We start from the raw sequence: 50,592 nt of genomic DNA on the forward strand, positions 1-50,592 counted from the left end.
CAAGATGGGAACGTGGACCCTCGAAATCATCCGCCGCTCCGACAAGGCCAAAGGCTTCGAAGTCCTGCCCAGACGATGGGTCGTCGAGCGAACCCTCGCATGGCTTGGACCATCACGCCGCCTCGCCAAAGACTGGGAGCGCACCCTCGAAAGCGCTATTGCCTGGCTCTTTATCGCCAACATCCGGCTCATGACCCGACGTATCGCAAGAGGCTGATTTATTGAAGGTCTTTATGATTCAGACTCTCAGGACACGCCGAGCATTTTGCCCAGTTGCTTGCGGCGACGAGCGGCGTCTGCCGGCGTATTGCCGAGGACGAACCCCGTCAGGGTGGAATTGGATGGCGGTTCGGGATGGCGGGCGCCATCGATCAGGCGAACGGGCACATACCAGCCATCGTCGATCGGGCCGCTGAGCGCGCGAGCCAATTGCCGGATATTCAGTGAACTGTTGAATATGGCGGCTTGCGACACCGGCAGGCCGGACCGCTTTGTGGCGGAGCCGTGCAGCATGACCTGGGCGGTCGATCCCTGGATCCTAAAATTCGGATCGAACACGATCAGGCGGCCATCGGTTGTCTGGCCGATGTCGAGACCGGCGACACCGCGGAACCCGAGGGCACGCGCCGCTTCACCGACGTCTTTGGCCAGAGCGATCGCAGCTTTCGGAAAGGGATTGGCCGGATTGATGATGCTGCCGGACTGTTTGCCCGGCTGGCTGAATATCTGTTCCGCCGCGCCGGCATAGCGCACGCCGGTATCCGACAGGACGAGCGACACGCACCAGCAGGAGATAACGTCCATGTCGTCTTCGACGATCACGTCGCTGGCGTCTCCCAGCGTCTTGAGGCTGTCAAAGGCGGCGAGGAATTCTGCCTCTGTCGTGCAGTGGCGGACGGCGTAGCCGATTCCGGTGGCCTCGGAGGTACCTGATTTGAGGAAGACCGGCCCGTCGAACTTGAACGCAGCAGGATCATCGAGCGGAACGATGCGGCGGTCCGGCAGGTGCTTTTCCGGAACGATGTCGGCGAGGTTTTTCTTGTTGTTGAGCTTGCGCCACAGGTCGCGCGAGACGAGCTGGGCTTTTGCCGGATAGGTCGCGACAGGGAGCGGATAGGGCCAGGCGAGCTTGTAGCCCTCCTCGATCAGCTCCTTCGTGCGGCGCTTGGCCTGGGCGGCCGTTTCGAATGTCCGCATGTCTTCGTCGACATCAAGGCCCGCCCGTTCGAGCACGGCGAGGCCTTCATCCGTGACTCCGCAAATGTGGCGGACGGTCGGCATGCCATTCAGCAGGCCGAGGAGGACGTTGGTCACACTGTCGAGCGCGAAGCTGGTGAACCCGATCATGCGCGTCTGGCGCAGGTCCGTGCGGGCCGCAAAGGCGACGCCTGGTTCAAAAAGCGGCATCAGCGGGACGAGGGATTTCGTGCGGGTTGCGAGCTGGGTCATAGGAAGGCCTCTATGCCTTTGGCCAACAGCCGTGTCCGTGGCGTCGGGGTACCATCTGAGGTGGGATAAGTCGGGGTCTTGTTGGCATCGAGCAGGATCGGCGTGCCATCGTGTTCGACATAGTCGAACTTGCCAAAATCGAACTTCATCTGCTTGCGCAGCGCGACCAGTTCAGCCGGCACATCGTCGAGGAATTCGCTGCGGACCACGGAGGCAGCCTTGACCATCGGGTCAGTTGACAGGCTGCGATAGGCATAGCCCTGGTCGCCAAAGAATACCCATCCACGTACGCAGTAGAGGCCGTCTTCGGAGTATTCGGGCAGGAATTTTTCGACGAGGAGGTCGCGATCATTCCATACCCAGTTTGGCACGTCATCCAGGGACGACAGGACGGGATAGTGCTTTTCCGGGAGCAACCTGGCCCAGCGCCAGGAATGCCGGGCCAGGCGCCGTCGCGCGCGCGACACAAGGTCAGCCTTGGCTTCGCCTGAATCCTGCAAGCCGAAATGATTGAGATCGGACTTGACGATGACCGGGCCGGTCCAGTCGGATTCGGGGGCAAGCTGAAGAGTTGAAAACAGGCGCTTGGAAATGTCGAGTACATCCCCATTGAGCGATTTTGCGCCGCGTGGCGCGACAGGGAGCCCGTCCTTGTCCAGCCGCGTCTTGTCATGGTGAAGAATGCATATCTGGGCGTCGTCGGCGTATTCGCGGGCGATTTCGACCTCCAGACCTTGCTCGCGCCATGCCTTGGACAGGAGCGAGATGGCGTAATAATCCGGCACATCTGCTGTCAGGTGGGATATGCTGATTTTCGGTGCGCTCATGGTAACTGGACCGCTCTTTTGCCAATGTTCCGGCCATGCTGTGCAAGGGCTGTGCCTTTTTCGAACACAAGCGGGCATGCGGCCGTCAGCATGGCTATAATCGTTGATGGATGCCGGATCAGCGCGTGTCGCAGCGGCAAGGCCGGAATGCGATATTGACGTGCAGGGTGGAGCATACCACACTTTCCGCATGAACCGCTTCGGCTTCAGGCCATAAAACGCGACGCCCAGTGATCTGCTTCTTCATGAGACGCCGCCCCAAGGAAGAATTGACCAGACATGACGCACCGAATCCTGACGAGCCTTGCCACATTGATTCTGATGGGCTGCGTGTCCGCGCCTGTTAAGGCGGCGGCAGACCCCGTGGATGCGGACAAGGCCGTCGAGATTCTGGGCGCATCGGTGGCGTTCGATACGGTGGCCGGGCGCGGAAAGGTGCCGGCCTATGCCGAATACCTGAAGGGTGAACTGATCGCGGGCGGCTTTGCAGAGGAAGACGTAGCGATCGAGCCCTTCGGCGACACGTCGGTACTGATGGCGCACTATGCGGGCCGCAACGGGGCAACGCCGATCGTCCTGAATGCGCACATGGACGTGGTCGAGGCCGACCCGGCTGACTGGGTGCGCGACCCGTTCAGGATGGAGACCGACGGGACCTACTTCTACGGGCGCGGCGTGCTGGACAATAAATACGGGCTGACCATGCTGGTCACGACGCTGATCCGCCTGAAGCGCGAAGGCTTCGTGCCGGCGCACGACATCATCCTGGTCCTGACGGGGGATGAGGAGACATCGCAGGCCACCGCTGCTGAACTTGCCCCGCGCTTCAAAGCCGCACGCATGGTGCTGAATACCGATGCTGGCGGCGGCACGCTCGGGGATGACGGCACACCGCGCTATTACAGCATCCAGGCCGGCGAAAAGACCTATGCCGACTACGAGATCGTGATCACCAATCCCGGCGGGCATTCCAGCCGCCCGACCGGCACGAATGCCATTGTCGACATGGCCGGCGTTCTCGAACGCATCGGCGCCTATGAATTCCCGGTCCAGACGAGTGACGTGACGCTGGGCTATTTTCGCGAGACCGCCAAGCAGACGCCGGGTGAGCTAGGCGAAGCCATGGCCCGGTTTGCGGAAGATCCGTCCGACCCTGCCGCCGACGCCCGGCTCTCCAAGGAGCCCGAATATGTCGGCCAGATCCGCACGACCTGCGTCGCCACGATGATCAATGGAGGCCATGCGCAGAATGCCCTGCCCCAGCATGTTTCCGCTAACGTCAATTGCCGTATCTTTCCCGGTGTATCGCCGGAAGATGTCCTGCAGAAGCTGCAGGATATCGCCGGCACGGAGGCGACCGTGAGCCTGCCCATCGCCGGCCATTCAAGCTACTCCTCACCGCTCGACGCGGTCGTGATGGCCGCCGTCCGCAAGGCTGTCGACGAGCAGGCGCCCGGGCTTCCGATCATCCCCCAAATGTCCGCCGGTGCGACGGACAGCCTCTTCTTCCGCGCCGAAGGCATTCCGAGCTATGGCGTCTCCGGCATCTTCATGAAGCCGTCGGACGATTATGCCCACGGCCTGAACGAGCGGGTGCCCGTGGATTCCATTCCCGGCGCACTGGAGCACTGGCACACGTTGCTGACAGAGCTGGCCGGCTAGGTCTCGGCGACGTCCTCTTGCTCATCCTGCTCGCCGAGGCGAAGCAGGTTGGCCAGGGGCACGATGGTCCAGCCCTGGGCGATCAGGGACGTGACGACAATGACGAAGACGATATTGAAGAACTCGATCGTGACCGGTCCGGGCGTGATGACGGGATAGATCGCAAGCAATACCGGGACGGCGCCGCGAAGCCCGACCCAGCTGAGGAAGATGTTCTCGCGCACGGAGAACCCCGTCCATCCGACGCTGATCATCACGGCCAGGGGCCGTGCAATGAACATCAGGACCCCGGCAATGGCGAGCGCGGCCCATATATCCTTCAGGAGGTGGCTCGGTGCCACCATCAGGCCGAGCATCAGGAACAGGGCCATCTGGCTGATCCATTGCAGCGCCTCGTTGAAGTTCAGGATATTGTCGAGCGGGCGGCGAAGTCTGTTTCGGATAATGATGCCGACAATGTAGGCGGCGAGGAAACCGCTGCCGCCGAGCAGCGCGACCGCCGCATAGATGACGAGGGCCCCGGACAGAGCCATGGCGGGATAGGTACCGTTTGGCAGGCTCATACGGTCGATCACGAATATCAGCGCGCGGCCACCTGCGATCCCCCCGACAAGGCCGATCGTGATCTGGGCGCCGAGAAACAGGAGAAATCCGCCGATTTCCGCGGCAGAGTTGGGCACGCCGCCATTGACCATGGCCGTGAGCGAGACCGTGAGGAAGATGGCCATCGGATCATTCAGCCCGGATTCCAGCACCAGCGTGTTCTTCACGCGAACGCCCAGGCCACCCTTGCTCTGCTGGATCAGCAGGAAGGTGGCGGCGGCATCTGTCGAGGCCACTGTCGCACCGAGGAGCAGGCCGACGAGCGGCGGCATGCCCAGCACGTATGTGGCGAACAGGCCCACAACCAGCGCCGTCACGAGTACACCGAGTGTTGCCATCAGGATCGAGGACTTCCACGCATTGCGGATCATGCCGCGTTCCGTCTCAAGGCCGCCCGCGAACAGGATAATGGCGAGCGCAATGCTGCCGAGGTCGAAGCCCGTCTGGAAACTGTAGAACCGGATACCGCCCGGACCGTCGACGCCGAGCAGCATGCCGATGCCCAGCACGATGAGAAGGATCGGCGCGCCCGCCTTGTGGGCCAATGGCATGAGCGCAAACGTGCAGAACACGACCAGGCTTGAGAAGAAGACCACCAGATCCATCGATTTTCCTTCGATTGGTTTGCCGCGCCGTGCCCGCACGCCCTGAAACCTAACTTACGTGAGCAGAGTCCAGCCGGATACCGTCCAGCCGCCGAAGGGCCGGAGAAACTTGTGCCCCGTCAGGGAATTGCGCGTCGTGCCCTACGTTTTCCTGTCGAATGCGCTAGATTGGGTGGCAGAAAAGAGGACACAACATGCATTACGGAGAGATCATTTCACTGATCGTGCTGGTATTCGGGGCCGTGCTGGGGACCACGGCGCTGATTTCGCCGTCCTGGGCGTCGGGAATTGTGCGGCTGGTGGCGGACCCGGACCTGGAGAAACCCGGCGGGTATTCGGAATTCCGGGCGACATTTGGCGGCCTGCTCATGTTTTCTCACCTGATGACGGCGGCCTTGTTGCTGACCGTGTCGCGGAGCGACGTGAACCTGCTGAGCGTCTTGGTTGTCTTGCCAATGGCTGCGGCCTGGATGGGCTCGGGGTTCGGGCGGACCGTGTCGCTGGTGCTGGATCGCCAGCAGAATCGGGCGAACGGGATGAATCCGGTGTGGATAGTGATGGAATTCTTCGTCGGACTTGCTATTGCAGCCCCTATCCTGCAATTTCTGTAGGTCCAAACTGAAAGACAGACATATGACGGAGCGTCGAGAGACGGGCCGCTCGCACCCGGCAAAGCCAGGTTCGCGCCCGCAGAAGACCCGCCTTGGCGCGGTCAAAAACACCCCGAACACATCCCCGGATAAAGCCCGGAAACCCTCCGGACACTCCGCGAGAACGCTTGCGGAGCCCGATTGGAGCGAAGGCGAACGCATCGCCAAATACCTCGCGCGTGCCGGCGTGGCCTCGCGCCGCGAAGTCGAGCGCATGATCGAAGCCGGCGATGTCGTTGTTGACGGGGTGAAGCTGACCTCGCCAGCCTTCAAGGTGACGGGCCGCGAAACCATCAAAGTGGGCCGCAACATTGTCAGCGCGCCGGAACCGACGCGCCTTTGGCGCTATCACAAGCCGTCCGGCCTGATCAGCACGAACCATGACCCCGAAGGCCGCCGGACGATCTTTGACGAGTTCCCGAAGTCCCTGCCCCGCATCGTGACGGTCGGACGCCTCGACCTGACCACAGAAGGCCTGCTGCTGCTGACCAATGATGGCGAGCTGGCCCGGGCCCTGGAACTGCCCAAGAACGCGCTGGAACGCACCTATCGCGTGCGCGCGCAAGGCACAGTGACCGACTACAAGATTGCCGACCTGGCTGCGGGCATGACGGTAGACGGAGTCGACTATGCGCCGATCACGGCCGTGTTCGACCGCGAGAACGGCGCCAATTCGTGGCTGACCGTGACCCTGACCGAGGGCAAAAAGCGCGAAGTACGCCGGGCGCTGGAAGCTGTGAACCTGATGGTGAACCGCCTGATCCGCATCAATTACGGACCATTCGAGCTGGGTGACCTGCGTCCCGGTGCGGTGGAAGAGGTGCCGCCGGAACTGATGCTGGAGGCGGTCGGCACGATGATCTCGGAAGCCAACAAACCGCTGCCCGACGCCCCGAAACGCGCAGCACCTGCCGCCAAGTCACGCCTTGGCACGCGGCCCGGTTCAGCTAGACTTGGCGACAGGAAACGCCGACCCCAAAAGTAACACCGGAGAACATCATGGCCGACACCGCGCTTGCCACCCCACCCGAGACCAAGATGGATCCGGGCCGGACAATGAGCGCGGCGGCAGCTGCGACGTGCAACCAGATTGTTGATCCGGCGGTCTATGCCGACCAGCCCAAACTGGACGCAGCCTTCGCGCAACTGCGCGCCGAAGACCCGCTGGCCTGGTGCGAGCCGGAAGGTTTCCGGCCTTTCTGGGCCGTGACCAAGCATGCGGACATCATGGAGATCAGCCGCCAGAACAAGCTGTTCACCAATGGCGAACGGGAAATGCTGTCCTATGAAGAGACCGAAAAAGGCGTCTATTCGCAGTTCGGCCAGCCGCACCTGTTGAAGACATTGGTCCAGCTGGACGACCCGCTTCACTTCAAGCTGCGCCACCTGACCCAGGAATGGTTCATGCCGCAGAACGTGAAGAAACGCGAAGACGGTGTGCGGGCGATTGCGAAGCAGTTTGTCGACCGGATGGAAGACCTGGGCGGCGAATGCGACTTCCAAAACGATATCGCCCTGCACTACCCGCTGCGCGTGATCATGCAGATACTGGGCGTGCCGGAATCCGACGAGCCGATGATGCTGAAACTGACGCAGGAGATTTTCGGCGCTCAGGATGAGGACCTGAGCCGCAACAAGGGTGCGCTGGAAGAACGCGATGTCGAGAAGGGGCTCGCCTCGATCCAGCAGACTTTGGCCGAGTTCTTCATGTATTTCACGGCGATCACCGCCGACCGCCGCGCCAATCCGCGCGATGACGTCTCCACCGTGATTGCCAATGGCATGGTGGACGGCGAGCCGATCGGACAGCTGGAAGCCATGAGCTATTACATCATCACGGCTGCAGCCGGGCATGATACGACCAGCGCCTCGACCGGCGGCGGCGTGCTGGCGATGCTGCAGGACCCGGCGCAGCTGAAGAAAATGATGGATGATCCGAAAGGCATGGCCCGGACAGCGGTCGACGAAGCGATCCGATGGACGACGCCGGTCAAGCATTTCATGCGCACGGCCCATGCCGACTATGACATGCGAGGCAAGACGATCAAGGACGGTGAGAGCGTGTTGCTATGCTACCCGTCGGGTAATCGCGACGAGGACGTTTTCGACGACCCGTTCAAATTCAAGGTCGACCGTAGCCCGAACAAGCTGATCTCGTTCGGCCATGGCGGGCACATGTGCCTGGGCATGCACCTGGCACGCCTCGAAATGCAGATCATCTACGAAGAATTGTTCAGCCGGATCAAATCGTTCGAACTCGCCGGAGACCCGACTTTCATCAAGGCAAATTTCGTGGGCGGACCCAAGTCCATCCCCGTACGCTACAAATTCTAGGAGATCGCCATGGGCTTTCAGAACGTCACCGAAACGTACCAAGTCGAGCACGCACCTTCCGCGCCCAAGAACAAGCCGGTGTTCGATCTCAAGCCACCGGTCGACCTGACCTCCCCGACCGTCTTTTCAGACAATGGCGGCTATACGTTCGAGGCGTTTGCGACGATGCGCGAGAAAGCGCCGGTGATGTGGCATCCGGAAGAATATGGCGCCGGGTTCTGGGCCGTCACTTCCTACGAACTGGTCAAGAAGATCGAACTGGACCCCGAAACCTACTCCTCCCAAAAGGGAGGTATACTGATGAATTACGGCATGGAAGGCACGCCGCGCCATCCACTGCTGCACTCGTCTTCCCTGAATTCACTCATCAATCTCGACCGGCCCTACCACACGCCGTTGCGCATGGAGCACATGGCCTATTTTCGCGCCGACTTCGTGGCCGAGCTGCGCAAGCGCGTCTCCGCATATGTCGACGTATTGCTCGACAATATGGTGAAGCAGGGCCAGGTCGTCGACATGGTCGAATTGTTCTCAGCCGAGTTGCCCCTGTTCACATTGTGCGAAATTCTCGGCGTGCCATCGGCCGACCGGCCGAAGCTGGTCCACTGGATGCACTTCCTCGAGACTTCGCAATACCAGGCCCAGCAGGAAGGCCTCGGCAATGTCAGCATGGAGCAGATGACCGCCTTCCTGAACGAGATCCAGGCCATGTTCGAATATGGCCGGCACCTGTTGGCCGAGCGCCGGAAGAACCCGCAGCCCGACTTGCTGAGCGCCATCGCCAATGTCGAAATTGACGGCAAGCCGCTGTCGCCGGAATTCCTGGATGGTTCGTGGCTGTTGATCGTGTTCGCGGGCAACGACACGACGCGGAACTCGCTGACCGGCACGATGAAGCTGCTGACCGAGAACCCGGACCAGAAGAAAAAGCTGCAAGCCGATGACAGCCTGTTCCCGAACTTCGTGCACGAGTCGATCCGCATGGTGAGCCCGGTGACCTATATGCGCCGCACGGCGACGAAGGAGACCGAACTCGGCGGACAGGGCATTGGCGAAGGCGAGAAACTGGTAATGTATTATGCCGCCGCCAATCGCGCCCCCGCCAAGTTCGACAATCCGGATACGTACGATATTACCCGCGCCAACGCGAAGGAGCATTTGTCGTTCGGACACGGGCCTCACGTCTGCCTTGGCCAGCGCGTGGCAAACATGCAGCTGGATGCAGCTTATCGCCAGATCCTCGGCCGCTTCCCGGATATTACCTGGACAGGTAAACAGGAAATCGCACCGAACAATTTCGTCCACGCGATTTCGAAACTGATGGTCAACATGGGTAAACCCGCATGAGCGCACTTGTCACAAGGGAAGACAGAGACGGGCTGGCCCTGTTGACGCTGAACCGGCCGGACAAGCTGAACTCGCTGACCGTGGGCATGTTTCGTGAATTGCGCGCGCATGTCATCGACTTGAAAAAAGACGAGACAATCGGCTGCGTCGTCCTTCGCGGGGCCGGTCGGTGCTTTTCAGCCGGCCATGACCTTGGCGATATTGCCGAAGGCGAGAAAGTACCCTCCCCCGGCTGGCATTCCGAGACGCTGCGCATGCTGGAGACGCTGCCCCAGCCCGTCATCGCTGCGGTGCACGGCCATTGCTATACGGGCGCACTGGAAGTGGCGCTGGCAGCGGATTTCATCATTTCTGCGGACAATGCCAAGTTCGGCGACACGCACGCGAAATGGGCGCTGACCCCAATCTGGGGCATGAGCCAGCGCCTGCCTCGGCGCGTTGGCATCGCCACCGCGAAGCGGCTGATGTTCACGGCGGAAATGATCGGCGCGGCAGAGGCATTGCGGATCGGGCTAACCGAACAGGTCGTGCCGGCGGCGGAGTTCGATGCATCGATCGATGCCATGGCGCGGCAGATTCTCGCAAACTCGCCCTTCTCGCACGCTGCCAACAAGCGGTTGCTGGAAGCAACAGATGCACGCGACATGGATTCCGGGCTGCAATGGGAAATCCTCAAGAATGAGGGCGTCGGGCCTGACATGCAGGCGCGAATCGGCGCTTTCATGCGCAAAGACTAAGGGGACGCAGACTATGGACTACCTGATCAAGCGCGATAACCTACGCGACTGCCACTGGGCCGATGCCCCTGTCACCGACCTGGCCGATGGCATGGCGCGGCTGCGCATCGATGCCTTCGCGCTCACGGCGAACAACGTGACCTATGCGACGTTCGGCGAAGCGATGAAGTATTGGGACTTCTTCCCGGCCAGTTCACCCGAGTTCGGACGCGTGCCTGTCTGGGGCTTTGCGACCATTATCGAGTCCAAGGCTGCGGGCGTCGACGTCGGCAGCCGCGTCTATGGCTATTTGCCGATCTCGGACACGGTGGATGTGCAGCCCGCTCGCGTCGTCAAGGAAAGCTTCATGGACGGCGCCGCACACCGGCGGGACCTGGCGCCGATCTACAGCACGTACATTTTCACTGCCGCCGACCCGACCTATGATTCGGCCTTCGAAGCGCAGCAGATGCTGTTCCGGCCCCTGTTCACGACGGGCTGGATGATTGACGACTGCCTGATGGAGACCGGCGATCCGGTGCCCGAAACGGTCGTGATTTCCAGCGCATCGTCGAAGACGGCCATGGCACTGGCGCACTGTCTGAAGGCACGCGGCGTTGTCGAGGCGGTTGCGCTGACATCACCTGGAAATGTTGCCTATGTCGAAAGCACAGGGCTGTACGCGCGCACGCAGACCTATGACCAGGTCGACCGCATGCATGCGCGCGGCCTGACGGCCTTTGTCGACTTCCTCGGCCGCCCGTCACTTACGGCAGATGTGCACAATGCCCTCAAGGACCGCCTCGTGCGCAGCCTAGTCATCGGTGTGACAGACTGGGAAGGCAACCGCGCGCCGATTAGCCTGCCTGACCCGCAGCCGGAATTCTTCTTCGTTCCCACCTATGCGGCGGAACGCGCCAAGGAACTTGGGGCCGATGTCCTGAACAAACGGCTCGGCACGTCGCTCGCGTCTTTCTATCGCGCGTCGTCTGCGTTTGTTACGCCGGAAGCCCGTTCAGGCCGGGATGCCATCGACACAGCCTGGCACGATACGCTTGAGGGCAAGGTCAGCCCGGCGACCGGGCTTGTTTTCAGTATCTGACGCGCCTCAGGGGCGGCTGGAAAGCCTGAATTCGGTCCGGGCATTGCGACCCCAGGCCTCGTAGGTTTCCGCCGTGTCCAGCGCGACGCTCTCGCCATAGCCGACAGCCGTCAGCTGTTCGATCGAAACGCCTTTTTCCAGGAGGTAATGGCGAACGGCATCGGCGCGCTTTTGCGACAGGACCTGATTGTATTCGTTCGAACCGCGGGAATCCGTGTGGGTGCCTATCTCGACGGCATACTCGTCACAAAGCATGGCAATCCCGGCGACGGCATCCAGAAGGCCCATGCTGACCGGTGAAATGTCACCGCGATTGGTTGGGAACTGAATCTTCTGGCCGTCCATGGCCTGGTTCAGGGCCAATTGGCAGGAATCCTGAGAGATGACGCCCTGAGCCAGGGCCGCGAGGCTTTCACCCGGACCGCGTTCGCCGCTTTCGACGCCAATGCCATCGACGATCAAGGTCATCTCGGTTGACCCGGCTGGATCGGCCTGCAGGGCGGCCGTTCCGATTTCGAGGGCACGCCGCTTGGCGTCGACATCCGGCGCCAGGCCTGTGAGCGTCGCGACATTCTCACGTACCACCAGCCCCAACCATGGGTATCCGGCGGCGGTGAAGGCCGTCTCGATGCTGCCAACCCACCCGGTTGACGCGCGCGTCACACGCTCGACGATCTGGGGCTGAGGCGCTGCGGCAGCGGTGAACTTGCCGTTTTCGAAGATATACATCCCTTCGGCAATGGTGATGCATTCGGCATCATTGCTGGCCGAGGGGGCGACGGTGGCGGCGATGTCAGCCGTCTCGTTGCCACCGCACGCTGCGAGGCCGACCAGGGCCGTTGAGGCGACGACGCGACATAGCGAGGCGTGGAAATTTTGCATGCCTGATTTTCGATCCTTTGCCGCGCAATGTCAAAATGCTTCGCGGATTAGGCGAGGGCGATGCATTTTTCGGGCCAGAATCGCGTTGCACGGCACGATTCTGACTGTTGTAGACATCCCCGCCCGACAACAAGAAATCGGCCTGGTTGCCCGCCTCCAGCGAACCGATGCAGGCCGCGACGACGGTCAGAGACTTCCAAGACCGGGTATTCCACCGGTACGACCTTTCTCAGGGCTTCAGGATCATTTTCATGGCGCCGTTCTCGCGGGCATCGAACATGCGGTAGGCTTCAGCCCCTTCGGACAGGGGCATGTGGTGGGTGACGGTCCGCTCGGGGCGCAGCTTGCCGGCCTGGATGAGCGGGATCAGTTCGGGCCATTGGGCTGGCACCGAACAGGTGCCTGTCCGGAAGGTGAGGCCCTTGATGAAGGCCAGCGCCATCGGGAACTTGAAGTCCATGGTCTGGTTGACGCCGATGCAGGACACGGTGCCCGCATTGCGTGCGAGTTTCATCGACAGGTGAATGGCGGCGTCGGCGCCAACGCATTCGACGACGCTGTCGCACATGCGGCCTGACGTGAGTTCGGTGATCCGGTCGCGCGCATCGCTCGCATCAAAGGCGGTGGCGCCAATCTCTTCGGCGAGCTGGCGGCGTTCGGCAACGAGATCGACCGCAAACACGCGGGCTGCGCCCATCAGGAACGCGCCCTCAACCGCCATGAGGCCAATCGGACCGCACCCGACGATTGCCACGGTGCTACCGGGCTTGATGTCGGCATTCTTCAGGCCGAACCAGGCCGTCGGAAGGTTGTCCGTCAGGAGGACGGCCTGGTCTTCGGTGACGCCGTCCGGAATCTTGGCAAGGCCGAAATCCGCGACCGGGACCATCGTGTATTCTGCCTGAACGCCCTGCAGTTTGGGGCCGAGCCCGTAGCATCGCGCGCCTGCAGTTTCACACTGCGTGACATTGCCCGCCATGCAGGACGGGCATGATCCGCAGCCGACGGCGGCAGAGATCATCACCCGGTCGCCTGACTTGAAGCGGGACACGGCGCTGCCGGTCTCGATGACTTCGCCGACCGCTTCGTGGCCGACGCAATAGCCGTTGGTCTCTGAAAACCCGTGACCCTGATAGATGTGCAGGTCAGACCCGCAGATACCGCAGGCCGTGATTTTCACGATGGCGCTGCGGATGTCTTCCGGCTCTGGCACCGGCGCATCGTCAAAGACGATATCGCGAGCACCGCGATAGAGGAGACCTTTCATGAGGCGCTGTCCTTGGCGTGTGGGATGGGATCAGGCCGACAGCTTGTCAGCCGGATAGTGCGGGTAGCTGGCCTTGAGAACACCGTGATTGAGCAGCATTTCCGCGACCTGTTTGGTGCCCGTGGAATCGAAGATGCGCGTGCGGATCCAGTAATTCTCAGCGCGGCGGCTGGCTGAGAGCGCAACGACCTCGCGGCGGAGGATATAGTCTTCGTCGACAAAGAGCGGGCCATCTATCATGCGCATTTCGAGATCGGCGAAGAGGCCGATGGAGGGATGCTTGACCGGCCAGTTAGCCATGCCGCCGGTATAATTCGCGAGCACGCTGACCATTTCGAGCGGCATGACCGGACGGCCCCAGGGCGACGCCTTGGCGTCGCTGTACCAGTCGCTCGGCTCTGTGATGACAGCCAGCTTCTGCGCCAGGCTGAACGGGTAAAGATTGCCCATGTGCTGGTCGGCGCCCATGCGGACGTGCTCGTCCTTGTCGGTCTTCAAACCGACTTTCATGTCTGCAAGGATAACGAGATCATCAGCGGGGCGGAGCTTGGCCATGCGCGCTTCGAGCAGCGTCTCACCATGGTCTGGGCCGAGCGTGGCGCTCGCCTCAAGCACCGGCGTGCCGTCTTCCTTCTCGGCCCAGCATTTGGCGCGGGTTGCGCCGGGCGCCGGGCGCTCGACAAAGGCGCGGACCTTCTCGCCTTCGAACACCATGTTCAGGAAGTGCGTCGACAGGCAGCCGCGCTCGAACCAGTCCTTGCCCCATATATCGTAGAGCATCGGCACGAATTGCTGGAAATGCGTCGGGCCTTCGATCGGGCCTGCCTTGATGCCAAGGCGCTCGGCTTCAGCGTCATCGTGCAGCGACTTGTGACCGCCATAGGATTGCTCCTGCAGCATCTGTGCGGGAGCGCGAAGCGGGCCTGTCAGTATTTCGCTCATGTGATCTTCCTTTCGGTGAATAGTGTCATCTTCCCCGGCATCCGTCACCTTCCAAGCCTCGCACCGCTAGTCCTGTGCGCCGCCCGCGGCAACTGTCTCGGCATCGATGGCGCGCTGGACCGTCTTGTAGAATTCTCGCCGTGCATCGAACTCGCCATCCTTGTCGCCCAGAGCCGATGTCCAGCTGCTGTTTGACGCGATTACCAGGTTGCGCGCCGGGTCGATGAAGATGCCCTGCCCGAATATACCGTCTCCCTGGAATGAGCCGTCGTCCCATGTCCACCATTGGTAGCCATATCCCTCGCCGGGTGTGCCGTATTCGACCTGCTTGCGCGTCGCGGTGTCCAGCCAACCCGTCGGCAGAACCGGCTCGCCGCCCACCATGCCCCCATCGAGGATGAACTGGCCGAAGCGGGCGAAATCGCGCACCGACGCCTGAATGCAGCATCCGCTGATCTCATGGCCATCTGTGCCGAGCAGCCAGGATGCGTCCTGCTGCATGCCGTAGGGCCGCCAGACTTTTTCCGACAGGTAATCGGCCAATTGCTTGCCGGTCGCACGACTGACGAGCACACCAATCAGATTGGTCTCGCCCGTGGAATAGTGCCAAACCTCGCCCGGCGGATGCGCGCGCGCCAGCGTAGCCATATAGGTCGCGACCGCGCTTTTCCCGGATTCGACCACCTGTGTATCGAAACGCGCAACGTCGGATTCCGGATCATCATAATCCTCGTTCCACGCAATGCCGGATGTCATGGTCAGCAATTGCGCAACCGTGACGCCAGCATAGGCCGACCCGCGCAGTTCCTCGATATAATCCGGCACCGGATCATCAATGCTCTTGATCGCGCCATCCGCTATCGCGGCGCCCACAAGAGTCGAGGTCAGCGACTTGGCAACGGAGAAGCTAGTCCACCGGCCGTCTGTCCGGAAGTGGAGACTATAGCGCTCGAGCCGCACCTTCCCGTCGTGAAGCAAGACGAGGCCCGCCGTCCGGTTCGCAGCCAGATAGGCGTCCATATCCATGTCGAGGACAAGCGGAGTGCCTTCAGGCAGCGGATGCACATCATCACCGGAATCAACCGGGCGCGACGTGATGATGAACGGCACGCGATCCAGCATGCGGAAGCCTGCGTCGCGCTTATCCAGGTTCCAGAACAGGATATCCCGGCCATACGGCTGATGGCCCAGGAAGGCGCGCCAGTCCGGCCCGATCAGGCCCCAGCCAATCGCTCCCGCCACGCCAAGCGCTGCAATGCCGATGCCCAAGCGCCGCACGATTCCCACCTTCTATGCCCCCATCATTTTCTTGCGCGAATGGGACCTATCCCGGCATGCCCGCCTTGCGAGCGAACTGAGCCGCAAACTGTGCCAGCGGGACGACCCGATCCGCGTTCGATTCGGCATTGGCGCTGTTGGCCGTGCCGTCGCGCACGCGTCCGACAATACCCTGAAGGATGCCGGCGAGGCGGAAGGCGTTGTAGGCAAAATAATAGTCGAGCTCCGGCAGGCCATCGCGGCCCGTGTGCGCGCAATACATCGCGACATATTCCTCCATAGTCGGAATGCCCCAGGCCTTGAGGTCAGGAATAGCGGACAGGGATCCCCGGCTCGCGTCACCCTGCGGCATGACCCAGTTCATCAAGTGGTAGGAGAAATCGGCCAGCGGATCGCCGAGGGTCGAGAGTTCCCAGTCGAGAACGGCGATCACTTTCGGTTCGGTCGGATGGAGCACCATGTTGTCGAGGCGGTAATCGCCATGGACGATGGTCGTCTTGTCACCCTGCGGGATGTTCTTGGGCAGCCATTCGATCAGCTGTTCCATCTCCGGAATGTGCATCGTTTCCGATGCCTTGTACTGCTTGGTCCAGCGGTGGACCTGGCGGGCGACATAATCGCCTTCCTTGCCAAAGCCTTCGAGGCCAGCCTTCTTCCAGTCGACATTGTGCAGGTCGGCAAGGGTCTTGATCTTTGCTTCGTAGATCTTGTGGCGCATCGCCGGCTCATAGTCGGGCAGCGTGCCGTCCCAGAGGATGCGGCCTTCAACCATGTCCATGACATAGAAAATCGTGCCGACAACGCTCTCATCCATGCACAGGCCATAGGGGCGCGCGACCGGGTAACCGAGAGGGTAGAGCGCGTTGATGACCCGGTATTCGCGATCGACAGCATGCGCGCTGGGCAGGAGATTGCCGGGCGGCTTGCGGCGCATGACGTATTTCTTCTTCGGCGTGACCAGCTGGTAGGTCGGATTAGACTGGCCACCCTTGAACTGGCGGACCTCCAGAGGGCCTTCATAGCCTTCGACATTGGCTTCCATCCAGGCGGCCAGATTCGCCTCGTCGAACTTGTGGGAGTCCACTACGGATTTGGTGCCTGTGAACAGGTCCTGTGCAGTTTCTGTCTCTGCCATGGGGTCGCTCTCGTTTCTGTTATTTCCTCAACGATACCATAGCGGGCCGCTGCCCGGTGCCAAGGCCTGCCGTAACGTCGCCACAATTTCGAGGCAGATTTGACGTGATGACAAGATTGATCGCGATTTTTACCCTGTTCCTGCTTGCGGCTGTTCCAGCGCACGCCAAGAACATTAATGCGTCCGGCGCTGTTCGGGCAGACCTGCTCAACCGGGCGCTTGAAGCGCAGAAAATTCATGCAAAACAGACCAAGGATACCGGTCGCCTCGTGATCGTCGATTATTCGCGGCATTCCAAGGAAGAACGCCTGTTCGTCGTGAATCTTGAGAACGGCGACGTGACGGGGTTTCGCGCGGCGCACGGGCGCGGATCCGACACGGATCATGACGGCTTTCTCGACCGGTTTTCCGACGAGCCCGGATCAAACGCGAGCCCGGAAGGGGCGCTGGTCATTGCGGAAGAATACCGAGGCAAGCACGGCCTGAGTCTGCGCCTGGACGGGCTGGACGAGACGGACAAGTCGTCGCGCGAACGGGCCATCGTGATTCATGCCGCCGACTATGCAGAACCGGATTTCCTGTCCCGCTTTGGCAAGCTCGGTCGTTCCAATGGCTGCATCGTGTTCTCGAAAGCCGACTTGAAACGCTTCCTCGCCGAAGTTCCCAAGGGCACGCTCATGTTCGTGAGCCGCTAGTCCGGCTTCAGCGCCCGCCAGCCGATATCGCGGCGGCAAAAGCCTTCCGGCCAGTCAATACGGTCCACACCTGCATAGGCACGCGTAATAGCCTCTTCGAGGGTTGATCCTGAGGCCGTAACGTTGAGAACGCGCCCGCCCATGGCGACAAGCGCACCCTCTGAATCGCGATCCGTGCCAGCCTGGAACACCGTCACGCCGGGCAAATTGTTCGCGTCGGCCATGCCGTTGATCACAGAGCCCTGGACGTAACTGCCCGGATAGCCTGTATTGGCAAGCACGACCGTGGCGGTGGGGTCGAACCGCTCAAGTTCCAGCAGGGATTCGAACGCGTCTTCATTTCCCAACAGTCCGCCGGTCGCCGAGGCGAGAATGGCAGGGACAATGTCGCCGGCCAGCCCCTTCATCAGGACCTGGCATTCCGGGTCTCCGAAGCGGGCATTGAATTCAACGACCTTGGGTCCCTCTTCCGTGACCATGACGCCGACATAGAGCACGCCCTGATAGGGCATGCCGTCGGCCGCCATGCCTGCCAGCATCGGCTCCACGATCTCGGCCTTGATGCGATCCATCACAGCTTGAGTTACGACCGGTGCCGGTGCGTAGGCACCCATACCGCCAGTATTGGGGCCGGTGTCACCCTCGCCGACGCGCTTGTGATCCTGGGCGGCAGGCAGGTAGACCGCACCCTGGCCATCGGTGATGACGAAGATGCTGGCTTCTTCGCCGTGCATGAATTCCTCGATGATCAGTGTGGCAGACGCCTCGCCGAACTTGCCGGACAGCATATCGTCCACTTCGGCGTCCGCCTGTTCAAGGCTTTCGGCAATCACCACGCCCTTGCCGGCGGCGAGCCCGTCGGCCTTCAGCACGAAGGGCGCTTCCATTGTGCGCAGGAAGGCCTTGGCGAGGCCGGGCGTCGTGAACTCGCCATAGGCGGCCGTCGGAACGCCATAGGCTTTCATCCGGCCCTTGGAGAAGGCTTTCGAGGATTCCAGCTGGGCGGCGAGGCGGCTCGGGCCAAACACGTCGAAGCCGCGGGCGCGGAGGATATCGGCGAGCCCGAGCGCGAGCGGCGCTTCCGGGCCAATCACCACGAGATCCGGCTCGACCTGCAGCGTCAGCTTGATGAGGTTGTCGATATCGTCAACGGCGACATCGAAGCATGGGCCGATAACGTCCATGCCGGGATTGCCGGGCGTTGACTGGACCACGTCCACCAATGGCGACTGGTCGATCTTCCAGGCGAGAGCATGTTCGCGCCCGCCGGATCCGATGAGGAGGATGTTCATGGGATTTGGCCCCTCGCCTGCTGCTTTCCAGTCGCTATAAAGGCTGGATGTCCGACTCGCCAGTCTCCAATGACCATGCCGTTTCCGTCTCGGAGCTCGCTGCGAGCCTGAAACGGACAATTGAATCGAATTTCGACCATGTTGTGGTGCGAGGGGAACTGGGCCGTGTGACCATTGCCCGGTCCGGCCACATGTATGCTGACATCAAGGACGAGAAGGCGGTCCTGAATACAATCATGTGGAAGGGGCAGGTCGACAAGCTGCCCTTCCGGCCGGAAGAAGGCCTTGAAGTGATCGCGACCGGGCGCCTGTCGATCTATGAGGGCCGCTCGAACTACCAGCTGATTGCCAGCTCCATGCGGCCTGCCGGAGCCGGCGCGCTGATGCAGCTGCTCGAGGAGCGCAAGAAGAAGCTGGCCGCCGAGGGCCTGTTCGAGGCGCGCCACAAGAAGAAACTGCCCTACCTGCCCCGCACGATCGGTGTGATCACAAGTCCGACCGGGGCCGTAATCCAGGACATCCTGCACCGTATCCAGGATCGTTTCCCGGTGCGCGTGATCGTCTGGCCCGCACTTGTCCAGGGCGATGCCGCGGCGGCGCAGGTGACAGCTGGCATCAAGGGGTTCAATGCCATAACGGGCAATGACCGGCCCGATGTGTTGATCGTTGCGCGCGGCGGCGGATCCATCGAAGACCTCTGGCCATTCAACGAGGAGATCGTTGTTCGCGCCGCCTTCGAAAGCGAAATCCCGCTGATTTCGGCTGTCGGGCACGAAACAGACACGACGCTGATCGACTATGTGTCGGATGCGCGCGCGCCGACACCGACCGGGGCGGCAGAGATTGCCGTGCCGGTGCGCAGCGAACTGTTGCTGAGCATCGAAGAGAATAGCGGACGCCTGAAGCGCGCCCTGGCGCGGCGGACGACGCGGTCGCGTGATGCGCTGCGCGCCGCACGCCTGCCCCGGCCCGAGACGCTGATACAATCAAAACGCCAGCGGCTGGACTATGCGGCGGCCAGCTTGCCGCGCGCGGCGCGGGCGCTGATCGAGCGGAGCCGGTCGCGGCTGGCAGCCGCGCAAGTCAGCCCGGCGGGCCTGAAGGCCGATATCAGGCGGTCGCGGCAGAGCCTGCGGGAAACCGCCATGCGGGCCCGCCCTGCCCTGATGCGGCTGATCGAGCGGCGCACAGTGTCGCTGGAGTCGCAAGGCAAGCTGCTCGAGACCCTGTCCCATCACGCAACGCTGAGTCGGGGCTTTGCCATGGTGCGCAGTGAGGATGGCAAGCTGATCCGCTCGTCCGGCGTGGCAGCGGGCGCGGCGGCGTTCAAGGTGAGTTTCTCGGATGGCGATGTGATGGCTGCGCCACTCGACGGGCCACCGCCGCCTGCGAGTCCCGCGCCTAAAACGAAGAAAGCCCCGACCAAGGCTGGTCAGGGCTCTCTGTTCTAGTTCGCTCGGGCTGACTTAAGCGCCCGCGATATCTTCCGACAGGACCGTCATCTGGAACTGGTAAGACGTCTCGCCTTCGTCGACATCCTTGTAGACCAGTGCGATGAATTCGGCGCCGAGATAGACCTCAACGGAATCAGAGTTCTTGTCGCGCGCCAGCAGGCGCAGGCTCGGGTGCAGTTTCTCTTTCAGGTACGCCTCAAGACGCAGTGTTTCTTCACGTTCCATGACGCATGCTCTTTCGTAATTCAGCGGCGCAACCTAGTCTTTTTCTTTTGCAGTGCAACAGCGGCGCCTGCAATCGGCTGTGCGCCCGTTGCGACGCACCTATTTGGCCATGTCGTCAGGGATGTTCTGGTCCATCGTCTTGGCCGGCTGGCAACAGAGCGGCTGACCGACGATCTTGGCCGGGACGCCAGCGACCGTGCAATGGGCCGGGACGTCCTTGAGCACGACACTGCCAGCGGCTACTTTGGCTTCGTCGCCAATCGTGATGTTGCCCAGGACCTTCGCACCGACCGAAACGAGCACGCCGCGTCCAATTTTCGGGTGGCGGTCGCCGACTTCCTTGCCTGTCCCGCCCAGCGTTACGCCCTGCATGATCGAGCAGCCATCACCGACGACCGTGGTTTCCCCGATCGTGATCGCGGTCGCGTGGTCGAGCATGACGCCGGCGCCGATGCGCGCGGCAGGATGGATGTCGACACCGAACAATTCCGAGGCAATGCCCTGGAAGTGAAATGCGAGCGACTCCCTGCCCTGTCTCCAGAGGACATGGGCAACACGATGTGTCTGGAGCGCCAGGAAGCCCTTGAAGAACAGGAATGGCTGCAACATGCCGCGGCAGGCGGGGTCCCGTTCCAGCACAGCCTGCATGTCCGCCTCGGCCGCCACCAGAAGCGACGGATCGGAATCGTATGCCGTCGACAGGATGTGGCGCACTTGAAGCGTGCCCATTGCGGGGCCACCCAGTTTTTCAGCAAGGTGATAAGAGAGCGCCTGGCACAGCGTGGAATGGGCCAGGATGGCCGCATTGATATAGCTGGCGAGCGTCGGTTCTTCCGCCGCAGCCGCAGCGGCCTCGAAACGCAGCCGGCTCCAGGCAGGTGGCGGGGCACCGATATCAGGGTTTATGACCATTCCAGCCTCCATCAGAATTTGGCTTCCTAGCCACATGGGCGGCAGATTGCCGCGTATCAAGTTCCAGCACGTTCACAATTGCCTCATTCCGCAGGGACCCGCCGCCGACCGAACAGGTGGATCAGTGTTTTTCGTATGGGTTTCAAAGTCATGATACGGAAAACCGCCGGCGTGAAGTAGAGCGCCAAGAGGGCTGATCCGGCGACGCCGCCTGAAATTCCGGCTGCCAGCGGCATCCAGAAAGAGTCCCCTGACAGGAGGATCGGAATGAATCCGCCCATGGTCGTGAGCGTGGTGGCGACGATGTGGCGAGTGGCATCCACGACGATCTCGCGCTGGGCGATCACGTCATCGGCCATGGCAGCCGGACTGGCCTTTAAGAGTGACAGGACAACGATGGAACTGTTGATTGCGATACCCAGCAGCCCCAGGCCACCGATGATCGCGTTGAAGCCGAACGGCAGGTTGAATAACCAGACGCCGAAGAAGGCGAGCCCCATCGACAGGAAGCCAGTGGTCAGGATCAACAGCATCATGCGGAACGAGTTGAAGACCAGCATGATCGCACCGGCCATGACCAGAATCAGGGGAATACCGACCCCGGCTAGGTTGCCGATTGCCTCGCCTGAGTTTTCCGCCTCGCCGCCAATGCGGATCGAATAGCCCGGCGGCAGCGTGAAATTGCTGGCCTCAAGCCGTGCCTGGAAGTCTGCGAAGACCGGCGCCGGCAGCGTGTAGGGATCGAGATAGGCGAGGATCTGGTTCACCCGCTGACCGTCGCGGCGCGAGACCACAGCGGTCTTGGGATCAAGCGACATAGTGCCCAGCGCAGACAGGGGCGTCCCGTCGCCGACAGTCATCGCCCGCAGGTCTGTCAGTGTGCCGCGGCGGTTGTCGGGACCGATGACAATAACGGGAAGTTCTTCGGTGCCTTCCAAGATGGAGCCCGCGCGGACCCCCTCCAGTTCGGCATTCATGGCTGACGCCAATTGGGTGAGGCGCTGACCAGCAAGCGCCGAGGCGGATTCATCGGCCTTCAGGCTGACTGTCGGCGCGCCGAGTTCCAGCGATGCAACCGTGTAAGTCACGCCGGGTGTCTGCGCGAGGATCGTGCGGGCTGCATCGCCCAGACGGCCGAGTATCTCGAAATCGTCGCCCATGATGGTAAAATCGATCGGGGCATCCGCCGGGGGGCCCTGCTCGAATGGCAAGGCGAGGAAGCGTGCGCCCGGGAATTCCGCGCGCATTTCGCTCTGGACCCTGGCGACAATCTCGTGCGTGCGCTGGTTGCCGTCCAACTGGACCCAGCCTGCTGCAAATCCTTCCACGCCTTCGGTATTGTTGATCATGTTATAATAGACGCGCGGCGACGGCTCACCCAAGACCCAGGTGACGGATTTCACGCCTTCCATCGCCTGAATAAGTTCGCTGGCATGCTTGGTCGACGCAATCGTATCGGAAAGATTGGCTTCCGGTGGCAACTGCATCGTGATCTGGAACTGGTCACGTTCCGTCTGCGGAAAAAACTGCGATGGCAGCTGACCGACCAGATAGAAGCCAAGGATTGCCGGGGCGACGGCCAGAACGATACCGAGCGGCGGGAACCGCAAGACCGCCTCAATGGTTGCCCGATAGCCGTCGGAGATGAAATCGACCGATACGCCGTCGCGCCACCAGCGGCGCGGTCGTTTGTGAGCACCCTTTTCCCAGCCTCGCGTGCGATCGAACCACCCCGCCATGGCCGGGATAAGCGTTACGGAAATCACAAAGGACGCGGTGATCGAATACACGACCGACAGACCGATCATGCCAATAAATTCGCCGGCGCCGCCGGGCAGAAGGGCAATCGGGGCGAATGCCAATGCGGTGGTCAGAGTCGATGCGGCCAGCGGTGCGAACAGGTGATTGAGGCTCTTGTCGATGGCCTGCAGGCGCGTCGCCCCGCGCGCACGCATCTGGTCGAAATCATCCACGACCACAATCGCATTATCGATCAAAAGACCGAGTGAAATAACGAGGCCGGTGACCGACATCTGATGCAGCGGGTTGCCGAACACCTTGAACAGGATCAGGACGAGCGCAACGGTGAGCGGTATGGCCGAACCGACCACGAGCGCCGAACGCCAGCCCATCGTGAAGAAAAGAACGACGATTACGATACAGGCTGACATCAGAAGGTTCTTGGCGAGGCCGTTGAGGCGCGCATTGGTATACGTGCTCTGGTCGAACACCGTATCGATGCGCAAACCAGGCGGTGTGTCTACGGCGAAATCCCGCACGACCTGGTGCGCGGTCTCGGCCCATTTATCGACGCGTTGGCCTTCCGAAATGAACGCAGCCACGAAAATCGTGCGTTTGCCACTTTCGAGCGCCATACGCACCGGTGGATCTTCGAACCCTTTCTGGACTGTGGCGACGTCACTCACCCGCACCGCCGTCCCGTCAGGCCGCTGCAGCAGCGGCACGCTGCGGATACGGGAAATGTTGTCAAACTCGCCACCGACTTCGAGGCCGATATTCCCACCATCGGTGCGCAGGCGCCCGGCCGGTGTCTTGCTGTCTGCCGAAGCGATCAGCGATGCTGCCTGGCGGACGGTCAGGCCGGCTGCTGACAGCGCCTCCGGATCGACAACGATGCGGACTTCTTCTGCAGGCACGCCGTAGAGATCGGTCAGTTCAGTGCCGGGCAGGCGTTGGAACCGGTCCTGAATGTTGAGCGCCATGCGCCCCATCACGGCGAGAGGCGGATCGCCTTCGCCCTCCCAGACAAGCCCGACTACCAGAGTGGCCGCACCGACATACTGCCTGTGGATATCTGGTGCACTGGTTCCCGGCGGGAATTTGGTCTTGGCGAGTTCGACCTTCTGGCGGATCAGGGTCCAGGCATCATCGACCTCTGCTTCAGTAAGGTCGTCGCGGATATTCAGGCTGACCTGCGATACACCCGGGCGCGAAACGGATTCCACTTCATCGACCTCGGGAAGTTCCATCAAAGCCGCTTCCAACGGTTCGGTGACGAGCGCCTCCATACGCTCGGCGTCAGCGCCCGGAAGTGTTGTCAGTACGAATCCATATCGCTCGACCAGCGACGGATCTTCCTGACGGCCAAGCGAAAACATCGCACCTAGGCCACCGATCAGGATGACCAATATGGTCAGGATCGTGAGGCGGGGGAGACGGAAAAACAGAGTACGCATATCGGACCGGGCCCTCAGCCTTCGTTCGGGGAATCGGCGCTGGTCGCGTCGCGCGGAATCACCGGCATGCCCGGCGCGATCCGCTGAAGGCCGTCCACGATCACGCGGTCACCTTCCTGAACCGGTCCGCGAACGAACCCCCGTCCGCCTTCCGAATGCACCATCTCGACCGGCCGCGGTTCGGCGCGCCATCCGTTCTCTGAGGGCACGGCAACGAACACGGTCCACAAGCCACGAGACGCGGTCGACATGGCTTTCACCGGCACCCAAAACCCAGGTTCGTCGATTTGGCGCTCCATCGACAGGCGCACTACCGCGCCAGCGGGCAATTCGCCGGGGTTCTCGACATCGAACATGGCAGTCACCGTCCGCCGGTCGGCATCTATTACGCCAGTCACCGTCCGCAATTTGGCATCAACGGGGCCGGTGTCGGCGACGAGCTCATAGATTTCACCTGGATGCAGGCGCGCCGCACTTTTGGCCGGAAGGCCGATTCGGGCTTCCAGATGACCCGTTTCGACCAATTCCAGCACGGGCGATCCGGGCGCCGCAATGGAGCCTTCGTCAACCATCCGTGCCGTGACGACACCATCGAACGGCGCCGTGATGCGGGAAAGGTCAATCTGGACACGCAACGTGTCAGCCTGTGCCTTGGCTGCGGCGATACGCGCCATGGATGTGTTTGCCTGCGCCTCAGCCTCGTCGACGCGCTGCTGCGAGACATGGCCTTGCAGTTTCAGGGTGCGCTGGCGCTCGACCGTATTCAGCGCGAGGGAATGGGCAGCGCGCGCCTCCTCGACGACCGCTTCTGCCGAGGCGAGCTGAGCGCCCAGGCTGCGTGTATCCAGGCGGGCAAGCGTTTCGCCCTGTTTGACCCGGTCGCCCATATCTGCCGCGATGGACTGGATGCGGCCACCACTGGAGAAACCGAGCTGGCTCTTGCGGCGGGCTTCGGCAAGGCCGCTGAACGATTCATCAATCCGAAATTCCTTCGCCAGTCGCACGGGTGACACTGAAACGGTCAGAGGTTCCGGCGCTTCAGAGGCAACTTTCGGCCCTTCGGCGCTGCGTAACTGTATCGCGGCAAAAAACAGTCCCGCGCCAACAAGGAACAGTATCACAAGGAAAACAACGCCCTTCAGAAAGGTCGGGCGCTTCTCGCGGGCCTCGTCGCCCTGATAGTGATCGGAAGGCGTCATGGTCTCAATCCTCAGACGTGGAGTCAGCGTGCCGCGCCTCGCCGGGCGGTTGCAGTCCCCGGAAGACGAGATCTGCGTGGAAGGCGATAAAGGCGCTTGCCGACACCGGCTGGTCAGTCGGGAGAAGCGCCGGAAAGTGCGGCAAGTGGGTCATCAATTGGGCAAGCCCGTGGGACGCGGCCCACACGGATTTTGCTGACAGGTAGGGGTCGAGTTTGGAGTCGAATACGCCGAGTGACTGGCCTTCGCGCACCATGTTGACGAGGACGCCGAAGGCCCGCCCCTTGTAAGTCTGGGTAAACGCCTCCCAGTCTTGCGACTGGACCTGAACCGGCGTGCCCCCAGCGTTTGAAAACGCTGCGGCGTAGTGGTGCGGGCGCTCCATCGCCGTCACGATATAGGTTGTGACGCATGCCCGCCCGCGTTCCGAGAAAGGCACATCGGCGCAGGAAATCTTGCCGACACGAGACAGGAGGCGTTCGAAGAAAACCTCCTTGAGTTCGTCGATCAGCTCCTCCTTGGAACCGAAATATTTGTATATGGCGGAGGGCGAGTAATCGATCTCTTCTGCAAGGCGGCGAATTGAAAGGCCTGCCTCGCCTTCTGTCGCAAAGACGCGCTCGGCCGCTTCGATAATCGCGCCGCGCACTTTGAGTCGGCGGCGTTCCGCCGGCGTTGCTTCGAGGGACAGGTCATCTGGCATGGGGCGTCAAATATCGTTGAAACATGTTCAGAAAGTGAACACTGTTCACCAAATTAGTCCTGTCCGGCAGTTCGGGCAAGCAGAAACATCGCGAGAAGCCTCTTTCGGTGGCGCGCCGGTCTGGCTATGTACCGGCATGGCAAATCGTTTCCCCCCTGCCCCGCCCGTTGGCACGACTATGCTGCCGGTTCGACCGAGCGCCGAGGCGCGCGCCCTGCTCGCGCTGCGCCGCTCCGCCAGCAAGCATCACATGACGGAGCCCGGCCCTTCGCCGGAGTCGCTCGATGAACTGTTGCGTGTGGCGGCCCGCGTGCCGGACCACCGAAAGCTGTCGCCCTGGCGGTTCATCGTTTTCGAAGGCGATGCGCGCATGTCGTTCGGCAAGGAACTGGCGCGGATCCATGACGCGAATACGCCCGACGCCGAATCCAAGGATGTGCTGGAAGCCGCAGGCCTGCCCCTTCGCGCACCCGTCATCGTGGCCGTGATTTCATCGCCTGACCATGCGCACAAGACGCCGGTCTGGGAGCAGGAACTTTCGGCGGGCGCGGTTTGCCAAAACCTGTTGCTAGCCGCGAACGCAGCCGGCTGGGCCGGGGTCTGGCTATCCGAGTGGATGGCGTTCGATCCGGGCGTCGCCAAGACGCTCGGCCTGACCGAGGACGAACGCGTGGCGGGATTTATCTATCTCGGCACGGCGACGATGGGATGCCCGGAGCGCCCACGGGCGGACATGAGCGAAAAGATCGTGCGCTGGACCTCTCCCGCCTGACTCAGCCCCGGCCGCGATAGCTCGCGACGCCGGTGTCGGGCACATAGAGGCCCGCAGGCACCTCACCGGATTGCCAGAAAACGTCGATCGGGATGCCGCCGCGCGGATACCAATAGGCAGAAATCCGCAGCCACTTTGCCTCGGTGAACGCATGTATCCGTTTGCCGATGGCGACCGAGCAATCCTCGTGGAACGCACCGTGGTTGCGGAAACTGGTGAGATAGAGCTTCAGGCTCTTGCTCTCCACCAGCCAGTCACCCGGCACATAGTCGATCACGATGTGCGCAAAGTCCGGCTGTCCCGTGACCGGGCAGAGCGAGGTAAATTCGGGGGCGACGAACCGGGTGAGGTAGAGGGTTCCGGCATGAGGATTGGGCACGCGTTCGAGGCGGGCGTCGTCAGGGTTTTGCGGAGCGGGAGTCTGCTGGCCGAGCTGGCCGAGCCCCTGGTAGATCGGATTATCAGGCATGGGGGAGAATTCCTGGAACGGGGACAAGATCGAACAAGAGGCCGAAATAGAGCGCATAGGCAAGCAGGAGAACGACGCCCTCCCAGCGCGCAATCTGTTTTCCGGTTATCGCAAACAGCATGAGCAGGAAGACAGACAGGATCAGCGCGCCGATATCTTCGAACGATATGATGCTCGCATGATGCCCCTGAGACATCGCCTCGGCAGAGATATCACCCCGGACGCTGAATGGATGGACCACCGCCGTGACACCGAGGATGCCCAACACGTTGAAGATATTCGAGCCGATGATATTGCCCAGCGCGACGTCTGACTTGCCGCGATAGGCGGCGACAACCGAGGTCACCAATTCGGGCAGGCTGGTTCCGATGGCGACGATTGTGAGGCCGATAATTGTTTCGCTGATCCCGAAATCCCGCGCGATGACGACACCCCCGTCAACCAGCAGCCGGGCGCCAAACACCACACCAACCAGTCCGGCCACGGCAATGACCAGCCCGAGGAACAGGCCGTAGCGAGCCTCGACGGCTTCGCCCTCGGCCACGTGCATCACGGCAGCCTCATTGTCGCGGCGCTGGTCTGCGACAAAAGAATAGGTGAGGTAGACGAACAAGGCGCCGAGGAGCGCTATGCCGACGGGGCGACTGAAAAGATCAAACCAGATCAAGGCGCAGAGCAGCGCCGTGACGGCAAGCATGATGAGCCCGTCCCTGGCCAGCGCGCGCGGATTGGTCAGGATAGGACGGATCATCGCAGCAACGCCGAGCACGAGCAGCACGTTGGCAATATTCGATCCGACGACATTGCCGACGGCGATGCCCACCGCGTTCTGGTCGATGGCCCTCAAACTGGTCACAAGTTCGGGAACCGACGTGCCGAAACCAACCAGGGTGAGGCCGATCACCAATTCGGAAATATTGAGCTTGCGCGCGACGCTGACCGATCCGCGGACGAGCGCCTCCCCGCCAATGAAAAGCAGGACCAAGCCGCCAAGCACCATCAAATACGTCATTCATTGCCCCGCAATCTGTCCATTCACTGATCATACGGTGTGTGCAGGCTGGCTGGCAAACAGAGACTGCCGTACCTGCTGCAACCGGGAAAAAGCGCCGAGATCGCTCGTATTTGTCCGAAAATTTGCCGTTAACGTGCAGTGTTTGGGGCGAAATCTGTCATCGGCAGGCTTATCTGCACACTAGACAGCCCTGTTCAGCCTTCATTTAGGAAAACTGGCGCAATCCTCGCATTGAAATCAAGATGGTAAATTCTCCGATGTCACAACGGCTTGCCCGCTTGACCACCGTAGCCGGGAGAGCTCTGACGCACCCCGCCACGGGCGTGTGCCTGCTGGGTGCCGTGACGGCGTGCGCCGGCTTTCCCGGGCACAGCGGAAATGGCACCGGGTCTATCAGCCGGCAGGTGCCGGTCGAGTTGGAGGGGCTGCCCTCCGGTTTGGACACCAAGGCAAAAGCCGTGCTCGAAACAGACGATGCAGCGCCTCGCAGCGTACTCGAATCGCGGCGCAAGGCGGCGGCGTCGGCCGACACGCTCGAAGAGTTCCTCGCATCCGAAGGCTATCTCGCGGCCGATGTGTCGCCCGAACTGATCGAGTCAGTCGACAAGAAACCGCGTCTGGACGTATCCGCCGGCGACATGTTCCATGTCGCCTCGGTCACCCTGACCCTCGATGCCGACGTAAGCGGCACGCTGACGGCGTCGCTCGAAGACGACCGCAAATCCCTGGCCATAGGGGCGCCTGCCCGGACTTCGGACATAGAGGCGCTGGATGCACAATTTGTCCGCACGCTTCGCCAGGGTGGCCACGCGTTCGCCGAAAGCGGCGGGATCGACGCACTAGCTTCGCGCAAGGACAAGACGGTCGAGCTGACCTACGCGCTGGCGCCCGGCCCTTTCGTTCGCCTCGGAGACATGGTCGTCCTGGAATCGGGGGGGTGCAAAGTCACAACGATTTGCGCCCTCCGGACCTGGAAACCGGGCGACGCCTATACACCCGACAAGATCGACCAGCTGCGCCTTCGCCTGCGCAGCAGCGGCCTCTTCGACGGCATCGGTGTAGAGTTATCCAAAACGCCAGACGAAGATGGTTACTACCCGGTCCAACTCACGCTTTCAGATGCCAAACGCCGCTCCGTCGGCGCTGGCGTTACAGCCTCGACCACTGACGGTGTCGGCGCAGACGCATACTGGGAGCGCCGAAACGTAACGGGTCGCGGTGACACGTTCCGGGTGCAGGGCGAAGTGGCGACAGTCGCGCGCGACCTGACCGCAGAGTATACGAGACCGAACATCGGCCGCTACGGGCGCACGCTCACGGCCGAAGCCGGCATTCGCGCCGAGGAGACCGACGCCTACGATTTGCAGGGCATCAAGGTTGGCGCAGCACTGTCTCAGCCATTCAACAAGCAACTCACGCTCTCTGCCGGCGCCTCGATTGATGCCACGCGAACGAAAGAGGCGAGCTTGAGCTCCCTGCCTGAGCCCATTGAACTCTACACGCTTTCATTTCCGCTCGCCGTAACCTATTCGACGGTCATGCAACCGCTCGATCCGCAAGCGGGCCAGCGCGCCTTTCTCGGTATCGAACCCGGCATGTCGGTGGGCGACTCGACGGCGGGCTACACGCGCATGCTTTTGACCGGCTCCACTTACCACAAGATTGCGGATGGGCCGTTCGTCGCCGCCATACGTGGCGAATTCGGCGCCTTTCTGGGTTCCAACGCCGTTCCCATCGACCGCCTGTTCTTCGCGGGAGGTGGCGGCTCGGTGCGCGGCTTTGAATACCAGAGCCTGTCGCCACGCGACGCAAACGGCGCCCTGATTGGCGGTCGAAGTCTTTTTGACGTTTCGGCTGAACTCCGCTGGCGGCGCAGTGACAAGCTCGGTTATGTACTGTTTGTTGACAGCGGCGCGGCAGCTGACAGCGCCGACGAAGTCTTCAATAACATGCGCACAGCCGTCGGCTTTGGCTTCCGGTATTATCCGGGCTTCGGTCCGATCCGGGTTGATATCGCAACGCCAGTCGATAGGCGCGACGGGGAAGATCCGGTCCAGTTTTACGTATCCATCGGGCAGTCATTCTGATGGCCTTCGTCCAAACATCCGTCAATTTCATCCGTCGTCGGCCATTTTCGTCGGCAGGCGCGGGGATTGTTGTCTTCCTGCTTGTGATGATCATGGGTGTGCGCCTTTGGATCAACAGTGATGGCGGGCGAGCCTATGTCCTGTCGCAAATCGACGGTCGGACGGTCGCCAGCCTGGGAACGATATCGGCATCGGGCCTGACAGGCGACCCGCTCAAGCGCATGCATCTCGACCGGCTGTCGATCGCCGATGCCGAGGGCACATGGCTCAACACCAGCGACCTCAGCCTGAAATGGACACCGCGCGCCCTCCTGTCTCGCAAAGTGGAACTCAATCTCGCCAGTGCTGGCGAAATAACGGTCCTCCGCCGTCCTGAAACAACGCCGAGCGAAACGTCAGGCGAAAGCAGCTGGAGCGTCACACTCGAAGATCTCAATATTGGCAAACTCTCGCTCGCCGAAGGCGTCGCCGGACCAGCCGCCGCGTTCAGTGTGTCGGGGGCATTTTCCAGTGGACGCGATGCGGTCGTTACAGCCAAACTGGACATTGTACCGCTTGAAGGCCTTGGCGACCGATTCAGGATCGATGCCCAGCGGGACGCCGCCGGTCAGTTCAAACTGGACGCCGAGGGAAAGGCACCCGCGGGCGGCACGTTCGCGACTCTACTGCAACTTGCGGCCGGGCAGAGCGCCAGCCTGAGCGCCTCAGCTGACGGCACAATAGACGAAGGCGATGGCTATTTCCTGATGAAGGTCTCAGGCGAGGACGCTGCGTCGATGACTGCCAAGATCGTGGCTGGAAGATTGACTACGAACGCCGATCTCGACGCAACCGTCTTGCCTTTTCCGGACACGTTGCGGCAATTGCTCGGCGCGAACGCGCGATTCGTTTTGGGCGCCGATATCAATAAGAATCTGGCGGCGTTCGACCTGTCCGCAAGCTTGGCGTCGGGCACGTTGGCCGCCACAGGCAAGGCGAACATTGACACGAAGACACTGGATGGCCCCGCCGCAATCAAGCTCGATTTCACGGGCCTCTCCGACCTAGCGGGATTTGAAGCCGACCTCTCGCTGGACGGAACACTCGCGTTGGCCAACGACGTGCCAACCTACACAGGCGGCGCGATCCTCACCGCGCATGAGGGGGCGGACCTGTCCTTCAGCCGGCTTTCGGGACCCTTGACGGTTTCGCTTATCACTCAACAGATCACGTTCAAAGCCGAGCTCACCGGTGATGGCATCCTGTCGGGTAATCAAAGCCTGTCCGGCCTGATGGGAGTTAAGCCCCATCTGGTGGCGAGTGGCGTTTACGCACGCGATACCGGCATCCTCACCCTCTCCCCCTCCGTACTTGAGCTGCCAGAGGGCAAGGTTTCTGCCTCGGGCACGTTGAGCCCGAAGGCGCGCACGCTTGATTTGCGTGGCACGGTGGACCAGGCCCTTTACAGCTTGCCCGGCGGGTTCGGAGGGCGGGCATCTGGAACATTCCGCGCGCACGGCATTCTCAACAAACCGCAAATCGAGACGATCCTGACGGGTATCGAGTTTTCCGGACTGCCCGATACGATACAGCCACTGATAGGTGCTGCGCCGAAACTGAACGCATCGCTCGCCGTCGATGGCAACACGATAAGTATCGCGAAGTTAAAACTGTCAGGCGCCGGCGTTCAGTTCGACGGTGGCGGCCTGTATCGCATTGGCGATGCCAGCACACTGCGCTTCGACTTTGTGCAAACCGAACCGCTCGACATCAGCGGGAACAGGTTTGACCTCCACGCTGGCACGGTCAGTCTTTCGGGCCCCGCCAGCGCGCTTGAGATAGGTGTCGCCTCAGCAGGTGGCGTTTTTGAGATCGCCTCCCGACGCATCGAACAAGTCGCCACGACGACCACGCTCGGCATTAGCGACGGGCGTTTATCAGGGCCAATGGCCGTGAGCGGCAAACTGGCGGGCGAAACGCTGGACCTGACAGCTGATCTCGTGCGCGCCGATGAAGGCACCCTGATCGAAAACTTGAACGGCACATATGGCCCGCTTAGAATTACAGGCCGGGCCGAAATAAGCCCGGCTGGCGACCTTGTCGTTCTGGTAAATGCCGAGGGCGACGGCCTGAAGACCGAAGACGTGCAAATTGAAAGCCTTCGCGCCACTGGCAGCATCGTGAAGGAAGGCCAGGAGCCGATGTCGATCGTGGCCCATGCTGATGGTAGCGGTGCCAAACTGCCATCGGCCTTCCGGCTTGATACGTTCACGGCAGACATCAAGAACAACAAGGACGGTTACGATTTCAAGGCCAGTGTGAAGAGCGACCAACCCTCGCGACCATTCGATTTTGCGGTTTCGGGACAGGCTGTCCTGTCCGGCGCATCGCCCCATGGCACGTTCAACCTGTCAGGATCAGCTCTTGGCGAACCGCTCAGTACACCGGAACCGGCTCACTGGAGTCTTGGCGAGACCCCCGATCTGGATGGGCGGCTTTCGCTTCTCGGTGGCGAGGTGAAAGCCAAACTTTCGGGCACCGGCGAAACGGCGCTGCTGGCAATCGATGTCAAAGCCGTGGATTTCGGCGCACTGTTTGCACTCGCCAACTTGGGCGATGTCGATGCGCGCCTCAACGGCCACGGCGAGTTTCGGCCCATCGGCCTATCCCCGTCCGGATCCTTTGCCTTCTCCGCTACCAGCCCCATTCCAGGACTCGATACGTCGCTTTCACTCGACCTGACTGGACGTCTCGATGACAGTACACTGAAAGTCAATGCAAGGAGCAATTACGGCAAGGACCTCGTCCTCGTCGCAGACCTGGCATTGCCCATCACGCCGTCTGCCGAATCCCTCGCCCGTCTGGACCGAACGCAGTCTTTGACTGGACGCGCCACCCTGAACGGCGACCTGGGCGCATTGCATACGGCTGCGCTTGCCTATGGCCACGATATTGGCGGTCGGATCGATGCGGCAGCGACGATGTCTGGATCGCTTTCCGAGCCCGTCTACAAGGCAAATGCGGATGTCACCGGCGGGATTTACGAATTCGGTACGACGGGACTCAAACTCACCGACATCACCCTGAAGGCCGGTCTTGCCGACGAGAAGATATCTCTCAACGGTTCGGGCAAGAGCGCTGGAAACGGATCAGTGGCGCTGGATGGTACGCTCGGCCCGGATGCTGGTCGGCTGAACGCCAACCTGACCCGGCTGCTTGTCTACGAACGCGACGGGGATATGGCCCGCCTCAGCGGCAAGGTCACATTCACCGAAGACGAAAGCAGACGCCTTGTCTCGGGTAAATTGACTGTCGACGAAGCGCGCGTGTCGCTCGACAATCTCCCCTCATCGGGCCCGAAAGCCATTGATGTCCGCTGGAGCGACGGCGATGAACCGACCAATACACCCAGCAAATTGCGACAATCCCTGAACCTCGATATCGACATCGACGCTGCGCGCCGCGTGTTCGTCACCGGCCGGGGACTCAATAGCGAATGGGCGCTCGATCTCACGGCGACAGGAACCGTATCGAACGTGAGTCTGGCAGGCCAGGCAACGATGGTGCGCGGCGACCTTGATCTCGCTGGACGCCCCTTCGTCTTCGATACCGGAAAGATCACCTTTGACGGCCCGTTCGACACGGCGCGGATCGCCATTGACGCCGCTCGGTCGGTCAACGGGTTCGTGGCGCGCGTCCAGGTCTCCGAGAAACCGACCAATCCGGTATTCGAGTTGTCGAGTACGCCTGACCTGCCGCAAGACGAGATCCTGTCCCGATTGCTGTTCGGGCGCTCATCGATTGACCTGTCCCCTGTCGAGGCTGCGCAACTGGCCTCCTCAATTGCCCGTCTCAGCGGTCGAAGCGTCGGCTTCGACCCGGCCGCCGAATTGCAGGCCGTTCTGGGCGTCGACCGCCTGTCGATCAGATCGAACGATGCCGGAAATGCGGAACTTGGTGTGGGTCAGTACCTGGCTGATGACGTCTACCTACAACTGAATGCTGCCGGTGCAGACGGCAGTTCTGTCGAAGTCGAATGGGAACCTGCAGATCAAATCTCCGTGATGTCGGAAACCACGTCGACCGGCGAAAACAAGCTCTCCATAAGGTGGAAAAAAGACTATTAGTCTGGGATTGGCGATTTTTTTGGGATTTGAAACCAAAGGTTTATAAATAGCCGCCATTTTCATGCCTCGATAGCAGCCTACCCAACGCCTGCGCTATCGAAGCCCTTCGCGTTTCATATTTTTGATAGCGGTCGCGCTTGCCTAAACACCCAGTGCGCGAAATGCATGGTGCACTTTAGAGGGGTATTTGAAGTGAAGCACGAACCAAGACAGTCCAGTTCGCGGGCTCCAACACGCGTTGACCAACTCGTTGGCGGCAAGATTCGCGCCCTCCGGATTGCGCAGAATCGCACGCTCGCAGAACTCGGCGCCGAACTCGGAATCAGTCACCAGCAGTTGCAAAAATACGAGACCGGAACAAACCGCCTCAGCGCGGGCATGCTGTCCACTGTTGCCGAAGCCCTGCGCGTGCCGATTGCCGATCTGTTCGAGGATGACAGCGACGCCGACAGCGTTTCAATGGATCCGTCGATGAAAGTCCGCGCCGAATGCCATGACTGGATCGACCGCACCAAGTCCACCGAAAAGCTCGAGACCATGGCCCGCGTTCTGAAGGCCTTATCCAGCGGCTGACGGACCCGGCGGCGTGAACGGCTTCAACGCCTCTTCGCGGTTGCTGGCCCTGTTGGGGTGTACGAACTCGTCGGCGAACCAGAAGGCATCGTTGGCCTCGAAAATGCTTCTCAACCAGTCGAGAACGATCCTGCCCTGCGGAAGGCGCCATACGCGTTCCGTGTAAGTGAGCCAGAACTCGATTGGCGCGACTTCCGGAAGCTCAAGCGGTACGAGTGTCGGCGCCACCGTGCCGATATAGGATGGCAAGAGGGCGATACCCCCGCCGTTCCTGCACACTTCAATCATCGAGCTCGCTGAATTGGTGACGAACGCGAAATTGATCATCTTCTTGAGCTCCGACATTTTCGGCGCCCATCGTTCGATCTGCATCACATAGGCCTGGTGCAGGATGCACTGGTGCCGGAAATACTCGAACATGCTGTTCGGGGCGCCATGTTCCTCGATATATTCGGCGGAGGCGAAACTGATATAGTGCAGCGTACCCAATCGACGTGAAATGAGGTCGTGGTTCTTCGGCTCGGTGAATTGTATGCCTATGTCGGCCTCTCCGGCCCCGATGTCCGGCGTGTGCTCAAGCACGCTCATCTTGATCTGAATACGCGGATTGGCTTGCTGGAAGTTCGGAAGACGGGGCGCGATCCAGTAGGGCCCAAGCCCGTCGCCTGTCGCGAGCGCAATCACGCCTTCCGCGGGCTGGCTCCTGTCGGAGGCTTGCTGATCAATGAGATTCGCGGCGTCGGCCATGACGTGGGCATGCCGCAGCGCCACCTTGCCGACTTCCGTCAATTCGACGCCGCGCGTCGAACGCACGAACAATTGCGTATTGAGGGCTTTTTCCAGGTCATCGATCTTCCGGCCAATCGTTGGCGGAGACTCGCCAAGACGCGCCGAAGCGGCACTCATGCTGCCGAGTTCGGCGACGATCCTGAAGACCCGCAGATTGTCCCAATCAATGCGTTCTGACGACATCGCTACTTCCCTGAACTTCAGCAGAAGACCCGAACTTCTACCCGGGGACATATATAGTGACTGTACAATAGCGTCATCATATCAATTAGGCGAGTATTCGTGAGATTACTCGCCTCGATTTATTGCCTCATGCGGCGCGACGCAGAGTGATAAATCCCGGCTCGACTATGACGGATTCGCACGTAATCTTGAGGACCCAGTCCCGAATACTTCCGGGCCCACCGAGGCAAAGCCTGTGCTCGCGCCTGACGATCGGCAGCGGGCGGGCCGAAACGGCGCCGAGGCGGGAAAATCCGCGCATGCACTGCGTTTCGCACCAGTTCCAGCGATCTTCCACCGTGGCGCATTTGAAGCCGTCGTGATCGAGCGGCTTGCGCAGGATAAAGAGGTCCCTGCCATCGACGATCAGGTGGGACACGATAGTGTCGAAATAGCTCGGCGCGCGGCCGCCGAATGTCTCGGGGTCCGTCAAAAGGCGAACAGCATCCACCTGTGCGCTGGAAATCATGCCCTTCGGCAAAGGATTACGAGACAACCTCGCCAAGCGCGTGGGAATTTCCGGATAGAACATCGGTCGGCTCCAATCACAACCCGATCAGGCGCCCCCGCCATCCCTTCGTTCTAGAATAAGCCTGCGCTGGCGGCCTCGCCAGTTACGAATCGGCCATATGACTGTTGTTTAAGATTGGCGGCGCGATGCCGATGCCCGGCATAGCGGATCGAAACCACTGAAGGTCGATCCGGTTGGGAGACTCAAACGCCCTATCCTATGATGACCTAATGGGGATTCGATCCGTCAGGCTGACTTGGCATCTGCGTCCGGCTGATCCGGCAGGGGCGATGTCCACCGCCCGTTATTTTCTCGCAGCCACGGCATCACATCGTTGCCGGCAAGCGGTCTCGCAATCAGGTAGCCCTGCGCGAAGGTCGCGCCCGCCTTTCTGAAAAAGTCCAGCTGTTCTTCCGTCTCCACACCTTCGGCCACCACCGACATATTCAGCAGGCGCGCGAGCTTCAGGCTCGTTACAACCGTCAGCCGCGCGAAACTGTCGGTCAAGACATCCTGAACAAACGTCAGATCGAGTTTCAGTTCGGAAAACGGGTAGAGTCGCAACTGCTCGAAACTCGTTGTGCCGGTGCCAAAATCGTCAACGCTCAGATGGAATCCCTTGATCCTCAGGCGGGAGAGCACCTCCAGGACATCGGGCGAATACTCGATAAGCTGGTTTTCCGTAATCTCCAGTGTCACCATGTGCGGCGAAAGGCCGGTCTCACCGAGCGCCGAAACGATGCGCTCCGGCAAATTCTTGTCCATGAGCAGGCTCGGACTGATGTTGAATGCAAACCCGAGATCAACCCCTTCAGCACGCCATGTGCGGGACTGAACCGCAACCTGTTCGATCAGGCTCAATGTCAGTTCAGGCATCATGCCGAGCGATTCACTCGCTAGCAAATACGCGTACGCGCTTTGCAGGTCCGCGCCCGGCGGCGCGTGCCTTGCGAGCACTTCGACGCTATGAATCCCACCTTTGGTGAGATCGAGCTTCGGCTGGTAAACCGGGACGATCGTTTTTGCGTCCAGCGCGGCTCTCACCTCATCCCGTGAGACTTCGATCACTTGCTTGGACGGCTGACTCATCTCGGACAGGATCATTTTCTGCAGCGTATTCGCTTTCAGCGGTTTTCTCAACGCGCCCAACTTTCTGACACCCGCCAGCCGGGCCATTGTGTGGACGGACTCGATGACGGCCGGCTTCTCGCTGCTGACGGTAATCAGGGCTCCGGAATAATTTCGGCTGCCAAGTTCGCGGAGCACCAGGACGCCGTCGATATTCGGCATGTTCAGGTCGCACAGGATAAGGTCGAACGCCTCGGGCCACCATCTGGAGACCTTGGGCGCCGTCCTCCGTGACGGTGACTTCGCCAGCGCCCAATGCCAGCAACGTCTCTTCTGCGATCACGCGGAAAAGTGGATCATCGTCAATAACGAGGACATTGCGGAGGGACACAAACGTGACTGCCTCACTGTGGAGTCAGCATTGTTCCATTTAAAGTCTTTATGATCTGATAATCATGCTGCCGTTCTACTGCCGCTAATGCAGAAGGCGGACGGACGATTCTTTCATCGGGCCGACACCATCCGGAACCGGGATATCAGAAGCGTCATAGTCAGTCTGAAGCACCAGGTTCGGCCCGTTATTGAGCTGGAACGCCTTGGCGATGATCACCGTGTATTCCGATTTGTCGGCTACGGGCGAATTGCCGTCGATGACCAGCTTGTCGTCGGGCAGGTAAACCGTGCCGACAAGACGCCGCGCATCGTCGCTGCGAATGACATGGCCCCGCACCAGCACCTTGGCGCCGAGCGTTCGCGTCGTCGTGGCATTCTTCGAGTTCGAGAAGAACAGGAGTCCAGCCATAATGCCTGTCTTGGGCGCTGTCAGGTCCACGGTGGACAGGGTGTTGAAGTAAAGCTTCGACGTGTCGCCCGTCAGATAGAATCCGACATATTCGCCCACCAGAGACCCGCCACGATCAACCTTCAGCGGACCATCCTTGATGATGTATATCCCGGGGCGCAGCTCTGCGGTGCCTCCGTCGATGTCAAGGCCGCCACAATAGGTGCCGGGATAAAGCACCTGGTTCTTTGTTACCCTGAGGTCGAACTCATCGCACATGCCGACGCGCGGCGCTGTTCGGCCAGCAAGCGGGTCGTCAATCTGAGGCGCATCGGTGACCGGTGGCTTCATCGTCTTCGGTGGCAGTCCAATAAAACCGCCCGCCGTGTAGATTTCGTCGGCCACGACTTGGGCCAGGCGGCTGACCTGCATGGAAGCGATGTCGGTGGAGTTGGAATAGATGGCGCAATGTTCTGCTGTGAGGCGCGCCTTCTGGTTCAGCACAACGGTCCGAACAGCGCTCGGCGACAAGCCGATCATGCAGATGTTGCTCGCTTCACCCACCAATCGGGCGGTGGCCGATGCCGAAAGCGATTTCACTTGTGCAGCAGGACCGGGAAAGAAGGTTTTTGGCGGCGCACGGACCGTGACGTCAACCGTTAGCGTGTCCAAATGCGCCTGCGCAATCGCGCTGATGTTCGGATTTTTGGCTGTCGCCATGACGAATGCCTTTGCAGATTCCTCGATCCGCTGGCCGTTATTGGCCGAGATCGCGAACTCGCGTGCAGCGGAGAGGGCCGCGTTGTCGGCTAACACCTGCAGGGACTTCTTCTGTCCTTCGATTGCCGACATATCGATGACCCCACCGACGATGGCTGTCAGCGCGCAAAGGGCCAATGCAGCCGGCACAACCACGTTGGCACCGGTGTCAAAGACGAATGAAATTGGGCGCTTGAAGGTGGTAGTCATGCTTGGGTACTCGAGATTTTGCTATTTAACTATCGTACTAACGTTACAGAAGCGCGTTCCAGGTCGCTCAATTTTCATTAAATTTCTCACCCGGATTTGAGCCTTTCTTGGTTAATTTCTGCGACGTTGCAGGCTGTTCCATTGAGAAGTAGCCGCCACCTTGCACACTTCGCCCCCAACTGTGCCGATCTACCGCTCCATCCGGCTACGCCTCACGCTGCTTGTGGTCGTCCTGATCATCACGACCGTGATGTCGATTTCGGGCTTCATGGCGTGGAAGGGTTTCGAGCGCGAAGTCGCCAGCCAGCAGAGCCTGCTCGCTGGCGCGGCATCCGCTTATGCCGCCGCCATCGCAGACCCCGTCGCCGGCAATGACAAGGCCGCGGCGGTCTCGATGCTGCGAGGCGTACGTGACCTGCCGGGCATCGTCCAGACAGACATCACGTTGGCAAACGGCCGCGTGTTCGCGCAGCTGGGCAGCGGTGCAATCCTGCTCGGCCGGGACGATGCCAGTGCGCTGACCGCACGTGACCTGTTTTCCTCACGCCAGATGCATGTCGAAATTCCGATCCTGAATGGTGGCGAACAGGTCGGCAAGCTCGGCATGCTGGCCGACATTTCCGCGCTTCGCGAAGCTGTGTTCGACAGCCTTCGGGCCACCGCCATCATGTCGCTGGTCGCTATCTTCACCGGCATCGTCCTGGCCCAATGGCCCATCACTCACCTGACACGCCCCCTGCGCCAGCTGACTGCCATGATGGCCGCCTTTCGCGACGATGAAGCGGCGTCAATCGAACGGATCGAGGGGGGGCGCGACGAAACCGGCGTCCTCGCAGAAACCTTCAACACAATGATCGGCAGCATTGTCGAACGCGACGCTAGGCTCGCACGTCATCTCGCTTCGCTCGAGCAAACCGTTGAAGAGCGCACGCACAGCCTGCGGATCGCACGCGATGAGGCCGAAGCGGCCAATGCGGCGAAGTCCAACTTCCTCGCGACGATGAGCCATGAAATCCGCACCCCAATGAACGGCATGATGGTGATGGCCGAGATGCTCACCTCCGCCGACCTCTCGCCGCGTCATCGTCGGTATGCTGACATCATTTACAGGTCGGGCAAGAGCCTGCTGACGATCATCAACGATATTCTCGACCTGTCCAAGATCGAGTCCGGCAAGATGGACCTCGAAATATTGCCCGTCTCACTCGATTCCCTGGTGGCCGATGTCGCCAGCCTGTTCTGGGAACGCGCCCGTGAAAAGGGCCTGCAGCTGGCGACGTATGTCTCGCCAAACGTACCCGTCTCGATCATGGGCGACCCGACCCGCCTGAACCAGATCGTGACGAACCTTGTCAATAATGCGCTGAAGTTCACGTCGTCGGGCGGAGTCACAATCCGTGTCGATGCGCGCCCCGGCCCTGACAAAGAGTCGGTGACGATCAGCATCGACGTGGAAGATTCAGGCATCGGCATCGCCGAGGACAAGATCGGCGCCGTTTTCAAAGCCTTCTCCCAAGCCGACCAGTCGACAACCCGGGAATATGGTGGCACCGGCCTTGGCCTGTCGATCTGTAGCCGATTGGCCGATGCGATGGGCGGAACGATTACGGTCGAGAGTGAACCCGGACGCGGCAGCGTGTTCCGGCTTGAAGTCGTCCTGCCCGTCGACCAGGCCGCGCCAGCCCTTCCATCGGTCGGTTTGTCGGCCATGGTCCGTGTCGGAGCGGGGCAAGTCCAGGATACGCTGGAGCGTAGCCTGCGTGACTTCGGCTGTACGATTGTGTCGGGCGATGCCGACTTCATCATCGGAACATCGAACACGCTGCAGGCCGATACCGCCCCGGCCGGCGTGCCATGCATCGTTCTTTCCGATATCGGCGATACGATGGCCGATGCGCTGCTGCGCGACGGTACGGCCGTCGATGCGCTCGCCAATCCGGTCTCGCGCGCCGAGCTGTCGGACCTCCTGGCCCGCACCGCAACCGGGGACTATCTCGGCACCGCCGTGCGCGATTCCAGGACAACCCACGCCGAAACGCCGTCGTTCGAAGGCAAGTCGATCCTTGCTGTCGATGACAGCCCGGTCAACCGCGAAGTGCTTCGCGAGACGCTCGGCGCACTCAGGATCGCCGTGACGTTCGCGGTGAACGGCAAGGAAGCCGTTGAAATGGCAGCAGCCGGCGCCTTTGACATCATCCTCATGGACGGATCGATGCCGGTCATGGGCGGTATCGAAGCGACACAGCTGATCCGCGCGCATGAGACAAAGACCGGTTCGCCGCGCACCCGCCTCCTCGCCCTGACGGCGCAGGTCAGCGGCGATGATGCCAGTACATGGCGCAGCGCCGGCGCAGATGGCTACCTGACGAAGCCGTTCACGATGGAGCGCCTGGTAGCCGCCCTGTCCGATTCGGACTCGTCCGAGGCCGCGATGCAGGCGGGCCAGCCTGATCCGTCGGACGTCACCGGCGAGCTGCTCGCCTTGGACACGCTTGCCAGCATGGATGCGCTCGGTTCGCAATCAGGCCGGAATGTCCGCCAGCGCATCTGGACCATGTTCCACGCCGAGGCGCCGCGCGCCTGCACCTCACTGGCCACGCTGATCAACACGGGTGCGGCCAACCCGGAAATCGTTCGTCAAGCGCATGCACTTAAGTCGATGGCGCTGAGCGCTGGCGCCAGGCGCGTAGCGCAGATATGCGAATCGCTTGAGCGGGACGCAGGCAACGGCCAGCCCCGTGACGGCCTGACCGAGACGTTGGCCTCGCTGGCATCCGCGCTGGAGGCGACCTACGACGCGATGGGATTCCACACAGACGGCGAGGCACCCGCCCGGTCGGCCTCCTGACAGGCTGGCCTCAGCGTAGCGAGGACAACACGTCGAACGGACTGGACGGTGTCACGTCACTCGATTTGGGTCTGTCTTGCGTCACGCGGCCGGGCGCCTGCTTGAGGCTGAGGCCGATCCGTTTGCGCGCAATATCCACCTCGAGGACAAGAACCCTGACCACCTGCCCCGTACTGACCACCGTATGAGGATCCTTGACGAACGTGTCCGAGAGTTCTGAAACATGGACGAGGCCGTCCTGATGCACGCCGATGTCCACGAATGCGCCAAAGGCGGTGACGTTCGTAACGACACCTTCGAGGCGCATGCCCGGTTTAAGGTCGGAGATTTTTTCGACGCCGTCCTTGAACGTGGCCGTCTTGAATTCCGGGCGCGGATCGCGTCCAGGCTTTTCGAGCTCGACCAGAATGTCTTTTACCGTCGGGACGCCGAATATCGCATCGGCAAACTCTTCCGGCTTCAGCTTGGCCAGGAAGGCCCTGTCGCCGATCAGATCGCTCAGCTTCCGACCTGTTTTCTTGGCGATGCGCTCAACCACGGGATAGGCCTCGGGGTGCACAGAGGAGCCATCAAGCGGGTTCTTGCCCTTGGCGATACGCAGGAAGCCCGCGGCCTGTTCGAAGGCCTTGGGCCCGAGCCGGGGCACATTTTTGAGATCACTCCGCGACTTGAACGGACCATTCTTGTCGCGATAGGCCACGATATTCGCGGCGATTGTCGCATTCAGGCCGGCAACGCGCGCGAGAAGCGACGCAGACGCCGTGTTGACGTCCACGCCGACGGTGTTGACGCACGCTTCGATGACACCATCCAGCGAGCGAGCCAGAGCAGACTGGTCAACATCGTGCTGGTACTGGCCCACGCCGATCGCCTTGGGTTCGATTTTTACCAGTTCCGCCAGCGGGTCCTGAAGGCGGCGCGCAATGGAAACCGCGCCGCGAATACTGACATCAAGGTCGGGGAATTCCTTGGCTGCCAGTTCGGACGCGGAATAGACCGAGGCACCGGCTTCCGAGACCATGAGGCGCGTCAGGTTGAGGTCGGGCAGCTTCGCGGAAAGATCCGCCACCAGTTTCTCTGTCTCGCGCCCCGCTGTGCCGTTGCCGACGCTGACAAGTTCCACCTTGTGCTTCTTGCAAAGGGTCGCGAGCGTTGCGAGAGACCCCACCCAATCCTTGCGGGGCTCGTGCGGGTAAATCGTTGCCGTATCGAGCAACTTGCCCGTCGCATCGACGACCGCGATCTTGCAGCCGGTGCGGATGCCCGGATCGATGCCCATGACCACTTTCGGGCCCGCCGGCGCCGCCATGAGGAGATCGCGCATGTTCATTGAAAAGATCCGGATGGCTTCGCCGTCTGCAGACTCCTTCAACCGGGTGATCGATTCCCGCGAGCTGGCGGGCTCGAGCTTGCTCTTCCACGCGGCCTGAGCGGTTTCCGCCAGCCAGTCGTCGCCGGGGCGCCCCTTCTTGGCGATGCCGAATTCGGTGCAGATTTCCCGCACCGCCGGATGGTCACTCGGATCGGCGTGCGGCACGGCGAGCTTGACGCGCAGGATGCCTTCCTTCTGCCCGCGCAGCAGTGCGAGCGCCCGGTGGGAAGGCATCACGTTGATGGGCTCATCGAATTCAAAATAGTCAGCGAACTTGGCGCCTTCAGCCTCCTTGCCCTTCACGAGGGAGGAGCCGAGCTTGCCGCTGGTCCAGACGGTCTCGCGGATCTTGCGCACCAGACGCGGCGTTTCGGCCATCTTTTCGACGATGATCTCGCGCGCGCCGTCCAGCGCACTGTCCTGGTCGGACACGCCCCTCTTGGCCGACACGAAGCCTTTTGCTTCCGATGCGGGCGACAGTGCCGGATTGGACAACAGCCGCTCGGCGAGCGGCTCCAGGCCCGCCTCCTTGGCGATCGTCGCCTTGGTGCGCCGCTTGACCTTGTAAGGCGTGTAGATGTCTTCCAGCTCGACCTTGGTCCTGGCGGCCATGATTTCCCGCTCCAGCGCAGGTGTCAGCTTGTCCTGCTCCCGAATGGCGTTCAGCACCGCCACGCGGCGGCTGGCGAGATCCGTCAGGTATTCAAGGCGCTGGGTGAGCGCCCTGAGTTGCGTGTCATCGAGGCCGCCGGTGCGTTCCTTGCGATAGCGCGCGATGAAGGGAACCGTCGCGCCCTCGTCCAGCAGGTCCATAACGGCTGAGACCTGCCGCTCAGCCACGCCAAGTTCCTCAGCAATCTGTCGTGCGATGGCATTCCCGGCAGATGAAACAGTGGAGCGTGATGTGGCGGTCATGGATTAAAGCCTTTGAAATGCAGTGGATTAGTACACCCGGACGTGGGCGAACCAGCAAATTCACCGCAAATCGTTCACACCTCGTTTACGCTTGGAAAAAAGGATGCAGCGACAGGTTTCCCAGCGGCGGTCGATGCCGAAAATGCTGACTGTCAGGTCCGGACCGGACTCATCAGCTCAGGCCCTGTTTACACTGGTGCCGGTTGAGAGACTCGAACTCCCGACCCTCTGATTACAAACCCTCACTTAGCAATTTGGCCGATCTGTCCCAGGGTCGCTGACGGGGTATACGTCTACCACTATTTCCATGACCGCGAAGACCTGGTTAAGAAATGTCTCGAACGCAGCTACGAACTTTATGACGCATTCATTGATTACGCAGACGCGCATAGCCGAACCGGCCACGAAAAGGCGGCCATCGTCTCCCACCTGAATACGCAGGCCATGGTAGGATCGCTCCAGCCGGTCGCTGGCTGGATGGGGCTCGATATCCTGTCGTCCGCGCTGCAGAAGCGCACGCAGAAGCGGTTGCGCGAGATTCTGAGCCGGACCGAAGCGTTTGCAAAAGAAGGCGTGGCCGACGGAAGCCGGAGGCCCCAGGATTATGAACCTGTCACGCCGGTCCGGGCCGGTGCCTATCTCTGGATCCCGAAATGGATATCCGACATTGATCCGCCGGCACCGTTCCGGATCGCCGATGAAGTCGTTGCCTTGTTCAGCCTCGGCCCGATGGCCCCATCGGATGCCTAGCAACAATAAAGACAGCGTGTTGCGGTGAGGACGGGTCAGCGCATGTGAGGCCCAGCTCACTCACCGGCCCCGCATGCGCCAGACCCTGCTCGAAATTCCTCCAATCCCGCCCGCTTTCGTTTTTGAACGGATGCGGCGAGACACGTCCGTCGTGCGGCCACCCGAATGGCGGGCTGGCCGCCGGATGGTCTGCTAGCTTCCGAACTGATAGGAGGCCGCAATCTTGATGTTGCGCCCAGGCTCGGAGACCCCTTCGAAGACACGTTCATAATCATGGTCAAAGAGGTTATCGACGCCGACATCAAAGCGGACGTCCGGCGCGAAATCAGGACGCCAGGATGCGTAGAGGTCGATGACCGCATAGCCCGGACGCTCTTCAGAAACCGTCAGCCCGACGAGCCCATCTGCCTGCCTGCTTGTAAAATCATCGGCGAGCTGCACGCGTGTGCCGAAGCGGGCATTCCACTCAGGCACCTTGACCCCCAGATTGAACGCAAGGCGGTCAGGCGTGAGCGACCCCAGGTCCGATCCGTCCGAGAGGTTTGTCCCGTCAATGCTCGCATAGCTCACCTTGGCGAACCAGCGATCGGAATCGTATTGAAGTTCGCCTTCAATCCCATCAAGGCTTGCCGCGTCGATATTTGCAGATTCCGACGTCCCGAATGAGCAGGGCTGGAAGAAAGGCGGCGCAAAACAGGTCGCGTCAGGTATCACATCGACCGTCAGGTTGATCAGCTGATCGGCGTCCGTTTCAAAATAGCTGAGCTTGGCCTGAAGGCGGTCCCCCCGGGATGCGAGGTCGGCAAAGTCGACGCCGATACCAAACTCGACGGTCTCGGTCGTTTCCGGAACGAGGTCAGGGTTGGGAATGAAGTTGTTTGCGACGAAGACAAATGATCCCTGCCCGGGATTGAAAAGGACAGGATGCGGCAGACTGAAGTGAACACCATTGAGATAGAGCTCATTGACGGAGGGTGCACGGAACCCTTCCGAGAACGACCCGAACAGGCGCAGCCATTCGGCGCCTGCCGGCGCGAAGCTTGCCGCGAAACGCGGCGAAACCGCATCGTCGGAATTGGCAGCGTCCGGCGCGACGGATGACGCGTTCTCAAACGCGTCGTACCGAATGCCCGGAATCAGGAGCAGTTCACCCACCGGGGTTTCGACCACGGTCTCGAGCTGGGCGAAGACGCCGGTGAACTCGCTTTCGCCATTCGGCACGCCGCCGCGCACGCCGTCGACAGTCTGGTCGTCAATGCCCGTTTGCTCATCCCTATACCAGTCACCCCCGACGGTGAGCACAGTGTCGAATCCGGCCAGCTGGAACCGGGCGGCATTGCGGGCGCTGACGCCGGTTGTCTCGATCTCGCGCAGGGTCGTGCGAGGAATCGTGGCATCGAACTCGTCAACATCGCTATTGGTCTGGTAGGCGGTCAGGCTGAAATCGATCCAGTCACTGCCCAGGGGATTGAAATTGGCCCCGAACCTGAACGTGTCGGACGTGATGTCTTTCTCGACTTCCCGGTCGAGCATGGCGTCGCCTGTGCCAAGCGTGCCCTGGCCATTGTTCGGCTCGACAGCTGTATTGTTGAACCGCTGCCAGGAGCCTTCCAGCGTGAGCGCATTTGTGAGCGCATAGCTGGCCTTGACCAGACCAGTCTGTATTTCGTCATTCGACGGCAGGTCTGCGCCCGATCCCAGCGCGATATCGCCGGACTGGCGCAGGGCAAAACTGGCAAGACCATCAAATGCCCCCTGACGGGTGAAGGCCGTGACTGATCCCAGCGCCTCCTCATTGACGCTCTGATAGCCCACACGGATCCGCGCACCCATCGTTTCATTCTCTTTCAGCAGGTCTGCCGCATCGACCGTTTCCAATGCGAGTACGCCGCCAACCGCGCCTGAACCGTACAGGGCTGACGCAGGCCCACGCACCACTTCGACTGAACCGACAAGTTCAGGGTCAACAAAGAAGCGACCATCATGCGCCGATGTGAAGCTCTGGCGCGCGCCATCGAGCAGGATCAGGACATTCTCGCCAGACAGCCCGCGAATGCTGGGCAGTTCGCCGGTCCGCCGCGGTCCGCCGGCAAAGTCCAGTCCGGGCACATCGCGAAGCGCGTCGGCGAGCGTGGACGGCGCAAGCATGTCCAGCGCCTCCCGGTCCACGACGGTCACCTGGCCGGGATAGTCGAACACCGGCAACGGGTTGGACGTACCGTATACGGTAATCGCCTCCTCGCGACGCTCGGACGGCGTCGCCGCCTGCGAGAATGCAGCAGGTGCCAGTGCCAGTGCGGATGAGACGGCCAGGGCCGTTTTGAGAGAGCGGCGCGTGTGGGGGCTTGAGTAGGACATCTTTCCTCGCTTCATTTATGAGAACTATTCTCATTTGCAATAACGAGTCATTCTGATATTGCAAGTCATTCGCAAAAATAATACCCGACCAAGCAACAGCACTGAAGTCACCTATCTGGAGGAACCCACCAATGACCGCCCATTCATCAGGCCTTGTGTCCGTCGTCGCGCTTGCACTCGTCGCGGCAACAGGATGCACGCTCGCCCCCGCCCCCGCTCCGACCGAACAGGCACAAAGCCTGCCCTCGCACTTTCAACAGGACCGCGAATCGATTCTCGCGATGGCGGGCGACTACAAGGTGACGTTCGACTTCACCGAAACGGTATCTTTCATCGAAGGGTATGACCTCAAGGCGCCGAAACTGTCTGGCGGACATGAATCGGTTCGCGTCCTGAAAGACACGGGCGAGTTTATCAGCCTGCAACACACCCTGGTTGTGGGGCCCGACAGCGCGCCCGTCGTGGTCAAGCACTGGCGCCAGGACTGGCGTTATCAGCCAGAACGCGTTCTGGTCTTTATCGGCGGCAATGCATGGGAGTGGCGCGGCGTCCCCCAACCGGAACGGTCAGGTGCATGGTCGCAGACTGTCTACCAGGTCGATGATGCCCCGCGCTACGGCGCCGTTGCCCGGTGGACATATGAAAATGGCCTGGCCGAATGGTCGCCGCCGGCAGAATGGCGCCCCCTGCCCCGCAGGGACATGACAACGCGTGATGACTATCACGCCGTGAATGCGGTCAACCGTCATGCCATCACGCCATGGGGCTGGGTGCATGAACAAGACAATTCGAAACTCATTCTCTCGGGCGAGCCAAGAGTGCTCGTGCGTGAGATGGGCATCAACACCTATCGGCGTTCTGACGCCTATCCCGTCGAAGCGGGTGAGGCATATTGGGCAGCAACGGGGGATTTCTGGGCCGGTGTCCGGGCAGAATGGGACCGCATAGAGGCGGAAAACCAGCGCTTTGCCATCACCATCAAGGGCGAGACAGAAGACCTCTATCTTCCGCTTCTCGATCTCGCCAATTCTGTCCGGGATGGCGAAATGGACCTGGCCCCTGCGCTCGCCGACGCGCGTGCCGTAATCGGCAAATTTGTCACGGCTGATATCGGCGAGCTTGAAGATCGTCTGCGTCCATCCGAAACCCCATCGGCAGGCGCGAACTGATGCGCTGGCGCTTGGCAAGCTTTCTCCTGGCATCGCTGACCCTGCCTGCGGCCGCATCGGCGGACACGGCCTATATGGAACCCTCGACCTACGCCCCGGGCCCCGGCCAGACCCTCACAGTCGAGGCCTCCTTCAGTGACCATTGCTGCAATCCGAAACACGCGGTCCGGTCCGAGGCCTATGCGGTCATCCTGCCGGACGGGTCCAGCATGCCCCCTGACCGTATCGAACATTTTGCGACCCATACGGCGATGGAACACAAACTCACGGAGCCGGGCACGACCCGGTTCACGACAGGCGAGCGCCTTGGCCGCATGGGTGAATATGTCCTGCTGGACGCAACCTATCACCTCATCAATAGCGAGGATGCGGCACCGGTCGGCCTACCACCCGGTATCGCGATCCTGTCGTCACAGACAGCTACGGTTTCAGACACCTATGTCACGGTCGGCCAGCCGACCTGGGACAGTGTGAACACGCCCGTGGGGCGCCTGGCCATCACCCCGGGCGCCCATCCTTCCGCGATTCATGCGGGCGACAGGCTCAGCCTGTCCGTCACGTTTGATGGCGAGCCGGTGACCGCTCAGATAGTCACGCTCACCCGCAGCGGCCAGGGGGATCGGCCTAGAGATACGGGACTGACTTACCAGACGGATGCGAATGGCGAGGTGACGATCGCCCTGCCGGATACCGGGACCCATCTCGTCATGACCAGGCTGCAGGCGCCGTCGCCAAGCGGGGCTCAGACTGACCTGAGAAGCTATACGACATCACTCACGTTTCAGGTGCAGGACGCCCGCGCGCCGGGTCCCGAAAACTGATCCAGTATATGGCGGACACATCTATGGCCCGCCATCATCTGCCCACTGTGACTGAGCGCTGGTCCCGTCTCCGAAAGACGAGGGTACCGTTTCCCCGACGCATCGTCCCGGCCTGCCTGGCGTCTGGCAAAAGTGGTGTCAGCGATCGTTCGGGACGAGCATGATCACCTGGCCGTGTCGTACGGCCCGCAGCGGCAGGAAGAGTTCAAGGCTTTCGGCGAAGGATTCAGGCTCGCCGGCCGCGAACGTGCCGCTGACGCGCTCTGCGGCGAGCGCAGGATCATCGACGCGGAGTTTGATGTCGGAATACCGGTTCATCTCCGCGACCGCGTCTTCCAGCGTCACTATAGATATGTACAATTCAGCGAGACACCTTCTTGAATATCCCCGCTGGGGAAGGAAGGTGGTTTCAATGAACAGCGATCAGCGAGAGATTGGGCGTAAACTTCGGGTATTGGAGCATGCCGACAGAAACGGTAATGTGAGCAAGACATGTCGGTATTTCGGGATCGGGCGAGCGA

41 protein-coding genes and 1 pseudogene are annotated in these 50,592 nt (G+C 61.2%); 19 read left to right on the forward strand and 23 right to left on the reverse strand.

Going from position 1 to position 50,592, the window contains the following annotated elements:
- Positions 1 to 217: transposase (locus tag ACESNB_RS07555; RefSeq protein ID WP_373005902.1), on the forward strand; the 217-nt coding region annotated here is incomplete at its 5' end.
- A 29-nt stretch (positions 218 to 246) separates the two neighbouring features.
- Here the strand turns inward: ACESNB_RS07555 and ACESNB_RS07560 are convergent.
- On the reverse strand, positions 247 to 1,449 hold the full coding sequence (locus ACESNB_RS07560; protein ID WP_373005904.1) for a hypothetical protein: 1,203 nt from the start codon (positions 1,447 to 1,449) through the stop codon (positions 247 to 249).
- Positions 1,446 to 2,276 carry a hypothetical protein gene (locus tag ACESNB_RS07565; RefSeq protein WP_373005906.1) on the reverse strand — a complete coding sequence of 277 codons (831 nt, stop codon included), beginning with the start codon at positions 2,274 to 2,276 and terminating at the stop codon, positions 1,446 to 1,448. The genes ACESNB_RS07560 and ACESNB_RS07565 overlap by 4 nt, the downstream gene beginning before the upstream one ends.
- A 279-nt stretch (positions 2,277 to 2,555) precedes the next feature.
- On the opposite strand from ACESNB_RS07565, the gene ACESNB_RS07570 reads away from it, so the two are divergent.
- Entirely contained in the window at positions 2,556 to 3,938 is a 1,383-nt protein-coding gene (locus tag ACESNB_RS07570; protein ID WP_373005908.1) for a M20/M25/M40 family metallo-hydrolase, read from the forward strand.
- On the opposite strand, the gene ACESNB_RS07575 is transcribed toward ACESNB_RS07570, so the two are convergent.
- Entirely contained in the window at positions 3,935 to 5,146 is a 1,212-nt protein-coding gene (locus ACESNB_RS07575; protein ID WP_373005910.1) for a potassium/proton antiporter, read from the reverse strand. The genes ACESNB_RS07570 and ACESNB_RS07575 overlap by 4 nt on opposite strands.
- Positions 5,147 to 5,340: 194 nt before the next feature.
- On the opposite strand from ACESNB_RS07575, the gene ACESNB_RS07580 reads away from it, so the two are divergent.
- The 6 genes from ACESNB_RS07580 to ACESNB_RS07605 are packed head-to-tail and all read left to right on the forward strand — an operon-like array spanning position 5,341 to position 11,295.
- Positions 5,341 to 5,757, forward strand: a complete 417-nt coding sequence (locus tag ACESNB_RS07580) for a hypothetical protein (RefSeq protein WP_373005912.1) — start codon at positions 5,341 to 5,343, stop codon at positions 5,755 to 5,757.
- A gap of 22 nt (positions 5,758 to 5,779) precedes the next feature.
- Positions 5,780 to 6,781, forward strand: coding sequence for a pseudouridine synthase (locus tag ACESNB_RS07585; RefSeq protein WP_373005914.1), 1,002 nt, complete (start codon positions 5,780 to 5,782; stop codon positions 6,779 to 6,781).
- A 14-nt stretch (positions 6,782 to 6,795) separates the two neighbouring features.
- Positions 6,796 to 8,130, forward strand: a complete 1,335-nt coding sequence (locus ACESNB_RS07590; protein WP_373005916.1) for a cytochrome P450 — start codon at positions 6,796 to 6,798, stop codon at positions 8,128 to 8,130.
- Positions 8,131 to 8,139: 9 nt separating this feature from the next.
- The gene (locus ACESNB_RS07595) at positions 8,140 to 9,477 is read left to right on the forward strand and encodes a cytochrome P450 (RefSeq protein ID WP_373005918.1); all 1,338 of its coding nucleotides are present in this window, start codon (positions 8,140 to 8,142) and stop codon (positions 9,475 to 9,477) included.
- Positions 9,474 to 10,214 carry an enoyl-CoA hydratase/isomerase family protein gene (locus ACESNB_RS07600; RefSeq protein WP_373005921.1) on the forward strand — a complete coding sequence of 247 codons (741 nt, stop codon included), beginning with the start codon at positions 9,474 to 9,476 and terminating at the stop codon, positions 10,212 to 10,214. Before ACESNB_RS07595 ends, ACESNB_RS07600 begins: the two co-directional genes overlap by 4 nt.
- A 13-nt stretch (positions 10,215 to 10,227) precedes the next feature.
- On the forward strand, positions 10,228 to 11,295 hold the full coding sequence (locus ACESNB_RS07605) for a DUF2855 family protein (protein ID WP_373005923.1): 1,068 nt from the start codon (positions 10,228 to 10,230) through the stop codon (positions 11,293 to 11,295).
- Positions 11,296 to 11,301: 6 nt separating this feature from the next.
- On the opposite strand, the gene ACESNB_RS07610 is transcribed toward ACESNB_RS07605, so the two are convergent.
- The 5 genes from ACESNB_RS07610 to ACESNB_RS07630 all read right to left on the reverse strand — a co-directional run bounded on the left by ACESNB_RS07610 (position 11,302) and on the right by ACESNB_RS07630 (position 16,799).
- Complete coding sequence (locus ACESNB_RS07610; protein WP_373005925.1) at positions 11,302 to 12,177, reverse strand: OmpA family protein; 876 nt, start codon at positions 12,175 to 12,177, stop codon at positions 11,302 to 11,304.
- 229 nt (positions 12,178 to 12,406) lie between these two features.
- Positions 12,407 to 13,444 (reverse strand): alcohol dehydrogenase family protein, encoded by a 1,038-nt coding sequence (locus ACESNB_RS07615; RefSeq protein ID WP_373005927.1) that lies wholly within the window; start codon positions 13,442 to 13,444, stop codon positions 12,407 to 12,409.
- A 30-nt stretch (positions 13,445 to 13,474) separates the two neighbouring features.
- Entirely contained in the window at positions 13,475 to 14,386 is a 912-nt protein-coding gene (locus ACESNB_RS07620; protein ID WP_373005929.1) for a hypothetical protein, read from the reverse strand.
- Between the two features lie 66 nt (positions 14,387 to 14,452).
- Positions 14,453 to 15,664: a serine hydrolase domain-containing protein gene (locus ACESNB_RS07625; protein WP_373005931.1), complete on the reverse strand. Its 1,212-nt coding sequence runs from the start codon at positions 15,662 to 15,664 to the stop codon at positions 14,453 to 14,455.
- Positions 15,665 to 15,710: 46 nt separating this feature from the next.
- Positions 15,711 to 16,799, reverse strand: a complete 1,089-nt coding sequence (locus ACESNB_RS07630) for a phosphotransferase family protein (protein ID WP_373005933.1) — start codon at positions 16,797 to 16,799, stop codon at positions 15,711 to 15,713.
- A gap of 107 nt (positions 16,800 to 16,906) precedes the next feature.
- On the opposite strand from ACESNB_RS07630, the gene ACESNB_RS07635 reads away from it, so the two are divergent.
- Positions 16,907 to 17,494: a murein L,D-transpeptidase catalytic domain-containing protein gene (locus ACESNB_RS07635; RefSeq protein ID WP_373005935.1), complete on the forward strand. Its 588-nt coding sequence runs from the start codon at positions 16,907 to 16,909 to the stop codon at positions 17,492 to 17,494.
- Here the strand turns inward: ACESNB_RS07635 and purD are convergent.
- On the reverse strand, positions 17,491 to 18,786 hold the full coding sequence (gene purD, locus ACESNB_RS07640) for a phosphoribosylamine--glycine ligase (RefSeq protein WP_373005937.1): 1,296 nt from the start codon (positions 18,784 to 18,786) through the stop codon (positions 17,491 to 17,493). The genes ACESNB_RS07635 and purD overlap by 4 nt on opposite strands.
- Before the next feature lie 47 nt (positions 18,787 to 18,833).
- Here purD and xseA point away from each other — a divergent pair, with 47 nt between their 5' ends.
- Positions 18,834 to 20,237 (forward strand): exodeoxyribonuclease VII large subunit, encoded by a 1,404-nt coding sequence (xseA, locus tag ACESNB_RS07645; protein ID WP_373005939.1) that lies wholly within the window; start codon positions 18,834 to 18,836, stop codon positions 20,235 to 20,237.
- A gap of 15 nt (positions 20,238 to 20,252) precedes the next feature.
- Here the strand turns inward: xseA and ACESNB_RS07650 are convergent, their stop codons facing one another.
- The 5 genes from ACESNB_RS07650 to ACESNB_RS07670 form a co-directional block, all read right to left on the reverse strand.
- The gene (locus tag ACESNB_RS07650; protein WP_373005941.1) at positions 20,253 to 20,465 is read right to left on the reverse strand and encodes a DUF3126 family protein; all 213 of its coding nucleotides are present in this window, start codon (positions 20,463 to 20,465) and stop codon (positions 20,253 to 20,255) included.
- Positions 20,466 to 20,564: 99 nt separating this feature from the next.
- On the reverse strand, positions 20,565 to 21,377 hold the full coding sequence (cysE, locus tag ACESNB_RS07655) for a serine O-acetyltransferase (protein WP_373005943.1): 813 nt from the start codon (positions 21,375 to 21,377) through the stop codon (positions 20,565 to 20,567).
- Between the two features lie 83 nt (positions 21,378 to 21,460).
- The gene (locus ACESNB_RS07660; RefSeq protein ID WP_373005945.1) at positions 21,461 to 24,574 is read right to left on the reverse strand and encodes an efflux RND transporter permease subunit; all 3,114 of its coding nucleotides are present in this window, start codon (positions 24,572 to 24,574) and stop codon (positions 21,461 to 21,463) included.
- Between the two features lie 14 nt (positions 24,575 to 24,588).
- A complete protein-coding gene (locus ACESNB_RS07665; RefSeq protein ID WP_373005947.1) occupies positions 24,589 to 25,773 on the reverse strand; it encodes an efflux RND transporter periplasmic adaptor subunit in 1,185 nt (394 codons plus the stop codon).
- A gap of 4 nt (positions 25,774 to 25,777) precedes the next feature.
- Positions 25,778 to 26,476 carry a TetR/AcrR family transcriptional regulator gene (locus ACESNB_RS07670; RefSeq protein ID WP_373005949.1) on the reverse strand — a complete coding sequence of 233 codons (699 nt, stop codon included), beginning with the start codon at positions 26,474 to 26,476 and terminating at the stop codon, positions 25,778 to 25,780.
- A 136-nt stretch (positions 26,477 to 26,612) separates the two neighbouring features.
- Here ACESNB_RS07670 and ACESNB_RS07675 point away from each other — a divergent pair, with 136 nt between their 5' ends.
- Complete coding sequence (locus ACESNB_RS07675) at positions 26,613 to 27,248, forward strand: nitroreductase (protein WP_373005951.1); 636 nt, start codon at positions 26,613 to 26,615, stop codon at positions 27,246 to 27,248.
- Between the two features lies 1 nt (position 27,249).
- Here the strand turns inward: ACESNB_RS07675 and queF are convergent, their stop codons facing one another.
- Together queF and ACESNB_RS07685 are read right to left on the reverse strand one after the other, a co-directional pair.
- On the reverse strand, positions 27,250 to 27,717 hold the full coding sequence (gene queF / locus ACESNB_RS07680) for a preQ(1) synthase (RefSeq protein ID WP_373005953.1): 468 nt from the start codon (positions 27,715 to 27,717) through the stop codon (positions 27,250 to 27,252).
- The gene (locus ACESNB_RS07685) at positions 27,710 to 28,729 is read right to left on the reverse strand and encodes a calcium/sodium antiporter (RefSeq protein ID WP_373005955.1); all 1,020 of its coding nucleotides are present in this window, start codon (positions 28,727 to 28,729) and stop codon (positions 27,710 to 27,712) included. The genes queF and ACESNB_RS07685 overlap by 8 nt, the downstream gene beginning before the upstream one ends.
- Positions 28,730 to 29,010: 281 nt before the next feature.
- Between ACESNB_RS07685 and ACESNB_RS07690 the strand changes: the two genes are divergently transcribed.
- From ACESNB_RS07690 to ACESNB_RS07700, 3 genes are all read left to right on the forward strand, one after another.
- Positions 29,011 to 30,819, forward strand: a complete 1,809-nt coding sequence (locus ACESNB_RS07690; protein WP_373005958.1) for an autotransporter assembly complex family protein — start codon at positions 29,011 to 29,013, stop codon at positions 30,817 to 30,819.
- On the forward strand, positions 30,819 to 34,925 hold the full coding sequence (locus ACESNB_RS07695) for a translocation/assembly module TamB domain-containing protein (protein WP_373005960.1): 4,107 nt from the start codon (positions 30,819 to 30,821) through the stop codon (positions 34,923 to 34,925). Before ACESNB_RS07690 ends, ACESNB_RS07695 begins: the two co-directional genes overlap by 1 nt.
- Positions 34,926 to 35,117: 192 nt before the next feature.
- A complete protein-coding gene (locus tag ACESNB_RS07700) occupies positions 35,118 to 35,498 on the forward strand; it encodes a helix-turn-helix domain-containing protein (RefSeq protein WP_373005962.1) in 381 nt (126 codons plus the stop codon).
- Here the strand turns inward: ACESNB_RS07700 and ACESNB_RS07705 are convergent.
- From ACESNB_RS07705 to ACESNB_RS07720, 4 genes are all read right to left on the reverse strand, one after another.
- Positions 35,484 to 36,470: a LysR substrate-binding domain-containing protein gene (locus ACESNB_RS07705; protein WP_373005964.1), complete on the reverse strand. Its 987-nt coding sequence runs from the start codon at positions 36,468 to 36,470 to the stop codon at positions 35,484 to 35,486. The genes ACESNB_RS07700 and ACESNB_RS07705 overlap by 15 nt on opposite strands.
- A 127-nt stretch (positions 36,471 to 36,597) precedes the next feature.
- Positions 36,598 to 37,041, reverse strand: coding sequence for a hypothetical protein (locus tag ACESNB_RS07710; protein ID WP_373005966.1), 444 nt, complete (start codon positions 37,039 to 37,041; stop codon positions 36,598 to 36,600).
- 225 nt (positions 37,042 to 37,266) lie between these two features.
- Positions 37,267 to 38,397 carry an EAL domain-containing protein gene (locus ACESNB_RS07715; RefSeq protein ID WP_373005984.1) on the reverse strand — a complete coding sequence of 377 codons (1,131 nt, stop codon included), beginning with the start codon at positions 38,395 to 38,397 and terminating at the stop codon, positions 37,267 to 37,269.
- Between the two features lie 166 nt (positions 38,398 to 38,563).
- Positions 38,564 to 39,838, reverse strand: a complete 1,275-nt coding sequence (locus ACESNB_RS07720; RefSeq protein ID WP_373005968.1) for a pilus assembly protein TadG-related protein — start codon at positions 39,836 to 39,838, stop codon at positions 38,564 to 38,566.
- Between the two features lie 160 nt (positions 39,839 to 39,998).
- Here ACESNB_RS07720 and ACESNB_RS07725 point away from each other — a divergent pair, with 160 nt between their 5' ends.
- Positions 39,999 to 42,686 carry an ATP-binding protein gene (locus ACESNB_RS07725; protein ID WP_373005970.1) on the forward strand — a complete coding sequence of 896 codons (2,688 nt, stop codon included), beginning with the start codon at positions 39,999 to 40,001 and terminating at the stop codon, positions 42,684 to 42,686.
- Between the two features lie 10 nt (positions 42,687 to 42,696).
- On the opposite strand, the gene ACESNB_RS07730 is transcribed toward ACESNB_RS07725, so the two are convergent.
- On the reverse strand, positions 42,697 to 44,973 hold the full coding sequence (locus ACESNB_RS07730) for a Tex family protein (protein ID WP_373005972.1): 2,277 nt from the start codon (positions 44,971 to 44,973) through the stop codon (positions 42,697 to 42,699).
- Positions 44,974 to 45,417: 444 nt separating this feature from the next.
- Here ACESNB_RS07730 and ACESNB_RS07735 point away from each other — a divergent pair, with 444 nt between their 5' ends.
- A complete protein-coding gene (locus ACESNB_RS07735) occupies positions 45,418 to 45,723 on the forward strand; it encodes a hypothetical protein (RefSeq protein ID WP_373005974.1) in 306 nt (101 codons plus the stop codon).
- Between the two features lie 192 nt (positions 45,724 to 45,915).
- Here ACESNB_RS07735 and ACESNB_RS07740 read toward each other — a convergent pair whose 3' ends face one another.
- Entirely contained in the window at positions 45,916 to 48,081 is a 2,166-nt protein-coding gene (locus ACESNB_RS07740) for a TonB-dependent hemoglobin/transferrin/lactoferrin family receptor (protein ID WP_373005976.1), read from the reverse strand.
- Positions 48,082 to 48,212: 131 nt separating this feature from the next.
- Between ACESNB_RS07740 and ACESNB_RS07745 the strand changes: the two genes are divergently transcribed.
- Together ACESNB_RS07745 and ACESNB_RS07750 are read left to right on the forward strand one after the other, a co-directional pair.
- Positions 48,213 to 49,250 (forward strand): DUF6607 family protein, encoded by a 1,038-nt coding sequence (locus ACESNB_RS07745; RefSeq protein ID WP_373005978.1) that lies wholly within the window; start codon positions 48,213 to 48,215, stop codon positions 49,248 to 49,250.
- A complete protein-coding gene (locus ACESNB_RS07750; protein ID WP_373005980.1) occupies positions 49,250 to 50,071 on the forward strand; it encodes a DUF4198 domain-containing protein in 822 nt (273 codons plus the stop codon). Before ACESNB_RS07745 ends, ACESNB_RS07750 begins: the two co-directional genes overlap by 1 nt.
- Positions 50,072 to 50,209: 138 nt before the next feature.
- On the opposite strand, the gene ACESNB_RS07755 is transcribed toward ACESNB_RS07750, so the two are convergent.
- Positions 50,210 to 50,431: a hypothetical protein gene (locus tag ACESNB_RS07755; protein WP_373005982.1), complete on the reverse strand. Its 222-nt coding sequence runs from the start codon at positions 50,429 to 50,431 to the stop codon at positions 50,210 to 50,212.
- 52 nt (positions 50,432 to 50,483) lie between these two features.
- Between ACESNB_RS07755 and ACESNB_RS07760 the strand changes: the two are divergent.
- Positions 50,484 to 50,592 (forward strand): annotated as a pseudogene (locus ACESNB_RS07760) (IS481 family transposase); the annotation flags it as partial.

Source organism: Hyphomonas sp., assembly GCF_041689225.1.
Lineage (GTDB): Bacteria > Pseudomonadota > Alphaproteobacteria > Caulobacterales > Hyphomonadaceae > Hyphomonas.

What these genes read in the sequence shown, in the direction of transcription:
- ACESNB_RS07580 (WP_373005912.1), top strand. Translation starts at nt 5,341, where the DNA reads ATGCATTACGGAGAGATCATTTCACTGATCGTGCTGGTATTCGGGGCC.
- ACESNB_RS07695 (WP_373005960.1), top strand. Translation starts at nt 30,819, where the DNA reads ATGGCCTTCGTCCAAACATCCGTCAATTTCATCCGTCGTCGGCCATTT.
- ACESNB_RS07565 (WP_373005906.1), bottom strand. Translation starts at nt 2,276, where the DNA reads ATGAGCGCACCGAAAATCAGCATATCCCACCTGACAGCAGATGTGCCG.
- ACESNB_RS07705 (WP_373005964.1), bottom strand. Translation starts at nt 36,470, where the DNA reads ATGTCGTCAGAACGCATTGATTGGGACAATCTGCGGGTCTTCAGGATC.
- ACESNB_RS07685 (WP_373005955.1), bottom strand. Translation starts at nt 28,729, where the DNA reads ATGACGTATTTGATGGTGCTTGGCGGCTTGGTCCTGCTTTTCATTGGC.
- ACESNB_RS07675 (WP_373005951.1), top strand. Translation starts at nt 26,613, where the DNA reads ATGGCAAATCGTTTCCCCCCTGCCCCGCCCGTTGGCACGACTATGCTG.
- ACESNB_RS07670 (WP_373005949.1), bottom strand. Translation starts at nt 26,476, where the DNA reads ATGCCAGATGACCTGTCCCTCGAAGCAACGCCGGCGGAACGCCGCCGA.
- ACESNB_RS07605 (WP_373005923.1), top strand. Translation starts at nt 10,228, where the DNA reads ATGGACTACCTGATCAAGCGCGATAACCTACGCGACTGCCACTGGGCC.
- ACESNB_RS07635 (WP_373005935.1), top strand. Translation starts at nt 16,907, where the DNA reads ATGACAAGATTGATCGCGATTTTTACCCTGTTCCTGCTTGCGGCTGTT.
- xseA (WP_373005939.1), top strand. Translation starts at nt 18,834, where the DNA reads ATGTCCGACTCGCCAGTCTCCAATGACCATGCCGTTTCCGTCTCGGAG.
- ACESNB_RS07720 (WP_373005968.1), bottom strand. Translation starts at nt 39,838, where the DNA reads ATGACTACCACCTTCAAGCGCCCAATTTCATTCGTCTTTGACACCGGT.
- ACESNB_RS07745 (WP_373005978.1), top strand. Translation starts at nt 48,213, where the DNA reads ATGACCGCCCATTCATCAGGCCTTGTGTCCGTCGTCGCGCTTGCACTC.
- ACESNB_RS07585 (WP_373005914.1), top strand. Translation starts at nt 5,780, where the DNA reads ATGACGGAGCGTCGAGAGACGGGCCGCTCGCACCCGGCAAAGCCAGGT.
- ACESNB_RS07590 (WP_373005916.1), top strand. Translation starts at nt 6,796, where the DNA reads ATGGCCGACACCGCGCTTGCCACCCCACCCGAGACCAAGATGGATCCG.
- ACESNB_RS07735 (WP_373005974.1), top strand. Translation starts at nt 45,418, where the DNA reads ATGGTAGGATCGCTCCAGCCGGTCGCTGGCTGGATGGGGCTCGATATC.
- cysE (WP_373005943.1), bottom strand. Translation starts at nt 21,377, where the DNA reads ATGGTCATAAACCCTGATATCGGTGCCCCGCCACCTGCCTGGAGCCGG.
- ACESNB_RS07615 (WP_373005927.1), bottom strand. Translation starts at nt 13,444, where the DNA reads ATGAAAGGTCTCCTCTATCGCGGTGCTCGCGATATCGTCTTTGACGAT.
- ACESNB_RS07595 (WP_373005918.1), top strand. Translation starts at nt 8,140, where the DNA reads ATGGGCTTTCAGAACGTCACCGAAACGTACCAAGTCGAGCACGCACCT.
- ACESNB_RS07610 (WP_373005925.1), bottom strand. Translation starts at nt 12,177, where the DNA reads ATGCAAAATTTCCACGCCTCGCTATGTCGCGTCGTCGCCTCAACGGCC.
- ACESNB_RS07750 (WP_373005980.1), top strand. Translation starts at nt 49,250, where the DNA reads ATGCGCTGGCGCTTGGCAAGCTTTCTCCTGGCATCGCTGACCCTGCCT.
- ACESNB_RS07570 (WP_373005908.1), top strand. Translation starts at nt 2,556, where the DNA reads ATGACGCACCGAATCCTGACGAGCCTTGCCACATTGATTCTGATGGGC.
- ACESNB_RS07730 (WP_373005972.1), bottom strand. Translation starts at nt 44,973, where the DNA reads ATGACCGCCACATCACGCTCCACTGTTTCATCTGCCGGGAATGCCATC.
- purD (WP_373005937.1), bottom strand. Translation starts at nt 18,786, where the DNA reads ATGAACATCCTCCTCATCGGATCCGGCGGGCGCGAACATGCTCTCGCC.
- ACESNB_RS07600 (WP_373005921.1), top strand. Translation starts at nt 9,474, where the DNA reads ATGAGCGCACTTGTCACAAGGGAAGACAGAGACGGGCTGGCCCTGTTG.
- ACESNB_RS07560 (WP_373005904.1), bottom strand. Translation starts at nt 1,449, where the DNA reads ATGACCCAGCTCGCAACCCGCACGAAATCCCTCGTCCCGCTGATGCCG.
- ACESNB_RS07710 (WP_373005966.1), bottom strand. Translation starts at nt 37,041, where the DNA reads ATGTTCTATCCGGAAATTCCCACGCGCTTGGCGAGGTTGTCTCGTAAT.
- ACESNB_RS07630 (WP_373005933.1), bottom strand. Translation starts at nt 16,799, where the DNA reads ATGGCAGAGACAGAAACTGCACAGGACCTGTTCACAGGCACCAAATCC.
- ACESNB_RS07740 (WP_373005976.1), bottom strand. Translation starts at nt 48,081, where the DNA reads ATGTCCTACTCAAGCCCCCACACGCGCCGCTCTCTCAAAACGGCCCTG.
- ACESNB_RS07575 (WP_373005910.1), bottom strand. Translation starts at nt 5,146, where the DNA reads ATGGATCTGGTGGTCTTCTTCTCAAGCCTGGTCGTGTTCTGCACGTTT.
- ACESNB_RS07620 (WP_373005929.1), bottom strand. Translation starts at nt 14,386, where the DNA reads ATGAGCGAAATACTGACAGGCCCGCTTCGCGCTCCCGCACAGATGCTG.
- ACESNB_RS07665 (WP_373005947.1), bottom strand. Translation starts at nt 25,773, where the DNA reads ATGACGCCTTCCGATCACTATCAGGGCGACGAGGCCCGCGAGAAGCGC.
- ACESNB_RS07650 (WP_373005941.1), bottom strand. Translation starts at nt 20,465, where the DNA reads ATGGAACGTGAAGAAACACTGCGTCTTGAGGCGTACCTGAAAGAGAAA.
- ACESNB_RS07660 (WP_373005945.1), bottom strand. Translation starts at nt 24,574, where the DNA reads ATGCGTACTCTGTTTTTCCGTCTCCCCCGCCTCACGATCCTGACCATA.
- queF (WP_373005953.1), bottom strand. Translation starts at nt 27,717, where the DNA reads ATGCCTGATAATCCGATCTACCAGGGGCTCGGCCAGCTCGGCCAGCAG.